Origin of the sequence: Actibacterium sp. 188UL27-1 (assembly GCF_016901225.1) — a bacterium.
In the GTDB taxonomy this organism is placed as follows: domain Bacteria; phylum Pseudomonadota; class Alphaproteobacteria; order Rhodobacterales; family Rhodobacteraceae; genus 188UL27-1.
The window spans coordinates 505,740-561,568 of sequence record NZ_JAFEUL010000001.1; the positions used below are offsets into that span (position 1 = coordinate 505,740).

The 55,829-nt window shown below is 60.2% G+C and carries 56 protein-coding genes and 1 pseudogene (2 of these 57 cut by a window edge); 22 read left to right on the forward strand and 35 right to left on the reverse strand.

The window, feature by feature from the left end; all coding sequences use genetic code 11:
* Positions 1–150: pseudogene (locus IU397_RS02590) on the reverse strand (SDR family oxidoreductase) (it extends 518 nt beyond the left edge of the window).
* Entirely contained in the window at positions 147–1,472 is a 1,326-nt protein-coding gene (gene gltX / locus IU397_RS02595) for a glutamate--tRNA ligase (RefSeq protein ID WP_204410323.1), read from the reverse strand. The pseudogene IU397_RS02590 and the gene gltX overlap by 4 nt, the downstream one beginning before the upstream one ends.
* 176 nt (positions 1,473–1,648) lie before the next feature.
* On the opposite strand from gltX, the gene IU397_RS02600 reads away from it, so the two are divergent.
* Entirely contained in the window at positions 1,649–2,584 is a 936-nt protein-coding gene (locus IU397_RS02600; protein ID WP_204410325.1) for an MBL fold metallo-hydrolase, read from the forward strand.
* A gap of 87 nt (positions 2,585–2,671) precedes the next feature.
* On the forward strand, positions 2,672–3,097 hold the full coding sequence (locus tag IU397_RS02605; protein ID WP_204410328.1) for an arsenate reductase family protein: 426 nt from the start codon (positions 2,672–2,674) through the stop codon (positions 3,095–3,097).
* Positions 3,098–3,228: 131 nt separating this feature from the next.
* On the opposite strand, the gene IU397_RS02610 is transcribed toward IU397_RS02605, so the two are convergent.
* Positions 3,229–4,140 carry a DMT family transporter gene (locus tag IU397_RS02610; protein ID WP_204410330.1) on the reverse strand — a complete coding sequence of 304 codons (912 nt, stop codon included), beginning with the start codon at positions 4,138–4,140 and terminating at the stop codon, positions 3,229–3,231.
* Positions 4,141–4,390: 250 nt separating this feature from the next.
* On the opposite strand from IU397_RS02610, the gene IU397_RS02615 reads away from it, so the two are divergent.
* From IU397_RS02615 to IU397_RS02630, 4 genes are read left to right on the forward strand one after another with little or no spacing between them, the layout of a single operon-like run.
* Positions 4,391–5,578 (forward strand): aspartate aminotransferase family protein, encoded by a 1,188-nt coding sequence (locus tag IU397_RS02615; protein ID WP_204410332.1) that lies wholly within the window; start codon positions 4,391–4,393, stop codon positions 5,576–5,578.
* 10 nt (positions 5,579–5,588) lie between these two features.
* Positions 5,589–6,062 carry a GNAT family N-acetyltransferase gene (locus IU397_RS02620; protein WP_204410334.1) on the forward strand — a complete coding sequence of 158 codons (474 nt, stop codon included), beginning with the start codon at positions 5,589–5,591 and terminating at the stop codon, positions 6,060–6,062.
* On the forward strand, positions 6,059–6,982 hold the full coding sequence (argF, locus tag IU397_RS02625) for an ornithine carbamoyltransferase (protein WP_204410336.1): 924 nt from the start codon (positions 6,059–6,061) through the stop codon (positions 6,980–6,982). The genes IU397_RS02620 and argF overlap by 4 nt, the downstream gene beginning before the upstream one ends.
* Positions 6,979–7,524 (forward strand): hypothetical protein, encoded by a 546-nt coding sequence (locus tag IU397_RS02630; protein ID WP_204410338.1) that lies wholly within the window; start codon positions 6,979–6,981, stop codon positions 7,522–7,524. The genes argF and IU397_RS02630 overlap by 4 nt, the downstream gene beginning before the upstream one ends.
* A gap of 131 nt (positions 7,525–7,655) precedes the next feature.
* On the opposite strand, the gene IU397_RS02635 is transcribed toward IU397_RS02630, so the two are convergent.
* The 4 genes from IU397_RS02635 to IU397_RS02650 form a co-directional block, all read right to left on the reverse strand.
* On the reverse strand, positions 7,656–8,360 hold the full coding sequence (locus IU397_RS02635) for an Imm52 family immunity protein (RefSeq protein WP_204410341.1): 705 nt from the start codon (positions 8,358–8,360) through the stop codon (positions 7,656–7,658).
* Positions 8,361–8,363: 3 nt separating this feature from the next.
* Positions 8,364–9,329 carry a Tox-REase-5 domain-containing protein gene (locus IU397_RS02640; RefSeq protein WP_204410343.1) on the reverse strand — a complete coding sequence of 322 codons (966 nt, stop codon included), beginning with the start codon at positions 9,327–9,329 and terminating at the stop codon, positions 8,364–8,366.
* The gene (locus IU397_RS02645; RefSeq protein WP_204410345.1) at positions 9,307–9,684 is read right to left on the reverse strand and encodes a hypothetical protein; all 378 of its coding nucleotides are present in this window, start codon (positions 9,682–9,684) and stop codon (positions 9,307–9,309) included. The genes IU397_RS02640 and IU397_RS02645 overlap by 23 nt, the downstream gene beginning before the upstream one ends.
* Positions 9,685–9,832: 148 nt before the next feature.
* Positions 9,833–11,080, reverse strand: a complete 1,248-nt coding sequence (locus IU397_RS02650) for a mandelate racemase/muconate lactonizing enzyme family protein (protein ID WP_204410348.1) — start codon at positions 11,078–11,080, stop codon at positions 9,833–9,835.
* A gap of 192 nt (positions 11,081–11,272) precedes the next feature.
* On the opposite strand from IU397_RS02650, the gene IU397_RS02655 reads away from it, so the two are divergent.
* A complete protein-coding gene (locus IU397_RS02655; protein ID WP_239479538.1) occupies positions 11,273–11,572 on the forward strand; it encodes a hypothetical protein in 300 nt (99 codons plus the stop codon).
* Here IU397_RS02655 and IU397_RS02660 read toward each other — a convergent pair.
* From IU397_RS02660 to fabA, 11 genes are all read right to left on the reverse strand, one after another.
* Positions 11,559–12,635, reverse strand: coding sequence for a zinc-binding dehydrogenase (locus IU397_RS02660; protein WP_204410350.1), 1,077 nt, complete (start codon positions 12,633–12,635; stop codon positions 11,559–11,561). The two genes, IU397_RS02655 and IU397_RS02660, sit on opposite strands and share 14 nt — an antisense overlap.
* A gap of 34 nt (positions 12,636–12,669) precedes the next feature.
* Positions 12,670–13,881: a TCR/Tet family MFS transporter gene (locus IU397_RS02665; RefSeq protein WP_204410352.1), complete on the reverse strand. Its 1,212-nt coding sequence runs from the start codon at positions 13,879–13,881 to the stop codon at positions 12,670–12,672.
* Positions 13,882–13,915: 34 nt separating this feature from the next.
* Positions 13,916–15,238: an adenylosuccinate lyase family protein gene (locus IU397_RS02670; RefSeq protein ID WP_204410354.1), complete on the reverse strand. Its 1,323-nt coding sequence runs from the start codon at positions 15,236–15,238 to the stop codon at positions 13,916–13,918.
* Positions 15,238–16,026: a 3-oxoadipate enol-lactonase gene (gene pcaD, locus IU397_RS02675; RefSeq protein ID WP_204410356.1), complete on the reverse strand. Its 789-nt coding sequence runs from the start codon at positions 16,024–16,026 to the stop codon at positions 15,238–15,240. Before pcaD ends, IU397_RS02670 begins: the two co-directional genes overlap by 1 nt.
* An 18-nt stretch (positions 16,027–16,044) precedes the next feature.
* Entirely contained in the window at positions 16,045–17,247 is a 1,203-nt protein-coding gene (locus tag IU397_RS02680) for an endonuclease/exonuclease/phosphatase family protein (RefSeq protein WP_204410358.1), read from the reverse strand.
* The gene (locus tag IU397_RS02685; RefSeq protein ID WP_204410361.1) at positions 17,247–18,218 is read right to left on the reverse strand and encodes a threonine/serine dehydratase; all 972 of its coding nucleotides are present in this window, start codon (positions 18,216–18,218) and stop codon (positions 17,247–17,249) included. Before IU397_RS02685 ends, IU397_RS02680 begins: the two co-directional genes overlap by 1 nt.
* Positions 18,215–19,039 (reverse strand): alpha/beta fold hydrolase, encoded by an 825-nt coding sequence (locus IU397_RS02690; RefSeq protein WP_204410362.1) that lies wholly within the window; start codon positions 19,037–19,039, stop codon positions 18,215–18,217. The genes IU397_RS02685 and IU397_RS02690 overlap by 4 nt, the downstream gene beginning before the upstream one ends.
* Positions 19,036–19,725, reverse strand: a complete 690-nt coding sequence (locus IU397_RS02695; RefSeq protein ID WP_204410365.1) for a haloacid dehalogenase type II — start codon at positions 19,723–19,725, stop codon at positions 19,036–19,038. The genes IU397_RS02690 and IU397_RS02695 overlap by 4 nt, the downstream gene beginning before the upstream one ends.
* 276 nt (positions 19,726–20,001) lie before the next feature.
* Positions 20,002–20,790 (reverse strand): enoyl-ACP reductase, encoded by a 789-nt coding sequence (locus IU397_RS02700; protein ID WP_204410367.1) that lies wholly within the window; start codon positions 20,788–20,790, stop codon positions 20,002–20,004.
* A 6-nt stretch (positions 20,791–20,796) separates the two neighbouring features.
* Positions 20,797–22,026, reverse strand: coding sequence for a beta-ketoacyl-ACP synthase I (fabB, locus tag IU397_RS02705; protein ID WP_204410369.1), 1,230 nt, complete (start codon positions 22,024–22,026; stop codon positions 20,797–20,799).
* A gap of 19 nt (positions 22,027–22,045) precedes the next feature.
* Complete coding sequence (gene fabA, locus IU397_RS02710) at positions 22,046–22,558, reverse strand: bifunctional 3-hydroxydecanoyl-ACP dehydratase/trans-2-decenoyl-ACP isomerase (RefSeq protein WP_204410370.1); 513 nt, start codon at positions 22,556–22,558, stop codon at positions 22,046–22,048.
* 177 nt (positions 22,559–22,735) lie between these two features.
* Here fabA and irrA point away from each other — a divergent pair, with 177 nt between their 5' ends.
* From irrA to carB, 4 genes are all read left to right on the forward strand, one after another.
* The gene (gene irrA / locus IU397_RS02715; protein ID WP_204410372.1) at positions 22,736–23,152 is read left to right on the forward strand and encodes an iron response transcriptional regulator IrrA; all 417 of its coding nucleotides are present in this window, start codon (positions 22,736–22,738) and stop codon (positions 23,150–23,152) included.
* 325 nt (positions 23,153–23,477) lie between these two features.
* Positions 23,478–24,776, forward strand: a complete 1,299-nt coding sequence (locus IU397_RS02720; RefSeq protein ID WP_204410374.1) for a glycosyltransferase family 87 protein — start codon at positions 23,478–23,480, stop codon at positions 24,774–24,776.
* A gap of 93 nt (positions 24,777–24,869) precedes the next feature.
* The gene (locus IU397_RS02725; RefSeq protein ID WP_204410376.1) at positions 24,870–26,153 is read left to right on the forward strand and encodes a glycosyltransferase family 87 protein; all 1,284 of its coding nucleotides are present in this window, start codon (positions 24,870–24,872) and stop codon (positions 26,151–26,153) included.
* A 119-nt stretch (positions 26,154–26,272) separates the two neighbouring features.
* Positions 26,273–29,629, forward strand: a complete 3,357-nt coding sequence (gene carB / locus IU397_RS02730; protein ID WP_204410378.1) for a carbamoyl-phosphate synthase large subunit — start codon at positions 26,273–26,275, stop codon at positions 29,627–29,629.
* Between the two features lie 878 nt (positions 29,630–30,507).
* Here the strand turns inward: carB and IU397_RS02735 are convergent.
* Complete coding sequence (locus tag IU397_RS02735) at positions 30,508–30,951, reverse strand: BrnA antitoxin family protein (RefSeq protein WP_204410381.1); 444 nt, start codon at positions 30,949–30,951, stop codon at positions 30,508–30,510.
* 151 nt (positions 30,952–31,102) lie between these two features.
* Between IU397_RS02735 and IU397_RS02740 the strand changes: the two genes are divergently transcribed.
* Both IU397_RS02740 and IU397_RS02745 read left to right on the forward strand, forming a co-directional pair.
* On the forward strand, positions 31,103–32,206 hold the full coding sequence (locus IU397_RS02740) for a beta-ketoacyl-ACP synthase III (RefSeq protein WP_204410383.1): 1,104 nt from the start codon (positions 31,103–31,105) through the stop codon (positions 32,204–32,206).
* Between the two features lie 133 nt (positions 32,207–32,339).
* Positions 32,340–33,206 carry a hypothetical protein gene (locus IU397_RS02745; protein ID WP_204410385.1) on the forward strand — a complete coding sequence of 289 codons (867 nt, stop codon included), beginning with the start codon at positions 32,340–32,342 and terminating at the stop codon, positions 33,204–33,206.
* A 34-nt stretch (positions 33,207–33,240) separates the two neighbouring features.
* Here IU397_RS02745 and IU397_RS02750 read toward each other — a convergent pair whose 3' ends face one another.
* The 3 genes from IU397_RS02750 to IU397_RS02760 are packed head-to-tail and all read right to left on the reverse strand — an operon-like array spanning position 33,241 to position 34,936.
* The gene (locus IU397_RS02750; RefSeq protein ID WP_204410387.1) at positions 33,241–33,636 is read right to left on the reverse strand and encodes a GFA family protein; all 396 of its coding nucleotides are present in this window, start codon (positions 33,634–33,636) and stop codon (positions 33,241–33,243) included.
* Between the two features lie 11 nt (positions 33,637–33,647).
* A complete protein-coding gene (arsH, locus tag IU397_RS02755; protein ID WP_204410604.1) occupies positions 33,648–34,343 on the reverse strand; it encodes an arsenical resistance protein ArsH in 696 nt (231 codons plus the stop codon).
* An 8-nt stretch (positions 34,344–34,351) separates the two neighbouring features.
* The gene (locus IU397_RS02760; protein ID WP_204410389.1) at positions 34,352–34,936 is read right to left on the reverse strand and encodes a thymidine kinase; all 585 of its coding nucleotides are present in this window, start codon (positions 34,934–34,936) and stop codon (positions 34,352–34,354) included.
* 359 nt (positions 34,937–35,295) lie between these two features.
* Between IU397_RS02760 and IU397_RS02765 the strand changes: the two genes are divergently transcribed.
* Both IU397_RS02765 and IU397_RS02770 read left to right on the forward strand, forming a co-directional pair.
* Positions 35,296–35,751, forward strand: a complete 456-nt coding sequence (locus tag IU397_RS02765) for a hypothetical protein (RefSeq protein ID WP_204410391.1) — start codon at positions 35,296–35,298, stop codon at positions 35,749–35,751.
* Positions 35,752–35,838: 87 nt separating this feature from the next.
* Positions 35,839–36,441, forward strand: a complete 603-nt coding sequence (locus IU397_RS02770) for a hypothetical protein (protein WP_204410394.1) — start codon at positions 35,839–35,841, stop codon at positions 36,439–36,441.
* On the opposite strand, the gene IU397_RS02775 is transcribed toward IU397_RS02770, so the two are convergent.
* From IU397_RS02775 to IU397_RS02800, 6 genes are all read right to left on the reverse strand, one after another.
* Positions 36,438–37,391, reverse strand: coding sequence for a D-glycerate dehydrogenase (locus IU397_RS02775; RefSeq protein ID WP_204410396.1), 954 nt, complete (start codon positions 37,389–37,391; stop codon positions 36,438–36,440). The genes IU397_RS02770 and IU397_RS02775 overlap by 4 nt on opposite strands.
* Positions 37,391–37,726, reverse strand: coding sequence for a tRNA-binding protein (locus tag IU397_RS02780; RefSeq protein ID WP_370541596.1), 336 nt, complete (start codon positions 37,724–37,726; stop codon positions 37,391–37,393). Before IU397_RS02780 ends, IU397_RS02775 begins: the two co-directional genes overlap by 1 nt.
* Positions 37,723–38,535, reverse strand: coding sequence for a pyrroline-5-carboxylate reductase (gene proC, locus IU397_RS02785; protein ID WP_204410398.1), 813 nt, complete (start codon positions 38,533–38,535; stop codon positions 37,723–37,725). Before proC ends, IU397_RS02780 begins: the two co-directional genes overlap by 4 nt.
* Positions 38,536–38,793: 258 nt before the next feature.
* On the reverse strand, positions 38,794–39,297 hold the full coding sequence (locus IU397_RS02790) for a YbjN domain-containing protein (RefSeq protein ID WP_204410400.1): 504 nt from the start codon (positions 39,295–39,297) through the stop codon (positions 38,794–38,796).
* Positions 39,298–39,522: 225 nt separating this feature from the next.
* Positions 39,523–40,227 (reverse strand): response regulator transcription factor, encoded by a 705-nt coding sequence (locus IU397_RS02795; RefSeq protein WP_204410402.1) that lies wholly within the window; start codon positions 40,225–40,227, stop codon positions 39,523–39,525.
* 282 nt (positions 40,228–40,509) lie between these two features.
* Positions 40,510–40,758: an accessory factor UbiK family protein gene (locus IU397_RS02800; protein WP_204410405.1), complete on the reverse strand. Its 249-nt coding sequence runs from the start codon at positions 40,756–40,758 to the stop codon at positions 40,510–40,512.
* A 96-nt stretch (positions 40,759–40,854) separates the two neighbouring features.
* Between IU397_RS02800 and lgt the strand changes: the two genes are divergently transcribed.
* Genes lgt through pgeF form a run of 3 tightly spaced genes read left to right on the forward strand, consistent with a single transcriptional unit; the run spans position 40,855 to position 43,579 of the window.
* Positions 40,855–41,772, forward strand: coding sequence for a prolipoprotein diacylglyceryl transferase (lgt, locus tag IU397_RS02805; protein WP_204410407.1), 918 nt, complete (start codon positions 40,855–40,857; stop codon positions 41,770–41,772).
* Entirely contained in the window at positions 41,769–42,827 is a 1,059-nt protein-coding gene (locus IU397_RS02810) for a class I SAM-dependent methyltransferase (RefSeq protein WP_204410409.1), read from the forward strand. The genes lgt and IU397_RS02810 overlap by 4 nt, the downstream gene beginning before the upstream one ends.
* The gene (pgeF, locus tag IU397_RS02815) at positions 42,824–43,579 is read left to right on the forward strand and encodes a peptidoglycan editing factor PgeF (protein WP_204410412.1); all 756 of its coding nucleotides are present in this window, start codon (positions 42,824–42,826) and stop codon (positions 43,577–43,579) included. Before IU397_RS02810 ends, pgeF begins: the two co-directional genes overlap by 4 nt.
* 456 nt (positions 43,580–44,035) lie before the next feature.
* Here the strand turns inward: pgeF and IU397_RS02820 are convergent, their stop codons facing one another.
* The 4 genes from IU397_RS02820 to ccrA all read right to left on the reverse strand — a co-directional run bounded on the left by IU397_RS02820 (position 44,036) and on the right by ccrA (position 48,896).
* On the reverse strand, positions 44,036–45,574 hold the full coding sequence (locus tag IU397_RS02820) for an AAA family ATPase (RefSeq protein ID WP_204410414.1): 1,539 nt from the start codon (positions 45,572–45,574) through the stop codon (positions 44,036–44,038).
* A 57-nt stretch (positions 45,575–45,631) separates the two neighbouring features.
* Positions 45,632–46,270, reverse strand: a complete 639-nt coding sequence (locus IU397_RS02825) for an acyl-homoserine-lactone synthase (protein ID WP_204410417.1) — start codon at positions 46,268–46,270, stop codon at positions 45,632–45,634.
* Between the two features lie 135 nt (positions 46,271–46,405).
* Complete coding sequence (locus tag IU397_RS02830; protein WP_204410419.1) at positions 46,406–47,119, reverse strand: LuxR family transcriptional regulator; 714 nt, start codon at positions 47,117–47,119, stop codon at positions 46,406–46,408.
* 493 nt (positions 47,120–47,612) lie between these two features.
* Complete coding sequence (ccrA, locus tag IU397_RS02835; protein ID WP_204410421.1) at positions 47,613–48,896, reverse strand: crotonyl-CoA carboxylase/reductase; 1,284 nt, start codon at positions 48,894–48,896, stop codon at positions 47,613–47,615.
* Positions 48,897–49,060: 164 nt separating this feature from the next.
* Here ccrA and IU397_RS02840 point away from each other — a divergent pair, with 164 nt between their 5' ends.
* The 3 genes from IU397_RS02840 to IU397_RS02850 all read left to right on the forward strand — a co-directional run bounded on the left by IU397_RS02840 (position 49,061) and on the right by IU397_RS02850 (position 52,159).
* The gene (locus tag IU397_RS02840) at positions 49,061–49,657 is read left to right on the forward strand and encodes a GNAT family N-acetyltransferase (RefSeq protein WP_370541597.1); all 597 of its coding nucleotides are present in this window, start codon (positions 49,061–49,063) and stop codon (positions 49,655–49,657) included.
* A gap of 100 nt (positions 49,658–49,757) precedes the next feature.
* The gene (locus IU397_RS02845; RefSeq protein ID WP_204410423.1) at positions 49,758–51,725 is read left to right on the forward strand and encodes a protein meaA; all 1,968 of its coding nucleotides are present in this window, start codon (positions 49,758–49,760) and stop codon (positions 51,723–51,725) included.
* Positions 51,726–51,829: 104 nt separating this feature from the next.
* Entirely contained in the window at positions 51,830–52,159 is a 330-nt protein-coding gene (locus IU397_RS02850; protein WP_204410426.1) for an H-NS family nucleoid-associated regulatory protein, read from the forward strand.
* Positions 52,160–52,371: 212 nt separating this feature from the next.
* Here the strand turns inward: IU397_RS02850 and IU397_RS02855 are convergent, their stop codons facing one another.
* On the reverse strand, positions 52,372–52,605 hold the full coding sequence (locus IU397_RS02855; protein WP_204410428.1) for a hypothetical protein: 234 nt from the start codon (positions 52,603–52,605) through the stop codon (positions 52,372–52,374).
* Positions 52,606–52,827: 222 nt separating this feature from the next.
* Between IU397_RS02855 and deoD the strand changes: the two genes are divergently transcribed.
* Positions 52,828–53,532: a purine-nucleoside phosphorylase gene (gene deoD / locus IU397_RS02860; RefSeq protein ID WP_204410430.1), complete on the forward strand. Its 705-nt coding sequence runs from the start codon at positions 52,828–52,830 to the stop codon at positions 53,530–53,532.
* A 6-nt stretch (positions 53,533–53,538) separates the two neighbouring features.
* On the opposite strand, the gene IU397_RS02865 is transcribed toward deoD, so the two are convergent.
* Both IU397_RS02865 and IU397_RS02870 read right to left on the reverse strand, forming a co-directional pair.
* Positions 53,539–54,372, reverse strand: coding sequence for a DUF1989 domain-containing protein (locus IU397_RS02865; RefSeq protein ID WP_204410432.1), 834 nt, complete (start codon positions 54,370–54,372; stop codon positions 53,539–53,541).
* A 36-nt stretch (positions 54,373–54,408) separates the two neighbouring features.
* Positions 54,409–55,829 carry the 3' portion of a sensor histidine kinase gene (locus IU397_RS02870; protein WP_204410434.1) on the reverse strand. It continues 163 nt past the right edge of the window, so the window shows 1,421 of its 1,584 coding nt (coding positions 164–1,584); the start codon falls outside the window, past its right edge; its stop codon occupies positions 54,409–54,411.

Below are 55,829 nucleotides of genomic sequence, written 5' to 3' on the forward strand. Positions count from 1 at the left end.
GGCGCGGCAGGTCCGGGCGGTGTCCTCGGCCCCGGCCCGGTCGGTGTTGTAGCTCAGCATCAGGTCATAGTCCGGGGCGGCCAGGCGCGCAGCGGCGGCACCGATGCCCGCGGAGGCGCCGGTGATCAGGCAAAGGTGGCGCTGGGTCATAGGGTGGGCCGCTTCTGCAAAAGCGGCAGGACCTCTGCCATTTCAGGGCCGCGTTGGCGCCCGGTCATGGCCAGGCGCAGCGGCATGAAAAGGCCCTTGCCCTTGCGGCCCGTTGCACCTTTCACCGCAGTGGTCCAGGTGCTCCAGGTCGTTGTATCCCAGGGCTGGTCGGGCAGCAGGGCAAAGGCCTGGGCCACAAAGTCCCGATCCTCATCCGCGACCATAGGGGTGGCGCCTTCGGTGAACAGGGTCCACCAGGCCGCCATGTCGGCGCGTGTTTCGATATTTTCTTTCACGACGTTCCAAAACGCCGCTGCCTGGTCGGCGGGGATCCCCAAAGCGGCGATGTCACTGGTCACCGCTTCCAGGGGAAGTGTCGCCAGATGGCGGGCGGTCAGAGGCCCCAGATCGGCCACGTCGAACTTGGTGGGGGCCGCGCCGAACCGGGACAGGTCAAAGCCGTCGATCAACTCCTGATGGGTGGCGCGCAGCTCGAACGGGTCTGAGGAGCCGAGGCGGGCCATGTGGCTGAGCAGGGCCAGGGGTTCGATCCCCGCCGCACGCAGATCGCGCAGGGCCAGGGTGCCGAGGCGTTTCGACAAAGCCTCGCCCTGGGGGCCGGTCAGCAGGGAATGGTGGGCAAAGGCGGGAAGCGTGCCGCCCAAGGCCTCGATAATCTGGACCTGGGTGGCGGTGTTGGTCACATGGTCGGAGCCGCGCACGACATGGGTGATGCCCATCTCGGTATCGTCGACGACGGAGGCCAAGGTGTAAAGGACCTGCCCGTCGCCCCGGATCAAGACAGGGTCACTGACCGAGGCCGCGTCGATGGACAGATCGCCCAGGATCCCGTCAGCCCATCCGATCCGGGCATGATTCAGCAGAAACCGCCAATGGCCGCCGCGTTCTGCGCGCAGAGTATCTTTCTCGGCATCCGTCAGGTTTAGGGCCGCGCGGTCATAGACTGGTGGTTTGCCCATATTGAGCTGCTTCTTGCGCTTCAGGTCCAGCTCGACCGGTGTCTCGAACGCTTCATAGAACCGATCGGCGGCGCGCAATTGGTCGGCGGCGGCGGCGTAGCGGTCTAGCCGGGAGGATTGGGTTTCGAGCCGGTCCCAGGTGAGGCCGAGCCATTCCATATCTCCTTTGATAGCGTCGGCGAATTCGGGCTTTGAGCGCTCTGGATCGGTATCGTCCAGCCGCAGCACGAAGATACCGCCCGATTGTCGTGCGATCAGCCAGTTGAACAAGGCCGTCCGCAGGTTGCCCACATGCAGATAGCCGGTGGGCGAGGGGGCAAAGCGGGTGACGGCAGACGACATGGGGCAGGCCCTTTCATGTTGGAAGGTGACGCCATATGGGCAAGCGGGCGGCCAAGTGCAATGCCTCAACCGCTGTCATACGCCGATCTCTGTCGCTGGTTTGTGAACAGCATCCCCTTTCCCTTGGGATAATCGCTGCTATTTGTCGCGCAATCATCCCGACAGGAGAGAACCCCATGACCTTGACCGTAAATCGCCGTCAGGCTTTTTTTACATCCGTGGCTGCGCCCGCGGTGCTGACATTGCCCACGCTGGCCCATGCCGACGGGCATGAGGCCGCACCAGCCCAGATCACAAACTCCATCACCTTGGGCGACATGAAGGTCACCAGCATGTTGGACGGTGTCCGCCACGGCAATGAAGAGCCGCAGGGGACGTTTGGCATGAATGTCTCGGCCGAGGAATTCGCCACCGTGTCGGAGGAGAACTTCATCCCGGTCGACACGACCAGCTTTTACTTCACGCCGACATTGGTCGAGACTGGTGAAGAGGTCATCCTGTTCGATACTGGCCTGGGGCAAGGGGGCCTGATCAAGGCGCTGGCCGAAGCGGGCAAGGCACCCGAGGATATCACGACTGTGGTCCTGACCCATATGCACCCTGACCATATCGGCGGCATGATGACCGATGGGGCGCCGACCTATGCCAATGCCAACTACATCACTGGCCAGACCGAGTATGATTTCTGGGCCGCCCAAGAGGCCGGCAACCGTGTGGGTGACCTGGTGAAAACAAATGTCACGCCGCTGGCCGACAAGATGACCTTTATCGGTGATGGCGGTAGCGTGACATCCGGCATCACGGGCATGGCTTCGTTTGGCCATACGCCCGGTCACATGGTTTACATGCTGGAAAGCGGGGGCCAGCAATTGGTCCTAACCGCTGATCTGGCCAATCACTATGTCTGGTCGCTGGCCTATCCCGACTGGGAAGTGCGCTTCGACATGGACAAGGAAGCCGCCGCCGGGGCGCGTCGCGACGTACTGGGCATGCTGGCCGCCGACAAGATCCCGTTCATTGGCTATCACATGCCGTTCCCGGCCTTGGGCTATGTCGCCCCGCGCGACGACGGGTTCCGCTATGTGCCGGTCAGCTATCAGTTTGCTGGCTAACGCAATTTGGCGCGCGATTTCTGTCGCGCGCCTGTCTGCTCTTTGTCACATGGTCCTGCGATTATGTTCAAAACCGGAGGGCCAGACATGACCATTGTCATCCATCACACCCCCGATTGCGGGACTTCTCGCAACGTATTGGCAACGATCAAGGCAGCGGGGTATGTTCCAACCGTCATCGAATATCTGCAAACCGGCTGGACCCGCCCGCAATTGTTGGGCCTGTTCGTTGCGGCTGGGCTGACCCCGCGTGACGCCCTGCGCACCAGCAAAAGCCCGGCGGAAGAGCTGGGATTGCTGGATCCCGCGATCCCTCATGACGTGATTCTGGACCAGATGATCGCCCACCCGATCCTCGTGAATCGACCGATTGTATGCACCGCGAAGGGTGTTCGATTGTGTCGTCCGAGCGAGGCTGTGCTGGACCTTTTGGAACGCTGGCCACCTGCGCCCTACGCTAAGGAAGACGGTGCGCTGATAATCGGTGCCGATGGTGAGATCGTGGCGCGCTAGTTGGGATCGGTCGCTTTGGTTTGTGTGCCTTACAGGTCGACAATGAGAGTTTCCACCGAGGCGGGGATATTTTCGGACACATGATGGGTAGAGGGTGCGATGGGAGCCGGTGCTGGTGTCTTTGAGCGGCGCTAGCTGTTTCGCACAGGGGGCTGGTTCTGGTTGGATCGCCGTGCTGCCGCGGCCTCCCGCCAGGCCAACAAGGCCGCGCCGCTGAGGATGATCCCGGCGCCCGACAGGGACACCCAGTCGGGGATGACCCCGAAAAGGGCGGCATCGTAGAGGCCCGCGAAAATCAGGGCGGCATAGCTAAATGGGACGACAAAGCTCGCCTCGGCCCGTGCCATCGCGTTGACAAAGCAGGCCTGGGCGCAGGCCATGCAGGTGCCGAGCGCTGCCAGTCCTGCCCATTGAGCCGGGGTCGGTGGCTCCCAAAAGGCGATGACGGCGCAGGTTGCGATGATGACGCCCAGGCTGTTGTTGACCAGCAGCACCTGGAACGGGTTTTCCAGGCCTGAAAGGCGTTTGATCAGGATGATTTCGAACCCGATCACAGCGGCTGAAGCCAGCGCGATCAGAGCGGCCGGTTGAAAGGTGCCCGGACCGGGCCGCAGCAGTACCATTGCGCCGCAAAGGGCGATTGCAGCGGCGAGCCAGCGAACGGGCCCCACACGTTCGCCAAGCAGCGGGATGGCCAGTATCATGGCAAAGACGGGGTTCAGAAAGCTGATCGCGGTGGCGTCGGACAAGGCGATGCGGGCTGAGGCCGCGAACATCAGCGTCACACCGATCCAGCCGCAGGTCGTGCGCGCCAGGTGCAGCCGCCAGTGGGGCCGCTGCAATTTGGGCCGCAGGATGGAGGCGGCCGCAGCGAGCGCAAGCAGGGCGAAGATGAACCGCCCGTGGCTGACCTGCAGGGGATGAAGGGCCGGACCCAAGGCATCTGTCCCCAACGCCTTTGCCAACAGTGTCGTCGCAGCAATGAGGGCCGAGGCCGTCAACATCAACAGGACGGCGACACGCGGGTTGGGGGAGATGTCCATGGCGCTGCCCTACCCGTCGCCGCGACCGTCCGCCAGAGCTGATCTGCGCGCGGGCGTCAGGTTTCGCTTTTCCTTCCGACCACGCTCTGCTAGTCCGTCCGTATGAACACGCATGTCATTACCGCCTGCCGCTCGCGCCGACGCCGACGCGCCTGACATCCGGGCCGGAAGGCCGCCTGTTCGCTCTTCCCAATTGACAACACCGTGCCACCGCTGGCACTTCATACATTCTGACCCATGAGGTGGACCCATGTTCCCGTCCCTCCTGCCGACCTATTCCCGTGCGCCGATGAGCTTTGTCAAAGGCGAAGGTGCCTGGCTAATTGAGGCGGATGGCCGACGTTACCTGGATATGGGCGCGGGCATCGCAGTGAACGTGCTGGGCCATGCGAACCCGTCGCTGGTGGCGGCGATCACGGAGCAGGCCGGCACGCTTTGGCATGCGTCGAACCTGTACAATCTGCCGCAGCAGCAGGCCCTCGCCGATAAGCTTGTCGATCTGACATTCGCTGACACGGTGTTTTTCACCAATTCGGGAACCGAAGCTTGCGAGCTGGCGGTCAAGATGGCCCGAAAGTATTGGTTCGATAAAGGTCAGCCTGAGCGGGTGAAGATCATCACGTTCAGCGGTTCCTTCCATGGCCGGTCCTCTGCCGGGATCGCGGCCGCCGGGTCAGAGAAGATGACCCATGGCTTTGGCCCCTTGCTGCCCGGTTTTGTGCATCTGGATTTTGCGGATCATGAGGCCTTGACCGCCGCGATGAAGGCCCCCGACGTCGCTGGCGTGCTGGTCGAACCGGTCCAAGGTGAAGGCGGCATTCGTCCGCTCCCCGATGCCTGCCTGAAAGGGCTGCGCGATGCGTGTGACGAAACCGGCGCCTTGATGATCCTGGACGAGGTGCAATGCGGCGTCGCCCGGACCGGCAAGCTTTTCGCCCATGAATGGTCTGGCGTCACGCCCGATATCATGATGGTTGCCAAGGGCATCGGCGGTGGCTTCCCCTTGGGCGCAGTGCTGGCGACCGAAGAGGCGGCCAGCGGCATGACCGTCGGCACCCATGGCTCGACCTATGGCGGCAACCCCTTGGGCTGTGCTGTGGGCCTTGCCGTTCTGAACATAGTGGCGGAGCCTGCTTTTCTGGATGAGGTCAATCGCAAGGCCGGTCTGCTTCGGCAAAAGCTTGAAGGTCTTGTCGCCGCCCACCCGCAGGTTTTTGACCATGTGCGTGGGTCGGGCTTGATGCTGGGCCTGGTCTGCAAGGCCCCCAACACGGCCTTCGTTCAGGCGGGCTATGAACAGAACCTGATCACAGTTCCGGCGGCCGACAACACCGTCCGCCTTTTGCCATCCTTGAACATCACCGATGAGGAGTTGGCGGAGGCTGTGGCGCGGCTGGACAAGGCCGCGGCCTCCCTCACCGTCGATGCTGACCTATAGGTTCATCCCCGTGACCCGCGCAGATTACCCGATGCTGCAGCATTGGCTCTCCCAGCCGCATATCGGCGGCTGGTGGGGTTCGCCCGAATGTGAGATCGCTTTGTTCAAACGCGACCTCGACACCGGCCCGACCGATATGCGCATCGTCTGGGCAGATGCGCCGTTTGCCTATGTACAAGACTACCCTGCCCATTTCTGGCCCGCCCCGCAATTCGCGGGGTTGGCCAAGGATGCCCGCGCGATCGACACGTTCCTGGGCGATCCTGCTTATCTGGGTCAGGGCCATGGCAGCACCTATCTGTGCCAACGCGCGACCGAATTGACCAAGGCCGGGGCCAGCACCATCGTCGTTGATCCTGACCCGCAGAACACCCGCGCCATCGCCGCCTATACCAAGGCCGGTTTCACCCCGCTGGAGGAGCGCGTCTGCGAAGATGGCGATCCCGTGCTGGTCATGACCTTTACACCTGGACCGACAAAATGAAGCACTTTCTGGACATCAATAAAACCGAACCCGGCGATCTGCGCGGCATTCTTGACGAGGCCAAGCGGATCAAGTCTGCCCGCGCCGGTCGGTCCAAGGGCACATTGGATGCAGAGACCCCGCTGAAAGATCATATCGTGGCGTTGATCTTTGAAAAGCCGTCGACCCGGACGCGGGTCAGCTTTGACGTGGGCGTGCGGCAGATGGGCGGGCAGACCCTCGTCCTGTCCGGCAGTGAGATCCAGCTGGGCCACGGCGAAAGCGTCGGCGACACGGCCCAGGTGCTGAGCCGCTATGTTGATCTGATCATGATCCGGACATTCGAGGAAGCCTCGCTGTTCGAGCTGGCACACCATGCCACCGTCCCGGTGATCAACGGCCTGACAAACCGCAGCCATCCCTGCCAGATCATGGCCGATATCCTGACATTCGAGGAGCATCGCGGGCCGATCACTGGCAAAAAGGTCGTCTGGACGGGCGACGGCAACAATGTCTGTGCGTCATTCCTGCATGCGGCGGGACAGCTTGGCTTTAACGTCACCGTCAGCGGGCCCGAGCCGCTGGACCCCGAGCAGGTCTTTATCGACGAGGCCCGCGCCAAGGGTGCCCAGGTCGAGATCGAGCGCGATGTCTTCAAAGCCGTCGAAGGCGCTGACCTGATCGTCGCCGATACCTGGGTCAGCATGCATGATCCGGTTTCTACCCGCGAACGTCGCCACAACCAGTTGCGCCCCTATCAGGTGAACGACGCGTTGATGGAGGCTGCGGGCAAAGATGCCCTCGTTATGCATTGCCTGCCCGCCCACCGCGAGGAGGAGTTGACCTCTTCCGTCATGGACGGCCCCCAATCCGTCATCTTCGACGAAGCCGAAAACCGCCTCCACGCCCAAAAGGCCATCATGCGCTGGTGCCTGAAATGAACGACGGACTACGCCTGTCTTGCATATTGCCAACACTAGCAGCGATCGCGGCGGTCAGCGCCATGCCATTGGCGGCCCAAGGTGCGGGGTGGCGGTTTGATGGCTATGTTGCAGGGGGCGCCTGCGATGGCCGCCCCGCGCTGACGGGAAGGGAGCGAGGCAAGTTGGCCTGGGCCAATCACAGCTTTCGATTTGTCTACCTAATGCCCGATGAAACGCCGGTTTCGGTGGTCGTCAAGATCCGGCTAGAAGGGGCTTTTGACGGAACGAGGTTTCCGGCCGCGATCTGTGCCTCACCGGCCCAACTGACCTTTTCGACCGGCGAAACCGTGCGGGGTATTGTCGAGCCTAAAGAACAGGACCCCACTGCGGAGTATCGTGACTGGTCCTACCGAATGCATCTGGAAAACAATCCGCTGGCGGACCGGATAGATTTTACCATGGCCAACCCGCTGCACCTTTACGGTATGGTGCATATGGGCGACGAGTACGTTCCGTTTGGTGGCTGGTCCCTTGGACGGGAGCCTAAGAACCGCCGCTAGCGCGTGTTGCGTTCAGTTGGATCCAAGATACGCGGCCTCTCGCCGGCGCTCCAACACGCATTTTGATGCGTTCTGATCCAATGCAACCCGTTACCGGATGATCCACAGTCGCGATGCGGCCAAGCGGGCTTTTAGGTTTGCCCCCATGTGCCGGCGCGGAGGGCTTCATGGGTTGGGAGCATCCCGATGGCGTTTAGGCGAATTTCAAGGTCTTGGGCCCGTTTCACGGCCTCCGGATCGGTCAGGTCCCAAAACGCCCTTTGTGTTGCCAGAAATGTGCCGGGCCCCAAAGGCGAGACGATCCCTACCTCCGGCAGGCTCTCTGCGGTCACCTGAAACGGGATCCACCCGGCCCACCCAATCCCCGCTCGGTTGCGCTGATCCAACGGGCTATCCAGATGCGGATAGCTTTCATAAACCGCCTGAACATGTTGAAGCGGCCACCACACTGCCAGCGTCGCGATAACCTCGCGCAGCATCGGCGCATCGGTAAGCGATGGGACGATGGAAAGACGGAGTTCCTGATTGCCCTCCAGGCGATCATAGCGGAAAAATGCCGTATACCGTTCAGGCGGAAGCGGTCGTCCTTTCGCAGCCTGCGCGCTTTCGGCCGCTGCAAAGAATAAATCACCATCATCACCCGGGGGCTGAATAGTACGAAAACCCGCTTCAATGTCAGCCAAAGGTGCCGAGAAGGGAACGCCGTTGACTTCCCAGCCTGGATGGAATGGAGGCAGTTTTTGCAGCAAAAGTGCCAGATCGACGAAAGCTGCGAAGCCCTCGTGTGAAGGCAAGGGGCCCCGCCGAAAGTGACAGATCACACTCATATAAAGCATGCCCTAGCTCCTCTGCCATGGATTTTGCATGACATCATATTTTGGAATCGGTCCGATACGGTCGCCACCCCGTCTTATGAAGTAGTGAAACGAGTTATGGCTTTCAAAGACCCAAAGTAGTTTCGCATGTTCAACGTTTGCGATGCGGCGAAACTGGTTTCCAGCTTTCCTGAGTAGCTCATCGAAAGTGACTTCCGCTTGAAATCTCTTCGCTTCAATCGGTACGACGATGGAACCTGTATCCGGTTGGCCATCCGAGCCCGTGCGTGGCGTCCATTCAGCCGTCAGGGCCGTGTCATAGGCGTATTTCGCCTGGATCAGGGTGCAGGTGGGCGCATCGAAGCCATCCCACTCATGGGGCTGACCGGCATCATTTGTCAAATATATGAATTCGGCAATGCGCCCGCGGCCGGGATCAATGGGAAGATTACAGACATAGACCTGATAGCCAACCCAGGCATAGTTGCCTTCTTGCGTTTCTGCCTCTGTGATGCCTGCATTGAGGTAGTTGTTCCAGTCGTAATACCCTTCAAGGCGTGGTTCGCATTCATCGCAACCGTCGGTGCAGTCATCGCTGCTCTGGACATTCTCTTCGATCCTCTGGCGCACCGTTTCATGGGGTTGCGGGAAGTCCGGGGTTGGCGTGGGTTCCCCGGCTTCGCCCGCCAGTTCGCCGGCCTCGGGCGTGGGTTCCGGAAGGGTCTGTTCCGGGGGAACAACGGGACCAACGGTAATGCCCTCTTCGGGGTCATCGGTGATGTTCTCCCCACCACCTGGATTGCCGGTCGGTAATTCGATCTCGGGCAGGTCCTCGGGCACGGGGGCTAGAAACGGGTCCAGCCAAAAGGGGCAATTGGTATAGGTCGGGTAGGCATTGCCTTGGGGATCGACATAAATATCACCGGTAGGCGTGCAGTAGCGTTCAAAAACGTTGCTTATGTCACGATCACCACCAAATCTCAGCGCCACGTCCGTTTCGGCGGAACAGCACCTTGAGGGTTTGAAACAGGTCACGGGCCTTTGTGTCGGGGTCGCCGTAAGCGCCGTTCACGTCAGACATCAGGTCTGGAATGCCGTGGAAACCGGGGGCCAAAAGCAGGTCAACATAAATCCATTGCTTGATCGTCCGTTTGTATTCGAGGCCAAAATCAAGCGCGGCCTGGCGGGAGTTATCGACCGCCCAGACAAGTTGGGCGTCGGAAAGACCGGCAACAGGACCCGGACGGAACGCCCGAATTTCCGTGGCAAGCTCAGCATTGGCCTTTGCCCGAGCGGGCGCGTTCCCAACATCAAGCATCTTTTGGGTCAGCTTGGGGTACTGCATGGCAACAACCGATTGTTTCAAAATCTAAATACAACCAGATGTGCCGTGGCTGGTTTCCAACCCGATTTGCAAGGCTTCGGTCTTCAGACCCAAGTCAGGCGCTCAATCCTGCCGAGCATTTCCATGTTCTTGAGCCGTTGCCTCTCCGTCAGATGTTTTCCGCAGGTCGAACGGGGGCGCCGCCGGCAAAGACGTTCTCTTGTGCGTAGTCGCACGGGGCCTCCTGCATCTGCAGGTGGAGCTGATCGCCGGTATAGGGATGGGCGCGCGCGAGGGCCTCATTGACCTCGATCCCAAGGCCCGGAGCGTCGGGTGGGATCAGGTCGCCCGCGTCGAACCGGATCGTGTCGCCGATCAGGGCGCGGTGAAAGGCGCAGCCTGTCTCGATTGTTTCGACCATCAGCAAGTTGGGGATGGCGGTGCCAAGGGCCACGTTCGCAGCCCATTCGATGGGCCCGGCATAGAGATGCGGTGCCATCTGTGCGTTATAGACCTCGGCCAGGGCGGCGATCTTGCGGGCCTCATTGATGCCACCTACACGGCCCAGGGCCGGTTGCAGGATGGTCGCGGCGCCTTCCCGCAAGATAGGGGCGAACTCGGCTTTGGTGGTCAGACGCTCGCCGGTGGCCACGGGCACTGAGCTGGCGGCTGCCACGCGCGCCATGGCGGCCACGTTATCGGGCGGGATGGGTTCCTCGAACCACAGCGGTTGGTAGGGCGCGATCGCGTGGGCCATGCGGATGGCACCGCCGGTCGAAAACTGCCCATGGGTGCCAAAGAGCAGATCGGCCCGGTCCCCCACCGCCTCCCGGATCGCCTTGCAGAACGCGACCGAGCGGGAGATATCGCGCATCGCGGGCTGATGCCCTGGCCGGATGGTGTAGGGACCGGCAGGGTCGAATTTCACCGCTGTGAAGCCTTCCTCGACCCAGGCCAAGGCCGCCTCGGCCGACATTTCGGGTGTCACCCAGAACCGGTCATGGTCTTGATCATTCTTGGGATACAGATAGGTGTAGGCTCGTAATCGGTCATTCGTTTTGCCGCCCAGCAGAGCCCAGACCGGGCGATCCAAGGCTTTGCCCAGGATGTCCCAACAGGCGATCTCCAGGCCCGAAAACGCACCCATGACGGTCAGGTCGGGGCGTTGGGTGAACCCGCTGGAATAGGCGCGGCGGAACATCAACTCGATATTTGCTGGATGCTCGCCCGCCACGTGGCGGGCAAAGACATCCTCAATAACCGCTCGCATTGCCGTGGGTCCGACAGAACTGGCATAGCATTCGCCCCAACCGACGATCCCGCAGGCGGTGGTAACCTTTACAAAGATCCAGTACCGCCCGCCCCATCCCGGTGACGGGGGCGCTGTCACGATCACATCCACGTCGGCGAGTTTCATGGCACCTCCCCTTTTCTGCGCAATATCAAACATCAATCCTGCGGCCCGTCCATCGGATCCGCCTCTTCACGCGCCATGAGAAATCCGTGAAAACCGCCAACCGTTTGGCAAACGTCAACCCGTGCCCCACCGCTTTACGCTACGACAGGTCCACCGGGCGGTGTGTATTTGCTCCAATTAAAGGGTCTGGCGATGTTTGAATTTGACGCTCTTTTTTCCTCGAATATGCTTCTTAGCGCCATCGGCATGGTGGGGTTCAGCCTTTATGTTCTGAACTACACCATGCTGACGGCCCGGCGGATCAGCGCAGATCAGCCTTTGTATTTTATAATCAACCTATCCGCAGCGAGCTTTGTCTTGATCGGGTTACTCAACGCATTCAACCTTGCGGCCGCCTTGATACAGGTATTCTGGATCTGCGTGTCGTTGGTCGGTTTTGCAATGCGCACGAAATCCGAGGGCACCAGCCGCAAGACCCTTAGAACACTATGACATTGCGCCGGGCGGCGCCGGATTTGGTGTCAGTAATGGCGTTGTTGATCTGATCCAGCCGCCAAGTGCCCGAGACCAGCTCGTCCAGCTTCAGCCGGCCTTGCCGGTAAAGATCGACCATCCACGGAATATCGCGCGCCAGGACCGTGTCGCCCATCAATGACCCTTCTATTCGGTGGCCGTAATAAGCCAGCATGACCGGCTCATATCCGGCTGACTGGCCGCCATGGGTCATTCCCACTGCATAGGCGCGGCCTTTGCTGCCCAAGTAGCGCAAGGCACTGTCATAGGCCGGAAGAGCCCCGACAGAGACCAGAACCACATCCGCTCCTTGAGGGGCAATCTGGCGCAAAGCCTTCCACGGGGCGTCATGGTTGGCCAGAATTCCGTCGGTTGCCCCGAAATCAAGGGCTGCGTCCAGTTTGTCCGGGACCATATCTACAGCCACGATGCGGGACGCACCGCTCAGCCGCGCGCCCTGGATCGCGTTCAATCCCACACCGCCCGCACCGATCACAACGACAACCTCGCCTGGGCGGATCCGTGCCGTGTTCACAGCGGCCCCCAGCCCGGTGATCACACCACATGACAGTACGGCGGCGGAGGCGGCTGGAATATCTGCCGGTATCGGTTGGGTCTGGCTGTCACGGACCACGACCTTTTCCGCGAAGGCCCCACAATTCATCCCTTGCGAGACGGGCGTACCATCGGGCAAGGCCAGCGTCGCCACCTGATCCACAGCGGTTTCGCAATGGGCGGCCTTGCCACCGGCGCAGCACCGGCATTGCCCGCAATTCACCATCAGCGTGACCAGAACGCGGGTGCCCACCTCATGCCGCGCACCAGGGCCAGCGGCGGTCACATGCCCCACCGCCTCATGCCCGTAAATCGCGGGCAAGACGCCGCCCCACGCGGCCTCGATGAAGGAGATGTCGGAATGGCAGATCGCGCAGGCTTCCAGCGTGACCTCGACCTGGCCGGGGCCGGGTGCCGCCAGGACGATATCCTCGATCACAAGGGGGTGGTGAAAGGCGCGGCTGACCGCTGCTTTGATTGTTGCCATACCAGTTCCTCTCTCCGTTGCGGCGGAGTAGGGGCTAGGCGGGCGCGCGTTCTCGCATACCTGCGACATAGATCGTCCCGCAAACGACCATCAATGTCATCGATAACAGGAAAGGGGCGCCGGGCAGATAGAATGTGCCGTCCTGATCCGTGGCGCGCGCAAAGATATAGGTCATGACCAGCGGCGAAAGGATCATCGCGATGGACCGGACGGAGGCGACGACACCCTGCATCTCCCCTTGTGCATCTTTGCCTGCCTTGTCGGAGATCATGGATTGCAACGCCGGGGTCACCACCGCGCCCAAGGCCGTCAGCGGTGTCAGGATCAGCGCCAGGGTGCCGTTGGCCACCGTGGCAAGGGCGAAGAAGGCAAAGAAGTTGAACACAAATCCATAAAGGATCGTGTTCACCTGCCCGAATTTCTTCAAGATGACCCGGATCAGACCGCCTTGGACCACGGCCATGGCGATGCCAAAGGATCCCAGCGAGACGCCGACCATGCGCGGGTCCCAACCGAACTGTTCTTTGGTGAAGTAGGCCCAGATCGCCGGATAGACGATGAACGCGAATTCATAAAGGAAGAACAGGATCAAAAGACGCGTCGTGCCGCCGATCTTGCCCACATGCAAGAACGCGCCAAATGGGTTGGCACGGCGCCATCGGAACGGACGGCGGATTGCGTCGGTCACCGTTTCGGGCAGCACGAAATAGCCCAATACCATGTTCATTGCGGCAAGGGCGGCAGCGGCATAGAATGGTGCGCGGGTGCCGTATTCCGCCAGCAATCCGCCGATGATCGGCCCAAGGACAAAGCCCAGGCCAAAGGCTGCACCGACCAGACCGAAGCGGGCCGTTTTCTCGTGCGGTTCCGAGATATCGGCGATAAACGCTGTGGCGGTCGATTGCGTGGCAGAGGTGACACCGCCCACGATCCGCGCCAGCAGCAGCACCCAGATGGAGCCCGCCAGTGCCATCACCAGATAATCCACCGCCATCACGCCGGTGCTTATCAGCAGCACGGGCCTGCGCCCGAACCTGTCGGACAGGCTGCCCAGGGTCGGCCCGCACAGGAACTGTGTTGCGGCAAAGATGGTCGACAGGATCCCGCCCCAGATCGCCGCATCGCCCAGGTCACCGCCATCCACCTCGCGCAGCAGATCCGGCATGACGGGCAGGATCAGCCCGATCCCCATGGCATCGATGACCAGCGTGATCATGATGAAAGTGATCGGGAGGTTGCGTTTCATGGGCTGCCCAAAGTGAACCGGTCAGTTCGGCCTATCAGAGCGCATGGGCGGCGTCTACAAACCTGTCTGCCTCGGACGGGGCATCACCCAGTTGGGCTTGCGGGGTGAACAAATCGCCAAAATCGCGATCTGGCCACCGGTTCTGCGCCATGGGTTTCAGTGAGCTGTTCAGCGCGCGCGCCTCGACACACAGCTCTTTGACCGCCGCCTGCGCCTCGGGCCGGGGCATGGTGCGGGCGAGATGAAAGCTCAGCGCCTCTGCATAGATCAGGCCGCGCCCGTCATCGATGCCTTTCAGCATGGTTTCAGGTTCGGGCGTCAGGTTCTGCGCGATCTCCGTCCCAAGGGTCGACGCCCGCCCGGTTGCCATGCAGATCTGCGGCAGGCTTAGCCATTCGACCATCCAGGCTGCGCCGTCGCGTTGGTCGCGATGGGCCAACGCGCCCTGGATATTCGCAACGAGCCCCACATTCTGCCGCGCCAACGCGACCATGGCGGAGGGCTGCACCGGGTTTTGCTTTTGCGGCATGGTCGAGGAGGACCCACCCCCTGCCAATACGGCCTCACCGGCGCGGGTCAGGCTCAGGACATCTTCGCCCATCTTGGCGAGCGATCCTGTAACCGACCCGCACCAGGCTGCGAAGCCGGCGATATGGTCGCGGGTGCTGTGCAGGCCGCTGCCGGGATCAGTCAGGTTCAAGGCCAGGGCCAGTTCGGCGCGCACCTCTGTCCCGTCGGGTTCCATCGCGGCCAAGGTGCCTGCTGCGCCGGACAGGCTGACGACCAACAGGTGAGATTTTAACGCGCGTAAAGTTTTGACATGGCGGACCAGCGGCAGCCCCCAACTGGCCACGACCGCGCCAAAGCTGGTGGGCGTGGCCGCCATGCCCCAGGTCCGCGCGGCAAGGGGCAGCGCGCGGTAGGTTTCGGCCAACGCAGCCAGATGGGCGACCGCGTCGCGCAACCGTTCTTCCAACAAAGCCACCACTTGGCGCAACCGCAGGGCCAGCCCGGTATCGTGGATGTCTTGCGAGGTCGCGCCCCAATGGACGTATTGCGCGGCCTCGGCATTCAGCATCTCGGCCCGGAACCGCGCGACCATGGCGGGCACGCTGACGCCGTTGCTGCCCGTCGCCTCGGCCAAGGCGGCCGGGTCCAGCGTCACTTCCAGGCAGTCGCGCTGGATCGCCAGCGCGGCCTCGGTCGGGATCATGCCAAGCCCCGCCTGTGCCTTGGCCAGCGCCCCTTCGACGACGAGCATCGCGCGCAATTCGGCGCTATCGGTGAACAATTTGCCCACTTCCGGGTCACCGAACAGCTTGCCGTAAAGAACACTGTCAAACGGCGTGGCCGGCATCAGATATGGCCGATATCGCGCAGGAACCCGGTCAGCAGCGCGGCATATTCATCGGGTTTTTCCACGCATGGTATATGCCCCGCCCCCCGGATCAGTTCAAACCGCGACCCCGGCACCAGCCCAGCCGTTTCCCGCACCATATCGGGCGGGGTCGATCCATCCTCGTTGCCCGCAATCCCCAGGGTCGGCAAGCGCAAGCCAGAGGTGGGCGTGTAGAAATCCGTGCCGGAAATCGCCTGCGAACAGCCGATATAACCTTCGTCCGCCTGCGAGGTCAGCATGTTGCGCCACAAACGCATGTCTGGCGTCGCCCGGAAAGCATCTGAAAACCACCGTTCCATCACCGCGTCGGCCAGGCCTTCGATCCCGCCATCGCGGATGCCCTGCACGCGCTGATCCCAAATTTCAGCCGTGCCGATCTTGGCCCCGGTATTCGACAGGACCATGCCGCGCATCAGATCCATCCGCTTCACCGCCAGGCCCTGGGCGATCATCCCGCCAATCGACAGGCCAACCAGCACGCAGTCCTTTACGGCCAACAGATCCAACAGCCGCTCGGTATCGCCCACCAACGCGCCCATGGAATAGGGTGCGGGCGGGACATCCGACAAGCCATGCCCACGCTTGTCAAACCGGATGATCCGCAGGCCGCCGGGCAACCGCGCCACGACCTGATCCCAGATGCGCAGATCGGTGCCCAGCGAATTGGCAAAGACAAGCGGTGCACCGTCCGGGTCGCCATCTTCGCGGTAATGCAGCGCGATATCGTCGAATTGGGCCAGTTTCATCACAAGATCCCCGTGAACTTAGCCATCGCGCAACCTCAGATGCGCCATGATCTGCCCATGATCCGAAGCAAGCTTGTTGTACGGCGCCTCCGCGTGAGAGCCATCGGTCAGATGGTCGTTCAACACGCTGAAATATTCCAGATAGGCAATCGCCTCTGGATTGTCAGGGTGGAAATGACAGCTCAGCAGGATCTGGTCGATACTTTCGAAAACGCCGCCAAACGCCGTGGTATAGACCATGTCACGCTGGCTCTTGCGTACGAACAGCCGTTCTGCGGATTGCAGGCGCACCTTTTCAATACTGTCGCGGATCTGCGTGGCCTCTTCGTCGGTGTAACGGTCATTGGCGCGCTCGGCCCCATGGCGGCGCATCCAGGAATAGTTCTTGAACGGGGCCTCGCCCGCGATCACCTCGGTGCTGACCGATGCCTCGTTATCGTTCAGATCGCCCAGTACGATCACCGGATACCCGGCCTCCAGCTCCCGCACGATGGCGCGGCGCAAGACCCAGGCTTCGGCCATCCGGCGCAACGCCGCGCGGACAGAGCCCAGGGCACGCCCGGTGGCGTCATACTCCAGCAGATTGGCTTCTGGCGGGAAGGGTTGGTCCTCGTCACGCGGAAACTCCCCCAGCTTGGACTTCAGATGACAATTAAAGACAGTCACCACATGGTCGCCCAGGGGGATCCGCACCTTGAGGATGGGGCGCGACAGCCGGGTCACCCTGTAATAGCCCGCGGCACCGGGGTCACCCCCGCCCAATTCATCAAAGGGGATCACGGCGGGGGTCGGCAGTGTCTGGATCACCTCTGGTTTGCCCACGAAACCTACGCGCGACAGAATCGCCAGGCCCGGGCGCCGCTCCCCTGGACCGCCATCATTGGTGTTGGGGGCAAAAGCCAGACCCGCCTTGGCATAGCTGCCATAGGCGAGCCGCTTGAAAATCGCCTTGCGGTGATAGCGTTTGGACCGGTCGGGGATCACGGTGTCATTCAGGGCAGTGCCGCGCAGATCCGCCTCCCTGATGACGGCTTGCAGCGCTTTGGGGTCAAAGATCTCCTGAAAGCCGATGACATCGGCGTTCAGCGTCAAGATCTGGTCCGCCAGCCAATCTTGTTTCCAAGCATATTCCTCGGGCGTGTAGCGTTCAAAGCGGTAGTATTCCTCATCCGCCCCGATGAGGTTTTTAACATTGAAACTGGCAATCATAAGGTCGGTCATCACGAGGGTCCGTATCGGGTAAGCGCGGTTTGGAACAGTGCGGCATCCACATTGCCGCCAGAGGCCGTGACGATAACCGCATCGCCATCGATCGCATCTGGGTGAAACAGTGCCGCCGCCAGGGCGATGGCGCCGCCCGGCTCCAACACCAGCTTCAAATGAGCAAAGGCCAGCGCCATGGCGCGCAGGCAGTCCTCTTCGGGGATCACAATGCCAGGGCCGCAGAGGTGCTGCATGATGGGAAAGGTGATCTGGCCCGGGCTGGGCGTGATGATCGCGTCGCAGATCGAACCGGAGACTCGGTTGTTCCGCTCAATCCCGCCCGATCGTAGCGAGCGCGCCACGTCGTCGAACCCGACAGGTTCGACAGGGCGGGCGCGCAGGGCAGGGGCCTCGGCCTCCAGTGCGCGCGCTATGCCAGCGGTCAGACCGCCACCCCCGCAGCAGACCAGCACGTCGCCTTCGGTCACACCAGCCTCGGCGGCCTGGGCTGCAATCTCAAGGCCGGTGGTGCCTTGACCGGCAATGACTTGGGGTTCGTCAAAGGGCTTGATCAGCGTCAGGCCGCGTTCGGCGGACAACTCCGCGCCGATCTCGTCGCGATCATGGCTGGCCCGGTCAAAAGTGACGACCTCGGCCCCTAAGGCGCGGGTGCCGTCCAGTTTGGCTTTGGGCGCATCTTCGGGCATCACGATCAAAGCGGGAAGGTCATGGGCGCGAGCGGCGCGGGCGATGCCTTGCGCATGGTTGCCAGAGGAAAAGGCGATGACCCCAGGCGTATCCGCGGGCAAGGCCGAGATCGCGGACCAGGCGCCGCGAAACTTGAAGCTGCCGGTATGTTGCAACGCCTCTGCCTTGACCAGCACCCGCCGTCCGGCCACGCCGTCCAGCGCCGGATTTGACAGCAAAGGCGTGCGCACCGCGTGGCCTGACAGCCGCGTTTCGGCCGCCCGGATCATCTCGATATTCATGCGGTTGCCTCAAGAAAGGCGTGGATCACAGCCAATGAGGCCGGTTCATCCAGGAACGGGATATGCCCGCGATCCGGTATCTCGGCATGGATCAGATCTGGCCTGCGGCGGCGCATCTCATCCGTCGTCGCGGGTGTCAGCAGGTTCGAGTTCTCGGCCCGCAAAAGCGCCACTGGCAGCCCGTCTAGCGCATCAAACAGGGGCCACAGATCGGCAGCAGGCGCATTGTAATCCTCCAGAAATGCATTGCGCAGGGTCGGGTCGTAGGTGATCTCCAGGCTTTCACCAGTGCCCACGAAATGGATCTGCGCCTCCTGCAGCCACCGGCTGTGGGGTACATTGCGAAAATCCGTCAAGTTGCGCGCCATCGCCTGCGCGGCCTCTTCATGGGTGCGGGCTTGCGGGTTGCGTCCCAGATAAAGGTCGATCTCTGCCAATCCCTTTGGGTCAATTTCCGGTCCCACATCGTTCAGGCAAAGCCCAGCCAGCCGATCCTTGGCCATGGCGGCCAGCAACATCCCGATGATGCCGCCACGCGACGTGCCCAGAACGGGCACTTGGTCCAGCTCCAGATGGTCGAGCAGTTCGATGGCATCGCGCGCCTCGATCGGGACTTTGTAGGTGTCGGCACCTGACCATTCCGACCCGCCGCGCCCCCGGTAATCCATGCAGATCATCCGCACGCCCGGCAAATGCGGGGCAAGGTAGTCGAAATCCTTGACCGTCCGCGTCAGCCCGGAAAGGCAAAGCAAGGGGCGCCCCGCGCCACCATCCCGGAAGGCGATGCGGGTCCCGTCAGAGGCGGTAAAATGATCCATCACAGCGCCTCCACCAAAGCCGGAATGCCCGACAGATCGGACAGGATATGAGCGGGCCGCCAGGGCAGGCGATCGACGGGATCGCCCGCGCGGTTCACCCAGGCGGTCGCGAAACCATATCCCGTGGCCGCGGCGGCATCCCAGCCATTGGACGATACGAACAGGACCTGATCCGGGGTGCAGCTAAAGCGCTGGCCGACCAGATCATAGACTCGGGACGATGGTTTGAAGATACCCACGGTCTGTACGCTGAGCACATCGTCCAGCAACGCCTGCAGATCGGCAGAGCTGACAGCCCCGTCCAGCATTTCGGACGTGCCATTGGATAGGATCGCCGTGGTTTTGCCGCCGGTCTTCAAGGCAGCCAGCATGTCGGGAACTTCCGGATAGGCGCTCAGCTGCCAATAAAGTGCCAGCAACCGCTCGCGCAGTTCAGGGTCATCCAGACCAACGGCTTCCATCGCGAAATCGAGGCCGTCCTGCGTGACCTTCCAGAAATCGGTATGATGGCCTGTCACGGCGCGCAACCAGGTATATTGCAACTGTTTCAAACGCCAGATTTCGGCCAACTGGGTCCATTTATCCGCAAATGCAGCGCGCCCAGGCTCGCACGCCGCTTCCCGCGCGGCAGCGGACACGTCGAACAAGGTGCCATAGGCATCAAAAACGCAGGTCGTGATCCGCCCCATTCGATCCCTCCTTTACCCCTGCGTCAGGATTGCACCCCGCGTGGGTGAAGGAAAGGGGGAAAGGCGGGTGACGCCCCGTTCAACCGTTGGCAAGCGAAGCTGACCGCTGTCTGCCGCGTGTCCGACCGGCCTTGGCTGTGCCAAGATCGTCAGACCACGACAGCGGTGGCACTGGCGCTGCCCGTGCGGCGGCATTATCCGCATATCGGAGTGGTTCCAAGGGGGGGCCCAATGGGAGTGTTGTGTTCATCTCTGGTTCACCAAAGCAGAGGCTTTTTACAGGTTTTCGGGTTGCGGCATGCCGAGGACATGGTAGCCGCCATCGACGTGGATGATCTCGCCGCTGGTGCAGGCACCATGGTCGCTGGCCAGGTAAAGCGCTGTACCGCCAACGGCATCAAGCGTGGCATTGGCCCGCAAGGGCGCATTGGCTTCTGTCAGGCGAAAGGTTTTGCGCGCCCCACCAATGGCCGCTCCAGCGAGCGTTTTCATCGGGCCCGGGCTGATCGCGTTCACGCGGATGCCTTCAGGCCCCAGATCGTTGGCCAGGTAGCGCACCGTGGATTCGAGCGCGGCCTTGGCCACACCCATCACATTGTAATAGGGCGTCACGCGGTTGCTGCCTTGATAGGTCAGCGTCAGGATCGTCCCGCCTGCTTTCATCATTGGGGCTGCACGGCGGGCGCAGTCGATCAGGGAATAGCAGGAGATCGATAGGGAATTTTTGAAGTTGTCCCGCGTCGTATTGATGAACCGACCTGTCAGCTCGTTCTTGTCAGAATAGGCGATGGCATGGACCAGAAAATCCATCTGCCCCCAACTGGAGCCGAGCATCGTGAATGCGGCATCCAGCGAGGCATCATCCGTCACATCGACATCAAGCAGCAGGCTCGATCCCAGGCGTTCGGCCAGCGGCGCGACGCGCTTGCCGAACGCTTCACCTTGATAGCTGAAGGCCAGTTCCGCGCCCTCTGCTGCCAGCGCCTTGGCGATCCCCCAGGCGATCGAGCGTTCATTCGCGACCCCCATGATCAGACCTTTGCGGCCTTGCATCAGATCTCCCATATGCGCTCACCCATCAAACTTGCTCAGCAGCATCGATCCATTCGTGCCACCGAACCCAAAACTGTTTGTCATAACGGTATCAAGTCTGGCATTCGGGACCATTTCGGTGGCGATCTCGGCCGGGTCTAATGCTGGATCCAGCGTTTCCACATTGATCGAGGGTGCGATGAAATCGCTGTCCAGCATGATCAGGCAGTAGATCGCCTCCTGCGCGCCCGCCGCCCCCTGGCTGTGGCCCGTCATCGATTTGGTGGAACTGATGGGTGGCGTGCCGCCTTGGCCAAAGACCCGGCGCACGGCCTCGACTTCGCCCACATCGCCGACAGGCGTGGAGGTGCCATGGGCATTGATGTAACTGATCTTGCGATCCTCTGGCAGTGTCTCCAGTGCCAGCCGCATGGCCCGTTCGCCGCCTTCACCAGACGGAGCGACCATGTCGGCCCCGTCCGAGGTTGCGCCAAAGCCGGTAACCTCGGCATAGATCTTGGCCCCGCGGGCCTTTGCGCGCTCCAACTCCTCAAGCACCACGATGCCGCCGCCGCCTGCAATCACAAATCCGTCGCGATCCGCATCAAAGGCGCGGGAAGCGCGGGCTGGCGTATCGTTGAACTTGCTCGACATGGCACCCATCGCATCAAACAGGCACGAAAGGGTCCAATCCAACTCCTCACCGCCGCCGGCAAACATCACATCCTGCTTGCCGAACTGGATCTGCTCACTGGCCGATCCGATGCAATGGAGAGATGTGGAACAGGCGCTGGTGATCGAATAGTTGATCCCCTTGATCTTGTAGGCTGTCGCCAGATTGGCACTGACGGTCGACGACATCCCTTTGGGCACCACAAAGGGGCCGATCCGTTTAGGGTTGTTGTTTTTCTCAACCACTTGATGGGCCTGGAACAGGCTGAGCGTCGAGGGCCCGCCGGACCCCGCAATCAGACCGGTGCGGGGGTGACTGACCTCTTCTGCGCTCAGGCCCGCATCAGCAATGGCCTGCTCCATCGCGATATAGGCATAGGCCGCGCCCGGCCCCATGAACCGCAAGGTCCGCTTGTCGATATGCGCTGCCGGATCGATCTTTAGCGTCCCGGCAACATGGCTGCGAAAGTTGCGATCCGCCTGGTCGGGGTTCAGCTCAATGCCGGATGTTCCGGCTTTCAGCGACGCCTCAACCTCGGCCCGATTGTTGCCGACCGGGGAGATGATCCCCATACCTGTAACAACGACACGGCGCATGGCAGTTTCCTTGATTGGATCAGGCATCGGCGACCGAAAGGCCCACCTTCATGTCCTTGACGGCATAGATAAGATCGCCATCGGCCTCGACCCGACCATCGGCGACGCCCATCTTGAGTTTGCGGTCGATGACCCGGGTGAAATCGACGACATATGTCAGCATCTTGCGGGCGGGGGTGACCATCCCCTTTAGCTTGACCTCGCCCACGCCCAGGGCCATGCCCAGACCTTCCCAGCCGCGCCAGCCCAGATTGAAGCCGGTCAGCTGCCATAGCCCATCCAGGCCCAGACAGCCCGGCATGATCGGATTGTTGGGAAAGTGGCACTTAAAGAACCACAGATCGGGTGTGATATCGAATTCCGCGACGATGTGCCCTTTTCCGTGGGCACCGCCATCTGCAGACACCTCTGTGATGCGGTCCATCATCAGCATCGGCGGTTCGGGCAGTTGCGCGTTGCCGAGGCCAAAAAGCTCTCCGCGGGCGCATTTCAACAGCGCCTCCTTATCAAAGTGCGTCGGAAAACCGGCCATATCCGCGCTGCCCCCATATTCATTTCATCATTGCAACACTCCTCTAGCACCCTGCGGAAAGGAGGCGCAATAGCGCCGCTATCCCGTGGGACGCGGCGGGAAGTCCGCGTTTTTATTTGAAAGTTAAGGGACCAACCCTTTATACCAAAGAGGCGAGCAAATGAACGGATACCCAGGATGACCTCCCAGGCGGTAGAGCGTGGATCGAAATGGTTGGCAAAAGGCGGGCTGCGGCCCACCCGGCAGCGTCTGTCGCTGGCCACCCTTCTGGTCGGTGACGGCAAAGATCGCCATGTCACTGCCGAAAGCCTGTTCGATGCCTCCCGCGACGCCGGAGAGAAGGTGGCCCTTGCTACCGTATATAATACCCTTCGCGCGTTCTGCGACGCTGGCTTGGTGCAGGAGGTTACGGTCGATGGCTCCAAAAGTTATTTCGACACGCGCATGGACGATCACCCGCATTTCTTCTGGGAAGACGATGCCAAGCTGACGGATGCGCCCGCCGACCAGCTTGAGATCTGCGGCTTGCCCGATGCGCCCGAAGGGACCGAGATCAGCAAGGTCGATGTCGTCATCCGCCTGCGCCGGACATAGAAAACGGCGGCCACCTGGACAGGGCGCCGCCGCCTTATTCAGTTCATTATGTCAGTCCGTCAGGTGATCAACACACCAAGGCTCATGCCAATCATGACCGAAGCCAAAATCAGTGATCGTGCAAACATGATCATATCCTCCGTTATAAAATAAACCCGAATCTGGGCAACTTGGTTCCAATAAAAGTGACGTAGGGGCCACTAAGATCCGATTAAACAGTTGGATGGGATTTTTTTGTGGTTTTCTTGCGGCTGACAAAAGTGCGCCTCATTTGCGCCGCTCAATTGGTATCAATACCGCGTCAGTAGGGGATTTTGGTGCTGATATGTATGACGTCCGGCGACAATGGCAGCTCGCGATCATTTTAACATGTTTCGTCTTTTACGCCATTTTTCTATTGTTCGATGGTGCGCGTTCTTCGGATCTGCTGGCAACATGGCTGGCAGGCCACTTCCTGGCAGAGGGTCGGATCGACCAAATCTATATGACCCAGGAACCGGTTTTCACGATGTATGCCCATGACAGCTGGTACAGCTTGATGCAGCAGACATTCGATTATCATGATCCCCTGTTCCCCTTCATCTACCCGCCGCTCTGGGCATGGCTGGCCAGCCACCTCCAACATATCTCGTTCTTCACCATCGAACCGATCGCGACAGCATTCAACTTGGCGTTCATTGCCGGAATGGTGCTTTTGTCAGGGCGTCTGGTCGGCACGGCCGTGCGTCCGGTGGTTCATGTTCTGATCTGTCTGGTGCTCTTGTTCTTCACCACGATTGGTGGCTTCGCCATATATGAAAACCAGCCACAAATCATTGTCAGCTTCCTGATCATCTTGGCCATAGAACGCGCACGCAACGGTTCTGGCCTGGTTGCCGGCGCGGCCATGGCGCTGGCCGCCTCCATCAAGATTTACCCGGCCTTGCTGGCCATCGTCTGGCTGGCCACGGGACAGCGACGCGCCTTTGCGTCCTTTGTCGTGATTGGGGGGGCATTGGGCATGTCCTCGCTGCTCACCACAGGATGGCCAATGCATCAATTGTTCTTTGAGCAGATCTCAAAGGTGTCCGGCAGCACGATCATCAACAGTATCAATTGGAACCTGAACGGCACCATTGGCCAGATCTTTTTTCGCGATCAGATGGTCTACCTGCCAATGGCCCATGTCGACCGGGAAATGGCCGGTTGGTACATGCTGGCCAAACCGCAAACCTGGATCATCATCACTAAATTAGCCCCGATTGCCGTGATCGCCGTGGCCTTTCCACTTTTTGCAAAGGCCGATGCGGATCTCCGGGATCGTGCGCTCTGGCCGCTGTTGCTCATCACCATGGCACTGACAGCTCCGCTTGGCTGGGTCTACCATTACATGCCTGTGGTTGTGTTGCTGACTGGATTGGTCAGCCTGATGGGGCGCCGCGATGGCTATTCCGTGATCGTGACCTTCATTTCTGTCCTGGGCTTTCCAGCCCTGCTTCTTTACGGATGGCTCGGTTTCGGTCAATTGGATGTTCAGCTCATTGGAACCGGTACAATCACCCTGCTTGCCGTGGTCTTTGCGGTACAGGTGAAAACCCATCTCTCCCTCCAACATTCAAGCCCCCTGAAATCTCTGCGCGCCTAGGGCCTCGCCGGTTCCAAGTCATGCGAAAGCCCTATAGAAACTACCCGAACGCTTGAGCCCGTTTAGTTTGGCTTTTGGTACGGGGCGAAACGGATGACACCTTTTCGAAACCGCGCATTCAGTGCCGTTATGCTTTGTGTGGCCGGCGCCTATTTGCTGCTGGTGTTTTGGGGAACGTGGTCACTCGATCTGAGCGCGCTCTACTATGCCGCACGCTTTTACGGCCTGGGTCTTCACGGTGAAATCTATCAGGCCAGTACCGACTTTTTCGGTCACATTCCCTCACCGGCCCTGACTGCGATGCTAAAGGAACAGGGCATCAGGGAAGCGGTCGTTCCCTATCTCTACCCGCCGATTTGGGCGTATTTGGCCAGCTCGTTGGCCTTGCACCTATCTCCTTACGCCTTTTTCAACGCGTTTCTCGTCATCCAAACCGCGTTGGTTTTCGCGGCCATTCCCCTCGCTTATCGCCTCGCCCACCCATCGCAGTTTCCAATATGGGCATGGACCGCGATCTCCTGCTTTTTGATCGTGTCCACGTTTCCGGTTCTTTTCGCTGTCGATCTGAACCAACTCCAAATCACAGTCGCGTTCCTAATCATCCTGGCCTTCGAACGGGCCCGGGCTGGCGCCCACGTATCGGCGGGTGTGGCCTTGGGCCTGGCAGCGGCGATCAAGGTCGTGCCGATCCTGTTCATTCTCGTCCTCGCAGCGGAACGGAAATGGAAAGCCGCCTGGATCTCAGGGGCCACATCCGCCGGTATCGCAGTCCTCAGCCTTCTGTTGGCGGGCATAGACCTGCATATCGCGCTTCTGGATCAAATTGCCCGCCTCAACGCCAAGCTGGTGATCGGTGACGTCAATCTGGGACTGTCCGGTTTGCTCACCCAGTTGACCCAGACAGGTGGAGCCCTGAATGAGGAAGCCGTTATGGCACAACGCTTTGTCGTGACGGATGCCGTGCAATGGACCCGCGCAGTCGCCTATCTGGTATTTCTGATCTGCCTTGTGCCGCTGTTCTTGACGACACGACATCTCCCCGATCCACTCTGGCCACGCCTTTTTGGGGTTTCCTTGCTGATCGCGCTTTGCGGGCCATTGGGCTGGTTCCACTATTTGCTGGTGCCCTTAATATTGTTGCCCGGCATCGTCACCGTCGCACATCGTTACATGGCAGCTGTGATTATCCTGGCAACATTCGTTGTTTTCTCTTTCGCGCTCTTCGACTTCGTCGTGATCGACCGCGGGCTGGCCTTGTCCATGGGCTTGGTTGGCACGATTTGGTTGGTCGCCGTGTTCGTGGCCCTTCTGATCAGCAGCGTGTTGCTTAGCCGTATGTCCGTCCAGTCCATACCACGCGGATCCAGTCCCGCCTGACGATGCGTTGATCTGACCGACGGGAGAGAGGCCGGGACAATTATGCGCCAGCGGCACCTTGCGCCCGGTCTGCGCTTCCCTATAACGCGGACAATTTGCCGTGACAGGGAAGCCCGACAATGCCCAAACGCACCGACATCTCCTCCATCATGATCATCGGTGCAGGGCCCATCGTAATCGGTCAGGCTTGCGAGTTCGACTATTCAGGCGCCCAGGCCTGCAAGGCCCTGCGGGAAGAAGGCTACCGGGTGATCCTGGTCAACTCCAACCCCGCCACGATCATGACAGACCCCGATATGGCCGATGCGACCTATATCGAACCCATCACTCCCGACATGGTCGCCAAGATCATTGAACGCGAGCGCCCCGATGCGCTTTTGCCCACGATGGGCGGCCAGACCGGGCTCAACACCTCCCTGGCGCTCGAAGAAATGGGCGTGTTGGAGAAATTCGGGGTCGAGATGATCGGCGCCAAACGCGCCGCTATCGAAATGGCCGAAGACCGAAAGCTTTTCCGCGAGGCGATGGACAGGATCGGCCTCGAAAACCCCCGCGCCACCATCGCCACGACGATGGATGACTGCATGGCGGCGCTCGAAGATATCGGTCTGCCTGCCATTATCCGCCCCGCCTTTACGCTCGGGGGCACGGGCGGTGGTGTGGCTTATAACCGCGAAGATTACGAATATTACTGCCGCACGGGCCTTGATGCCTCACCCGTTACCCAGATCCTGATCGACGAGTCGTTGTTGGGTTGGAAAGAGTTCGAGATGGAGGTTGTGCGCGACACCGCTGACAACGCCATCATCGTCTGTGCCATCGAAAACGTCGATCCCATGGGCGTCCATACCGGTGATAGCATCACTGTGGCCCCGGCGCTGACGCTCACGGACAAAGAATACCAGATCATGCGCAACGCTTCCATCGCTGTCCTGCGGGAGATCGGAGTAGAGACCGGCGGCAGCAACGTCCAATGGGCCGTGAACCCTGCCGATGGCCGCATGGTCGTGATCGAGATGAACCCTCGCGTATCGCGATCATCTGCCCTGGCCTCAAAGGCTACCGGGTTTCCCATCGCGAAGATCGCGGCCAAGCTCGCCGTCGGCTACACCCTGGATGAGTTGGACAACGACATTACCGGCGTCACCCCCGCCAGTTTCGAGCCCAGCATCGATTACGTCGTCACCAAGATCCCCCGCTTCGCGTTCGAGAAATTTCCGGGCGCCGAACCTGTCCTGTCCACCGCCATGAAAAGTGTCGGCGAGGCCATGTCCATCGGCCGAACTTTTCACGAGAGCCTGCAAAAGGCGCTCGCCTCCATGGAAACCGGCCTCACCGGTCTTGATGAGATCACCATTCCGGGGGTCGCTTCCGATGCTAGCATACCAACCCCCTCCCCAACCCTCCCCCTCGCAGGGGGAGGGGGCTCCGGCGCGCCCCGGCAACCCTTGGAGGGTGAAAGGCCGCAGCGAGGGATAGGCGAAGCGCTCGATCCCGTAGCCCATACCGCCATCACCAAGGCGCTGAGCCAGCAAACACCCGACCGGATCCGTGTCATCGCCCAGGCCATGCGCCACGGTCTCTCAGACGATGACATCCATGCTGCCACATCCCTCGATCCCTGGTTCCTCGCTCGTATCCGCGAGATCATCGACGCCGAGGCGCAGATCCGCAGAACGGGCCTTCCTGTCACCGAACGTGCCCTGCGCGACCTCAAGATGATGGGCTTCACCGATGCCCGCCTCGCCACCCTTACAGGTCGCACCGAAGGCCAGGTTCGCCGCGCCCGCCTCAATCTTGGCGTCACCGCCGTCTTCAAGCGCATCGACACCTGCGCGGCCGAGTTCGAGGCCCAGACCCCCTACATGTACTCGACCTACGAGACCCCTGTTATGGGCGATGTCGAATGTGAAGCCCGCCCCACCGCCGCCAAAAAGGTCGTCATCCTGGGTGGTGGCCCCAACCGCATCGGCCAGGGGATCGAGTTCGACTATTGCTGCTGCCACGCCTGCTATGCCCTGACCGATGCGGGCTATGAGACCATCATGGTCAACTGCAACCCCGAAACCGTGTCGACCGATTACGACACGTCCGACCGCCTCTATTTCGAGCCGCTGACCTTCGAGCACGTGATGGAGATCCTCCGCGTCGAACAGGAAAACGGCACGCTCCACGGCGTCATCGTCCAGTTCGGCGGCCAGACCCCCCTCAAACTCGCCAACGCTTTGGAGGCAGAGGGCATTCCCATCCTCGGCACCACGCCCGACGCGATCGACCTGGCCGAAGACCGCGAACGCTTCCAGCAACTGGTCCAGGACCACGGCCTCAAACAGCCTGCCAACGCCATCGCCACCACCGATGACGAAGCCCGCGCCGCTGCCGAAACCCTCGGCTACCCCCTGGTCATCCGGCCCTCCTATGTCCTGGGCGGCCGCGCGATGGAGATCGTCCGCGACGCCCCCCAGCTTGACCGCTACATCACCGATGCGGTCCAGGTCTCCGGCGACAGCCCCGTCCTGCTCGACAGCTACCTTTCCGGCGCGGTCGAGGTTGATGTCGACGCGCTCTCCGACGGCACCCACACCCATGTCGCGGGCATCATGCAACATATCGAAGAGGCCGGCGTCCATTCCGGCGACAGTGCCTGCTCGCTCCCGCCCTATTCCCTGCCGCCCGCCATCGTGGCCGAACTGCGCGCCCAGACCATCACGCTGGCCAAGGCCCTCAATGTCGTGGGCCTGATGAACGTCCAATTCGCAGTCAAGGACAACCAGATCTACCTGATCGAGGTCAATCCCCGCGCCTCCCGCACCGTGCCCTTCGTGGCCAAGGCCGTCCGCGCGCCCATCGCCGCCATCGCCGCGCGCCTGATGGCCGGCGCCCAGCTCGCCGACTTCACGCTGCCCGATCCGCAGATCAATGGCTTCGCGGTCAAAGAGGCCGTCCTCCCCTTTGCCCGCTTCCCCGGCGTCGACACGCTTCTCAGCCCAGAGATGCGCTCCACCGGAGAGGTCATGGGCTATGACAGCACCTTCCCCCGCGCCTTCCTCAAGGCACAGATGGGCGCGGGCAGCGACCTGCCCCATAAGGGCAAAGTCTTCCTTTCCATCAAACCAACCGACAAAACCGACCAACTTCGCGAAACTGCCCAGATCCTACATGACCTGGGTTTCGAAATCGTTGCCACACGCGGCACCGCCGACTTTGTTCACGCGGCCGGCCTGCCCGCCGAGACCGTCAACAAGGTCTATGAAGGCCGCCCCAACATCGTCGATGTGATGAAAAATGGCGAGATCGCCCTGGTCATGAACACGACCGAGGGCGCCCAGGCCGTCGAAGACAGCCGCTCCATGCGCAACGTCGCCCTCATGGACAAAATCCCCTACTTCACAACCTTAGCCGCATCCCACGCCGCCGCCCTGGCCCTCAAAGCACGGGTTGATGGCGAGGTTGGGGTCAGGGCGTTGCAAGCCTAGCAGACATTTCTACTGCTTTGCCAAATCGCTCAATTACCCAAATCTCTACGTCTTTTGTGTTGAGTAGATTCTTATCCACAAGATATTGGTAGCTTCCGTGAGTTCTGAATTGACTTGTCCGAGATGTATGATGCACATAGTTGTAAATGGCTAAATCAGGTATCTGTGGATATCTGTCTGCATTTTCTTTGACACACCCCCTACATGTGTAAGACTATACCTGTGACAGGTTAGAATCAGAAACGCCGCTGAGGGCGCAACCTCAACGGCGTTAGATTTTAGCCCCGCAAACCAGAAGGTCGTCGCGGTGCATCAGTCTGTAAAACTAGTGAATCAACTAGGTGAAGATGAGTCAAGCGGCCTTCGACTAAACTATCGAAAGGCGCATTCAAATGCCCAACTACATACGAAATCGAAACGCCCAATCAGATGGGTACCATGAGGTCCATATCGACAACGGAACTTGTCCGACGCTTCCTGATATCACCAATCGGCAACCACTTGGATCGCATGTGCGATGCTCGGATGCAGTCCGGCACGCTAAAAGCATATTCGGTCCGTATTCCGATGGCTGTCGGAATTGTATTCCCCATTGTCATACGAGGTAGCTGCGGCATGGCAACAAACCCTCCAACCGGCGATGGACGGCGTATAGGCGCGGTTCGCGGAAGATCTCAAACCCAGGCTCCGAACGGAAACTGGGTCAAAAGAGATACCAAAACTGGCAAGTTTTTGGATCAAAAGACCTCATCGAAAACCCCCTTTAAGGGGGTGCGCAAAGAAAAGTAGAGTTGGAGCGTTCGTGCGCCCCAAACATCATTGCTTTGTAAACGGAGGGTGCGTGCTTACACGCACCTCCACCAGTAGTAGGGCGGGGTTCACCCCGCCGCCCGACCTCGCCCTTGCGCCCCATCCTCCAACTCGCGCAAAATCTCGTCGCCCCATTCGGCGCGGATGCGATATTTGGCGCGGTCTTCAACGTCTTCGGGATGGGTGACGAACCGGTTGCCGTCGGCGCCGTCCACCAGCCCGGCGAGTGACGCATGCATGAACGCCCGCAGCACCCGGTTCATGCGGTGTTGATATCCCGGCCCCAGCGCCTTGAAGAACTTCACCATATCGGCGTCGAAACTCGCCATGATCCGGGTGCGCCTGGCGTCCCGCTTATCCATGTCGTGGGCGATGTTGTTCCAGTCATGCGGCATGCCTTTCTGCTTGAACAGGAAGTCATGGATGTCGAACTGGATCATCTCCATCGCGTCCAGGGCGAAGCTGGCATGAAGCCATTCGGACTTGGTCATCTTGGTCAGTTGCTTGGTCATGGGGGCCTCTGTGTGGTCGGCTCTACCCTGCCAAAGCTTGGTTAACGGCCCCTCGCCAGACCGTGCGCCGCGTATGCATGGCTTGTGTATGGAATGTGCGACCTTGACGCGCGCCCCGCTGCCGGGCAAACCCAACCGACGGAGGAGCACCATGTACCAGGCCGCAATCACCGGCAGCGGGGTCTTTACGCCCGCCCAAAGCATCTCAAACGAAGAGCTTGTCGTGGCCTTCAACGCCTATGCCGACCATCAGAATGCCGCTGGCGCCGAGCCGCCGGTGCCCCACTCCTCGGCGGAGTTCATCGTCAACGCTTCCGGCATCAAAAGCCGCTATGTACTTGATAAGTCGGGCGTTCTCGATCCCGAGATCATGCACCCGATCCTGCCCGCGCGCCCCGATGACGCCCCCAGCCAGATGGCCGAAATGGGCGTCGATGCCTGTGAAAAGGCACTGGCCCAAGCGGGGATCGCAGCGGCTGACATTGATGCTGTCATCTGCGCGGCCTCGAACCATGAACGCGCCTATCCCGCAATTGCCATTGAAATTCAACAGCTTATGGGCTGCGGCGGCTTCGCCTTCGACATGAACGTCGCCTGCTCTTCCGCCACGTTTGGGATCCAGGCCGCAGCCGACATGATCAAATCCGGCAGCATTTCCAAGGCCTTAGTCGTGAACCCCGAGATCTGCTCTGCCCACCTAGAGTGGCGTGATCGCGATTGCCACTTCATCTTCGGCGATGTCGCTACTGCCGTCGTGCTGGAACGGAGCGAGACTGCCAAGGGTCCGCACTTCACCATCCGCTCCACCCGGTGCGCCACAGAATTTTCGAATAACATTCGGAACAATAACGGTTTTCTCCGCCGTACCCGGCTCGGCCAGATCGAAGATCGGCGCGACATGCAGTTCATGCAAGAGGGTCGCAAGGTCTTCAAACAAGTCTTGCCGCTGGTCAGCCAGCACATTGCCGACCATATGGCGGATGAAAACCTGCAAGCCACTGATTTAAAACGGCTTTGGCTCCACCAGGCCAACAAAAGCATGAACGATTTCATCGGCAAAAAGGTCCTGGGCCGCACCCCTGAACCCGACGAACAGCCGAACATTCTGCAGGATTATGCCAACACCTCTTCAGCGGGATCGATCATCGCATTCTCCAAGTATTCCAATGACTTGATGCCTGGCGAGATTGGGTTGATATGCTCGTTTGGGGCGGGCTATTCGGTGGGCTCGGTCCTGCTGGAACGTGCCGGTTAACCCTTCCGCAATCGCTTGAAACCGGGATCCGCCGTGAACCTGACGTGAAATGTTTACATTGGGTTAAAAGTGGTTAGGACAGCCTTTGCCATGATTGAGACTGGCATGATATCCTCTGCCAAGGTCACAGGTGTTGGCGGGCTGGAGCGACATTATTCAACCCATTGTTACGAGTGCTGTGGCGGACAAAGCATTGGAGGCTGCTATGTTATTTAGAATTACGCGACCCGGAAATCTAATCTGTGTGGTGAGTGCGCTGGCGATCATTGCGACACCGTTTGGTGCATCAGCGGGCCGAATATGGTCTGCATCAGCGGCAACGCAATACCTGCATAACGGGCCAGAAATCCAATTCGTGGTTGGCTGCGATGATGATGACCAGGACAATGCGCCATCATCAGGACCGGACGTTTCCCCGGGGCAAGGGCAGGGCGCGGAGGAGGAACCTGATTTCCAGGGCGATGAGAGTCTTGTACTCATTCATTCGCCAGAAAAGCTATATTTGGCAAATTGCCCAGATGACGAAACCGCGACTGATCGCCAACTAGGTGCAAAACAAGTCCAAAAGATATTGCGCATTTTGGATGACAATGAAGAGCATTGTAAATCGGTTGCCGATGAATATGTGATTGATTGCCTCGCCAATAATTACGCCCGTGCCGCGCGCCAATTGTCAAAGCGCGGAGAGGCAGGAGAGGTGAGGGAGGCATTCAAACGTGCCTCCCGCAGGTTGAAAAGTATTGTCCGCCAAACCGCCGATACTACGCAACCACAATCCCGGGTGCCGGTACGGACACCCCAGGGCGTCAAGCGCGCGACAAAACGGCTGACACCGGTGAAACCGGAATTGAAAGCAGCCGCATTTGCAGCCGCGACGAAAGTGGTTCAGGAATTGGAAACGGTTCTTTTAACCTCTGCCGAAAATTCCGAACGCCGCCAGACCTATTTTGCAGAGGTTGCTCAGGCGGTAACGGGCGACAAGGTCTTATTGCGCTCGTAAGAGATCAACAGATAAATGCCGATATCGCGCCAGCCTATTGGGGTGTAGTATCGGCTTGCGGCAGACCATCGGTAATTTGGTAATAGTCGCCTTTTTCCGACACGTAGATATGGATATGCATCTGGGTGCCGGATGGTCCGTCAAACACACCCATCGCAACGCCGATCCAATCGATATGCGCCGGTGGATCCCAGAACAGGGTGGATCCGCAGATGCGGCAAAACCCACGACGAACCTTTTCCGATGATTGATACCAACTGACCTGTTCGGCACCGATCACGGTCAAAGCGGCTCGTTTCACATCTGTTGAAACGAAGTAATGCCCTGACGTCTTGCGACATGCCGTGCAATGGCACGCATCGGGTGCGGGAATGTCCCCGTCGACTTGCAACGTTACGGCACCGCACAGGCAGGATCCGTGATGCACCATGGCTCAAATCCCTAGATACGGCTGACCCGCTCATGAACGGCCTGAACATCCTCGACCTTTTCGGAATAGCGATCCGTCAGCATGTCACCGCGCCCGCGGACCATCAGGGTGAACCGCGCCAGTTCCTGCATCACATCAACGATGCGCTCATACTTGGACGATGGTTTCATGCGCCCGTTTTCGAACTCTTTCCAAGCCATCGGCACGGAGGATTGGTTGGGGATTGTCACCATGCGCATCCACCGGCCCAGAATGCGCATCTGGTTGACCGCGTTGAACGATTGCGACCCGCCTGAAACCTGCATCACCGCCAGGGTCTTGCCCTGGGTCGGGCGGATCCCGCCTTTGCAGGATAGAGGGATCCAATCGATCTGGGTTTTCATGATGCCGGTCATCGCGCCGTGCCGTTCGGGGCTGGACCAGACCATCCCTTCGGACCACATGGCCAATTCGCGCAGCTCCACCACCTTTTCATGTTCGGCTGAGGCATCGTCGGGCAGGGGCAGCCCGGACGGATTAAAGAACCGCGTCTCGCAACCCAGATGCCGCAGCACCCGTGCGCCTTCCTCTGCCGCGAACCGGGAATAGCTGCCCTTCCGCAGGGACCCATACAACAGCAGGATGCGCGGCGGGTGACCCGGATCGCCAGGGGCCGCCAATGCGCTGGGATCCAACGGGTCCAGTGCGCCCGCAACAAGGTTTGGCATGTCTTCGATCACGGGGTCTCTCCTATTTCGTCCCGCCAATGGCGACGGCAGAGGGGGACATAGGTCTCATTCCCGCCGATCTGCACCTGCGCGCCGTCACGCATAACCTGGCCGTTTTCATCCTTGCGCACCACCATCGTGGCCTTCTTGCCGCAATAGCAAATCGTACGCAGTTCCCGCATTTCATCCGCCAGGGCCAGCAACGTGGCAGAGCCCGGGAACAGCGCACCCCTGAAATCCACCCGCAAGCCGTAACACATCACCGGCACGCCCAAATCATCAACGGCGCGGGCAAGTTGCCACACCTGATCCGCCCCCAGGAACTGCGCCTCGTCGACGAACACGCAGGCGCAGGGTCCCGCTGCCAATCGCGCCTCGATCCGGGTGAACAGATCATCCCGCGGCAAAAACGTGTCCGCCTCCGCCGTCAGCCCGATCCGGGATCCGATCTGACCCTGTCCCGCGCGATCATCAAACGCTGCGGTCAGCAGATAAGGCTCCATCCCACGCTCGCGGTAATTATACGCGGCCTGCAGCAGGATCGTGGATTTGCCCGCATTCATGGTGGAATAATGGAAATAGAGTTTCGCCATGGAACGGGCCATAGCGCAGGCACGCGGCCAGCTTCAAGCGGCGGGTGGGGGTCGGGTCAGACGGCTGTGGATCATCCGACGCGACCGCAACGAACGGACGGGGCCCGGGGTGTGTGTGCCAAACCCCAACCGCGCGCATCCCATTCCTTGCCCAGGGCCAACCATCCCGTTTCGCCGCCCCAACTGGCGAAACCGGTTCAACCCCCACCTTAGCCAGCCCCCAAAAGGTGCTGGTTTCGCTTTACAATCCCGATCAGGCCGGGATGAATATGATATGGAGCTTGTCTGGCCGACGATCGATGGGAAAAAACCGGCGCGGCTCCCCGTTTTGCGCATCAAGGTTTTAGGGCGTTTTGCATATGGTTGATCACACGGGTTATTTGAAAAAACATACCGAAGCATTGGTCAAGGATGTGGGGCTTGAAGCGTCCTGTGCGCTGACCGGCAAATCCAAAGCCACGCTTGGCCGATACTATTCCGACGCCACCGAACATGCGGACCGCTTCATGCCGGTGGACTCCGTCGCCGTGCTCGAAGCCGCCGCGCGCTACCCCCATGTGACCTCGGCCTTGGCGGAATTGCGGGGGATCACCCTGTCCTATGATCAGGAACGGCGGAATTCGGAATCGCGCGGCGTCAATCAGGACGTGATCACCCTGTCGCAACGGTTTGCCCAGTTGATGGCCGAATATAACCAATCCATCGATGATGGTGTCATTTCGGTGAACGAGGCAAAGCGGATGCTGCGGGAAACCGCCGCGCTGCAACAGATCCTGCTGGAGATGAAGCTCCACCTGGAGGATGAAACGATCTGATCCGCCGTCTTTGGCAATCAGCAACGACACCGGGGCAGGCATGAGGATAGGCAAACAGGTGTCATCGCCACTGAAGGATCGCTTCCCATGCCATTTGCCAAGACATATACCACATTCGATGTCCGCCGCCTGATGCAAAACTCCGAAGGGGCCGCATCGCCTGTGACCGGTGCCGCAGCCCATGCACGCGTTCTGCATGCCGAACAGGCGGGGCCGGGCGGTCCGGGGACGACACCGGCCCAGATGATGCACCGGACCCACAAGAGGCCGGGCGAATCCAACAGCCAGTTCAAGAACCGAGGCGGTGCCGTGCAGACCTCGGCGTTCAAAAACGTCCTGCAGCAATCCGATGCCGTGGCACAGGCCCTGAACTCCCCCCGGGGTCAGGCCGTGATGCGCGTTTTTGACCGCGCCGCCACCCAGGGTCTGCCCCTGCGCGCCATGCTGAAAGTCGGCGGTATTCAGGAGGCCGGTTTCCTCGCCGCGTCTGGTGCGCCCAAGGCCAAAACGGTGCACAAGAACGACGCCACCGTCAGTTCCGGGACGGGTGCCGGGGTGAACATCATCCTTGACCGTGGCCCCAACGCAAACACGTTCGTGGTGCAAACCTGCTACCCGCTCACGGTGTGCCCCGCCAGCAGTTACAAGGTGACAGACCAGGCCTCCCGGGCGGTGATCGAGCAGGGTTAAACCGGATTCGGAACCGGGTCACCTGCGACAAAGGCAGCCAGATTGTCCAGCGCCATCTGCCCCATGGACTGCCGCACCTCCAGCGCGGCGGTCCCCAGATGGGGTAGCAAAACCACGTTTTCCATGGCTTTCAGGGCGTCCGGCACCTTTGGTTCAAATTCATAAACATCCAGACCGGCCCCCGCGATCAGCCCGGTTTCCAGCGCTGTGATCAAGGCCGTCTCATCCACCACATCGCCGCGTGCGATATTCACCAGATGGGCGGTGGGTTTCATCGCCGCCAGCTCGGCCGTTCCGATCAGGTGATGCGTGGCAGGCGTGGCGGGCACGGCTGTCACGACGATATCTGCCGCCCCGCAAACCTCTGCCAGGCTACCCAACTGCCGCGCCGGCAGGCCTGCATCGGCAACGGCAGATCGGTTGAAAAACACAACCTCCATGCCAAATCCGAAATGCGCACGTTTGGCGATCGCCTTGCCGATCCGCCCCATCCCGACAATGCCCAGCACCTTGCCCGACATGTGCAGGCCCAGCATCTGCGTGGGCTGCCAGCCGGTCCACTTGCTGGCGCGGAGCAGCCGTTCCCCCTCACCGGCCCGGCGGCATGTCATCAGCATCAGGGTCAGCGCGATATCCGCTGTTGCATCCGTCACGGCGCCGGGCGTGTTGGTTACCACAAGCCCGGCCGCCTTGGCCGCGGCGACGTCGATATGGTTATAGCCAACCCCGAAATTGGCCAGGATCTTGCAGCGGCCGGGCTCATCCTCGAACGCGGGCGCGCTGAACCCATCCCCCAGGGTTGGCAAAATCGCATCGTAATCGTGCAGCGCGGCGCGCGCCTCCTCTACGGAAAGCGGCTCCTCCCGGTCATTCAGGGTTACGTCATAGGCGGCCCGGGCGGCCTCCAGATTGGCATCCGGCAAGCGGCGCGTGATCAGCAGTTTCGTCATCAGTACATCCTTCCGCCCACGGGCACAGTCTTGTCGGGCCGCAGCAGCACAACCTCTCCATCCTCATCCGGAACCCCCAATACCAGCACCTCCGACATCACGGGGCCGATCTGGCGTGGCGGGAAATTCACCACGGCCAGCACCAATTGCCCGGGCAGATCCTCAGGTGTGTAATGTTTGGTGATTTGGGCTGAGCTCTTTTTCTCTCCAAGCGCCGCGCCGAAATCGATCCACAGCTTGATCGCGGGTTTGCGCGCCTCGGGAAAGGGTTCCGCCCGGCTGATCCGGCCCACGCGGACATCAACCCTGGCAAAGTCATCAAAGGTGATCGTCACTGGCTCAATGCCCGGCTGCGATCCGCGGCAGCCTTGACCGTCCGCACCATCAGCGGTGGCAGGCCCCGATCCGGGTCCATCAATTGCGCCAACCCCGCCGCGGTCGTCCCTTGGGGGGAGGTGACATTGACCCGCAATTGCGCCACCGGTTCCTCCGATAGCCGGGCCAGTTCGCCTGCACCCGCCACCGTCGCCTTGGCCAGTTTCATGGCCAGTGTGGGGGGCAACCCTTCGGCTTCCCCGGCGGCGGCCAGGGCTTCGATCAGGTGAAACACATAGGCCGGGCCGGATCCCGACACCCCGGTGACCGCATCGATCTGTGCCTCGTGGTCCAGCCTCACCACGGTGCCGATTGCTGTTAATAGTTCGGTGGCCATCGAAATATGCGCGTCATCGGCTTTGGCATTTCCAATGATCGCCGTAATCCCGCGCCCGACCGCAGCAGGGGTGTTGGGCATGGCGCGAATGATCGGGGTGTCCGCGCCCAAAATTGCCTCATAGGTCGCGATCGATGTCCCCGCCGCGACCGACAGGAACAGCGTGTCGCCATCACCCAAAGCAGCCAAGGAGGGCAGGGCATCGCCCATCATTTGCGGTTTGACGGCCACCAAAACCAATGCCGGGCTGATCGGCAATGGGCCGTTCACCGATACCCCCGTTCCCTTCACCCAGTCAGATGGTTTGGGGTCCACAACGGTCACCGCCGCTGCCGAAAGCCCATCCGCCAGCCATCCGGCCAACATCGCACTGCCCATCTTGCCGCAACCCAAAAGGACTATGCCGCGCTCTTGCAACTCTGCCCTGTCCATCGCCGTCTCCCGCACTTTTGCGAACGCTAAAACATCGCTCCACAAGTGTCTAACGCGACGAAGCTCTCCACAAAGCCCGCCTCGCATCTCTTTCTTATTGGTAAAAATACTTCGGGGGGGTTGGGGGGCTGGCCCCCCAATCGATCGGATCGCCCTGGCGATCCGAAACACCTCAACAGTCTCATCACGCCGTTTCACAGACCCCCAACAAAACTGTCCCCGCGGGGACAGTTTTGCCGTTTGCTCGATAGATTTGGGTCAGGCGCGGCCGTAGGCCTCCGCAATGGCGACCTGCATGGCATCTTCGACAGTGCGGTCGCCCCAGACAACAAGCTGGATCGCCGGGTAGAACCGTTCCGCTGTCAAAACGGCGGTGCCGATCAGGCTGTCGATCTGTTCGGGGCCCGCCATTTGGCCGCCGGTCAGAACCAGACCATAGCGCCAGACCATCAATTGCTGTTCGCGCCAAAAAGTGAACGCACCGGCCCAGCATGTGTCATTGATCTTGTTGAGGGCCTCGTAGAGTTGGGGCAGTTTTTCTTCCGGCGGCTCCATTTCGAAGGTGCAGATCAGGCGCAACGTCTCGTCATAGCCGGACCAGGCGAGGGTGATGGAGTAGGTCCGCCACTGCGCCTCGACCGCCATGGCGATCTGGTCATCGGCGATACGGTCAAAGTCCCACGAATGGTGCTCTGCCAGATTTTCGACGATATCGATGGGGTGGAGGTCTTCCGTTTCCAGATACTGTTCGGAAAGCGACATGCCCGGCCTCTTTTGGTTGAGCGATGGCAATTTGTTGACCTACCACCACTGGGTGCCTGCTCAAGGTCCGGCAGGGGCTCCCGCCGCCCTTACTAGATATGGTGACTATGCACCGCCTTCGTGTAAAGAGGAATTTTGTGAATCTCCGATGAATGACCCCAAGATATGGGGTTATCCCCAACTATATTGTGGGACTGCCTGTCTTGGCAGCAGTCCCGGTCAAAATCATGCGGCCACCTTGGCCATTCCGGGCAGCCGATCACCGGGTACCATCCGGTATCCCTGGCCCCAGGCGGTTTGGATCATGTCGGGCTTGCCACCTGCGGCGGCCAGTTTCTGGCGGATACGACAAAGGTATACTGTTACCACACCAACATCGGGCTCGTTCTTCCAGGCATAGAGTTGGTCCATGATGTTTTCGACAGAGACCGTCATGCCGGGATGCAAGGCCATCATCTCGATGACTTCGTATTCCAGCCGCGCCAACGGCACTTCGGTTTGCCCGACATGGACGACGCGGGCGCACATGTCGATGGTGGCGCCATGGATCGTCACGACCGGGCAGGTGAGCCCGGCATTGCGAACGACCAGGGCGCGGAGTCGGGCCGCGACCTCCTGAATCGAGGTGCCGGAATGAAACACCGTATCGGCGCCTGCGCGAAAAACCTCTGCCAGCGCGTCTTGATCCGCCTCCGGCGCCATCACCGCCATGGGAATGTTCGGGGCATGACGGCGGATCCGGCTGACGATCTTGTCGGCCTTCCAGCCGGTGCGGTCATAGTCCAGGATAATCGCATCCTGCCGACCGAGGGTGATGAAATCAAAGAAAGCCTCTTCGGTATCGGCTTGGGTCAGTAGAAAGCCCGATTTCAAAAGGTCCTGCGACAGGGGCATGGTCGTCCAGGTGGTGTCTGCGATCAGAATGCGCATAGGCGGGCTCCTGCGGGGCGTGCGTCAGACCGCCGGCCGAGGAAGCAGCAAGGGCAAAGCCAAGCCGCTGCGCGTCAGGGTGGGTCGACTGATTTTGTGGGAATGCGGCCTTCTGACCGGTCAGGCACCCGGGAAAACCGTAGGGCGCGTTACCACCACGTTATGCCGGTTAGGTAAGCCAGCCGTTAACGGCTGGGACCAATTTCTTAACAATTGGAGCTATCTCGGGATGGCGCTCGGCGGGACCGCTTCGACCGACCCGACACCGATGACCGACACCGCCTAACCCTTGGCCGCGGCTTCCAGCGCGTCGATCCGGGCCTTCAACGCCTCATTCTCTTCACGCGCCTTCTGTGCCATGATGCGGGCTGCGTCGAACTCTTCCCGCGTGACGAAATCGCGATCCGCCAACCAACGGTCCATCATCGACTTCATCGCGTTCTCGGCTTCTTCCTTGGCCCCCTGCGCCACGCCCATGGCATTGGTCATCAACTGGGACATGTCGTCGAAAAACTTGTTGCGGCTCTGCATGGTGGCGACCTCTCGTTACACTTGACATATATATGGGTGCCAACGTGCGGCGGCTCAAGGTTGACTTCGCCGCAGCAGGTCAGCAAGAGCGCGGATATGCAGGCATTTCTCATTCCCTTTCCCGAGATCCATCCCGAGATTTTCTCTGTCACGCTCTTTGGCATCGATCTGGCCCTGCGCTGGTACGCGGTTGCCTATATCGTGGGGATCTTGCTTGGCTGGTGGATCGCGATCCGGGTCGTGGCGCGCCCCCATCTGTGGCGCGACGATGCCCCGCCGATGACGAAGGCGCAGATCGAGGATCTGCTGACATGGGTGATCCTGGGTGTCGTTCTGGGCGGGCGACTGGGTTTCGTGCTGTTTTACAGGCCGCTTCACTACCTGGCCAACCCGGTCGAGGTTCTGTTGATCTGGGAAGGCGGCATGGCCTTCCATGGTGGGCTGATCGGCGTGATCGTGGCTGTCTATCTGTTCACCCGAAAATACGCGATCACTCAGTTGAGTGCGGCGGATGTGCTGGCCATCGCCACACCGCCGGGCCTGATGTTCGGGCGTATCGCAAATTTCGTGAATGCCGAATTGTGGGGCCGACCGACCGATATTGTCTGGGCAATGAAGTTTCCCACCATGTGCGTCGAACCGGCCCGGCAGGGATGTCTGGCGGCGGGCGAGTGGTTCTATTACGGCGACGAAATCGCGCGCCACCCGTCGCAGATCTATCAGGCGGGTCTGGAAGGGCTGGCCCTGGGACTTGTCCTGTTATGGCTGGCCCTGCGGCGCGGCGCGTTCAAGACGCCGGGCCTGATCGCGGGAACGTTCTTTGCCGGTTACGGCATCGCACGGTTCATTGTCGAGTTCTTTAGGGGAGCTGATCCACAATTCATGTCAGACGACAATCCGATCGGATTCATCATCGGATCTGGAAATTTTGGGATCACCATGGGCCAACTTCTTTCCCTGCCAATGCTGTTTATTGGTGTCGCCATGATCCTTTGGGTCAGGCGGCGCGTATGACAGATCTGGAGTGTCACCTCAAACAGCGGATCGCAGTGTCGGGGCCGATGACTGTGGCCGACTATATGAGCGAATGTCTGATGCATCCCGAACATGGCTATTACAGCACGCGCGATCCGTTCGGGGTTGGGGGGGATTTCACCACGGCGCCCGAGATCAGCCAGATGTTCGGCGAATTCGTGGGCCTGTCCCTGGCGCAATCCTGGATCGATCAGGGGGCGCCGGGCGCGTTCGTTCTGGCCGAGCTGGGGCCGGGGCGCGGCACGCTGATGGCCGATATCTTGCGGGCCGCGGCCAGTGTTCCCGGTTTTGTCGAGGCCGCACAGGTTGCGCTGGTCGAGACCAGCCCAGCCCTGCGCACCCAGCAGCGCGACCGGTTGGGCGATGACGTGATCTGGGTCGATATGATCGACCAGCTTCCGGGCGGCCCGCTGTTTCTGGTGGCGAATGAGTTTTTCGATGCCTTGCCGATCCGCCAGTTCGTGCGCGATGCCGAGGCGTGGCGCGAGCGGGTCGTGACCGTTACCGACGGGGCACTTGGCTTTGGACTGTCGCAGCCTGTGCGGCTGGGCGCGCTGGAGGGGCGGTTTTTCGATACGGCACCGGGCGGCCTGGTGGAGATCTGTCCGGCGGCCAATCCGATCATGTCGTATCTGGGGACGCGGATCCTGGCGGAAGGGGGCGCGGCGCTGATCATCGATTACGGGGATGTGCGGTCTGGCGGCGATACATTGCAGGCTATCCACCGGCATGAATATTCCGGCGTTTTCGACAATCCCGGCAATGCGGATTTGACCGCCCATGTGGATTTCGGCGCCTTGGCCGAAGCCACCCCGGCCCACTGTTATGGCCCTGTGACGCAGGGCATATGGCTGGAGCGTCTGGGGATCACGGCCCGGGCGCGCAAATTGGCGCGTCAGCTGGAAGGGCATGCATTTGAAAGCCATATCGCCGCACATCGGCGCTTGACCCACCCCGAAGAAATGGGAACCCTGTTCAAGACGCTTGGTGTTTTGCCATTCGATGCGCCGCCGCCCCCTGGATTTACCCAATGACGCTTGAGATTCTGACCTCTGACGCGCTTGCCCCCTTACGCCATGGTTTTTTCACGCGGCATGGCGGTGCGTCGTCAGGTATCTTCAGCGGGTTGAATTGCGGGATCGGGTCCAGTGATCAGGCAGATGTGGTGGCGATCAACCGGGACCGTGTCGCCCATGCCATGGGGGTGGAGCGCGATGCGCTGATCACCATGGGGCAGGTCCATTCAACGCGCGTGGCCACCGTCAGCACCCCGGCCCCGGAACGGGTGGAGGCCGACGGCATTGTAACGGCCACGCCGGGCCTTGCCGTCGCGGTGCTGACGGCCGATTGCATGCCCGTCCTGTTCGCGGATCGCCAGGCGGGGGTGGTTGGGGTGGCCCATGCCGGGTGGCGCGGGGCCTTGGACGGCATTCTGGAGCGAACGGTTGACGCAATGCGCGCGCTGGGCGCCCGGGCCGGACAGATCGCCGCCGTGATCGGCCCGTCGATCAGCCAGCGTGCCTATGAGGTCGGGCCGGAATTCATGGAGCGGTTCATCGATGATGACCCGGATAACACACGCTTTTTCGCGGGTGGGGCCAGTGACAGGGTGCATTTCGATCTGACAGGGTATGGCCTACAAAAACTGCGCTGTCACGGGGTTGGCCATGCGGAGTGGACCCGGCATTGCACCTATGCCGAGGGCGAGCGGTTTTATTCATACCGGCGCTCTGTCCATCGTGGTGAGGCCGACTATGGTCGTCACATCTCCGTTATTCGGCTTTGATCCACCGAAACATGTTACGGTCGGTCGGGTGTTTGTCTGCAGTTGATTGCTGTACCTTGATGGCAGGCCAGGCTGAGTTTTTCGTGCGTTCTGAATGCGTTATTCCAACGGCAGCATATTGTTAGCCAGTTGTTAACTGTCTTGTCAGAAGCGACGTTTGCTGTAGTCTGTGACGATTGTCTGCTTTTTGGCATCCAAAAGCTTTGACATCTGTGGCGGTTTTGAGGCAGAACAAATACACGATGTTCTTTTGGCCCATCGGGTCGATGGCATGATCGCGCGAAAAGACGTGATATCATGCGACCAATGTAACTGATGGCGGCCTCCTGTCAGTTACACACGCTCTTACAAGGGCGGCCCTGCACCACTTGGATCAGTGGATGCGCAAGGGCCGCCCTTAGATTTTCCGGGCCTTGCTTTTTTGGCCGCAATGTACATCGGCGAAAACCGACGGCGTTATGCCGTTTCGTCATCTGCCTGGGGTTCCAGCGCAAGGGCGGCTGGCGCAACCTCAAGATCCGCGGTGGATAGAGGGGCCGTGGGTTTGCTGAGCCGGTAGCGTGTGACCCAGATCAGCTTTTCCTCTGCACGGGTGATTGCGACATAGGCCAGCCGTTTCCACAGTGGCTGCCCGGCCTCGTTGCGCCCGGATCGTGCGGCTGCGTAAAGGTCGGGGCCAAAGACCTGCACCGTGGGCCATTGGCTGCCTTGCGCCTTGTGGATCGTGACGGCGGCACCGTGCAGGAAAGCCGCACCCATATGGGCCGCGAAGGGGATGAAGGGCTCTTCCTCATCCGGCATCTCGATCTTGATGATCGAGGCCGCACCAACCTGCGGATCCTCGGCCCCCATCACATGGAGGCGCGAAAAGCCTGGCTTGCTGCCGGGTCGCATATAGATGACCTGCGCCCCCTTGATCAGGCCGCGCGCCTCAAGGTCCAAACGTTTCTTGCGGTGTTTGAGGGGCAGTTCAAGGCCATCGCAGATCAGCGGCTCCCCCGGCAGCAGCGCATCCGGCGGCGCATCATAGGCCGCCCGAAAGGCGTGGATCAGGCGGATGCGGGTTGCGTTGCGCCAAACCAGCACCGGAGAGCGCGCCATCAGGTCGGATGTCACGCGGCCCGCATATTCGACCCGTTCATCCCGCCGCGCCGCGTCTTCGATCATGCGTTCGAATTGCTGAAATTCCAGCTCAGGATCTGCCAGGGCATGGGCCAGATCCAGGATCGGGTTATCCTCGGCCTGCCTGTGAACGCGGCTCAACACCATCTTGCGAGGGTCGGGCAGCTTGTCAAAGACCATGCCGCCGGATTGGTTCACCGGCGCCAGCTGGGCCGGATCACCGAACAACAGCAGGGTCGGGAAGATCTCTTTGAGGTCTTCATATTGCCGCTCATCCAGCATCGACGCCTCGTCAATCAGACCCACATCAAGGGGATCCTCGCGGCGTTTCCAACCGGTGATGAAGTCACTTCCCCGTAGCCCCGCACTGGCCAGTGCCCCGGGGATCGATTTGTTGGTCTGATAAAACGCCATGGCGCGGTCCAGGGCCTGGTCGGTCAGCCCTTCGATCTCGGGTCGGGGCCCTTGGCCTGCCAGCCATTCCGCGATCTTTTCGTATTCGGGGTCATAGACGGGGGTGTAAAGGATCCGGTGGATCGTCGTGGCTGCCACGCCGCGATTGCGCAACACGCTGGCCGCCTTGTTCGTGGGGGCCAGAATGGCCAATGTGCGGCGATCCTTGCGCCGCCGACCTTCCCAATCGCCCGAAATCAGTTCGACACCGATCTGTTGCAGCGCATCGGCCAGGTGGGCCAAAAGCAACGTCTTGCCAGATCCGGCCTTGCCGATCACAGCCAGAACGCTTGAGGTGTCATCGCGGGGTGGGGTCAAAAGCTCGTCGGTCAGGTTGATCCCGGCCTGGGCGAGCGCCTGGCTGGCCTTGTCAAAGGCCTCTGCCTGATCGTCGGAGAAGGGTAGGGTCGGTACCAGCATGGCCCGACCCTACGGTCTGCGCCCCCTCATCACCAGCACGTTTCGCTGGCCGTAGGGTTATGCGATCTCTGCAAGGCGGGGTTTCGCACGGGGACCAAAGGAACGCTCGACCCACTGCAGGGACATATCCCGGGTGACGCCAACGCGCTTGAGCGTCCGGGGCCAAGCCGCCTGGTTCATTTCCCACAGGCCCACGCCGATTTGCTCGCGACCTTCGCCTTTGGTGCCGATGACATCGGGCTCGACGCCGTAGAGGCGATAGATGCGTTCCATACGTGGGTCAAAGACCCCAACGAAGTGGTCGAGGTGGAAGTTGGCCATGATCTCACCAGCGCCCAGAACCAGACCGGCGGAGACGCGGCGATCGGCGGTGGGCGAAAGGCAGAACCGGGTGCATTCCCAGATGAACGGGCTTTCGATGCGTACACCGTCGGTCAAGTGGATGAAGTGATCATTCACCATGGTCTGACCAATGGTGGGAAGAAACCGCATGGACCCGCCATGGGTGCCGTCTTCTTGTTCCCAGATGACGTAAAGCGGGTTCAACGCGTCATATTCGTCGCGCTCTTCCCCTTTGTCATTCACACTGACATCCCAGCCAAGACGGTTCTTGAACTGCTCGGCGCGGTCACGAAACATGGTGTCGCGCAGAACGGGAAAACGGGCGAGATCGGTGGCATAAACGTAACGGAGCATAGGGTAGGACCTTCCTAGATTAAGTTGTCTGGAAGGTTAGGGTGTGACGGTATTCAGACCCCTATCAAGGGGAACGTTATGTTGACACTTCTTTTACCCAATTATGCCGCGATTCGCGTCAGAGTTGCAATTACTTTAGACAACAATTAACCCCCGGCTGAGCGCGCGCGCAACCGCATGGGTCGTATTCATGGCCCCCAGTTTGTGCCTGGCGGCCTCGATATAAACGCGCAGGGTATGCTCTGAGATCTGCATCTCATCGGCGGTCTGCGCGCGGCTCAGGCCCTTCGCAAGCAATGTCATGGCGCTGAGTTCGCGCGGCGACAGATTTGCGGCTGACTGCTGCTCCGTGCCCTTTTCAAATTCGAGGGCCTTTTTATTAAATTCGTGGGCAATAAGGATAAGATCGCGGGAATTCGTCTCGATAAAATCTGCCCAAACTTCGTCAGGGCACGTATCTGTCACCGTGAAGAGGGCAAATTGACCCTGCGGTCCCCGGATCGGTATCGTGAGACCTTGATTGCCGATGCCAAAGGATATGGCCTCACGGAAAAAGGATTTAGCCGCCTTGGTCGACCAATCCAGTTGTTTCCAGTCGACGGGATGGAACCGTTGAAAACAACCGATGATGACCGGATCCATGCGGAGATAGTCTTTCTCCACATACCGGTCGACCCATTCCTGACTGTATGTACCGGCGCCAAAACGTTCTCCAACGCTGTTAACCCAATGGTAAACCACATGGGTGACAGCATAGTGCTCGCGAAGCGATTCAGTCGTGATTTGCAGATCTTCAAGCGTTATCGCCTGCTGCAATCGCTGAATAAGCTCCTCGAGGTTTGGATGCATTCTCTAGCGGTCCGTCCGTAACAGCGTTGCCTTGCGCCGCCAGCTCAGACGCGGCAACAAGTACCGTATCGTCAAGCTGATCTGCGAGTCTGGCAAGTCCATTCTGCTCCGCAAACACGCGAAGGTCTGTCAGAACGTCTATAATCCAAGCGTTGGGCATTGTTAACAGTTTCCCTGATATCTCGATTACTTACACAACCATAGCACGCAGCGATCATCAGAAAAATTCCCTCTATTTTACTCCCCATAAATGGGGAGGTGGGCTTGTGTAAATCACTGTAATCCCCCAGAGGTTGCCATAGCAAGGGTTTTGGCAGAGACAATTTTCACTAATTTGATTCTTGGTCATGATCGGATCTGGCGTTATGAATCCATTAACCAATTCTCGCATAGGTTGATTGTTGTCGATACGTAACTCAACCTGTCAACTAAAAAGGGGCCGCCTTTCGGCGACCCCCCTTTTTGCGTCCTGTTGGCCTTTAGGCTTGCGTGACTACTTGGCGTCGAGCGCGTCTTCCAATGTGCGCAGTCCCGTTTTGGGAGATTGAACCAGAACCGCCATGTTGCCGGGCTTGTGTTCATTGCGCATCATTTTCATGTGGGCATCGGGGATTTGATCCCAGGCGAAGACCTCAGACATGCAAGGGTCCAGACGGCGCTCCACCATCAGACGGTTGGCTGATGCGGCCTGTTGCAGATGCGCAAAGTGGCTGCCCTGGATGCGTTTTTGATGCATCCAGACATAGCGTGCATCCATCGTCAGGTTATATCCAGTGGTTCCGGCGCAGATCACGACCATCCCGCCTTTCTTGACCACGAATGTCGAGACGGGGAATGTGGATTCGCCGGGATGTTCGAACACCATATCGACATTGACACCCTTGCCCGTAATCTCCCAGATCGCCTTGCCGAATTTGCGGACTTCATTGAACCAGGCTTTGTATTCGTCGGTATTGACCGTGGGCAATTGCCCCCAGCAGTCGAAATCCTTGCGGTTGATGACCCCCTTGGCGCCCAGGCCCATGACGAATTCGCGCTTGTCCTCGTCCGAGATCACCGCGATTGCATTGGCGCCCGCCGTGTTGATCAACTGGATCGCGTAGGATCCCAGGCCCCCGGACGCGCCCCAGACCAGGACGTTCTGGCCCGGCTTGAGTTCATGGGGGTGGTGGCCGAACAGCATGCGGTATGCCGTGGCCAGCGTCAGGGTGTAGCAGGCGCTCTCTTCCCAGGTCAGGTGCTTGGGCCGCGGCATGAGCTGTTGTGCCTGCACGTTGGTGAACTGGGCGAAGGATCCGTCGGGCGTTTCATAGCCCCAGATCCGCTGGCTGTTGGAAAACATCGGGTCGCCGCCGTTGCAGTCTTCGTCGTCGCCGTCATCTTGATTGCAGTGGATCACGACTTCGTCGCCGACCTTCCAGGTCTTGACCTTGTCACCCACGGCCCACACGATGCCGGACGCATCCGACCCGGCAATGTGAAACGGGGCCTTATGCACATCGAACGGCGACAGCGGAACACCAAGGCCCGCCCAGACGCCGTTGTAGTTGACGCCAGCTGCCATGACCAACACCAGCACCTCGTGGCTGTCGAGCGTTGGCACATCCACAACCTCGACCTCGAACGATTTGTCGGGCTCCCCGTGCCGCTCCCGCCGGATCGTCCAGGCGTACATTTTTTGCGGCACATAGCCCATCGGGGGCATTTCGCCGACCTCATACAAATCCTTCTTGGGCGCATCGTAAGCCGCGATGGCTGGGGTCTCGTCCAAGGCCATGATGTGTTCCTTTCATCGCTCTTATATGCCGCAACGCAGAATCGCATACGGCGCTGCGTCGTGCCTACGTATCGCAAAGCAATAATGCAATAGAATTTGTGCATCATATTGAAATTTTATGTCGCGTCCGATTTGCGGTTGAACCGGTCGGACGGTGTCCCGATATGATGAACGTGGTAGATATCATCATAGAACATGGGCTCCGCCCACAGGATCGCGCGCCCGCGGCAGCCCTTTTCTGGGACGCGTTCTCTGGCAAACTCTCGCCTGTGATGGGGCCACACTTCCGGGCATTGCCGTTTCTGATCCAGGTGCTGGACCCGACCCATGCCATCAGCGCCCGCGATGCGGCGGGGCAATTGCTGGGCATTGCCGGTTTCAAGACCGCCCGCGGATCCTTTGTGGGGGGGGACTGGGCGGACCTGGCACAGCATTACGGGACATTCGGCGCAGTTTGGCGGGCCGTGCCCCTTTCGGTGCTGGAGCGCGCGGTTCAACCCGACATGCTTTTGATGGACGGCATCTGTGTGGATGAGGCGGCGCGGGGGCGGGGCGTCGGCACGCAGCTTTTGACGGCGGTCAAGGCCGAGGCGCGGCAGCGCGGGCTGACCGCCGTGCGACTGGATGTGATCGACAGCAATCCGCGGGCAAAGGCGCTGTATCAACGGCAGGGCTTTGTCCCCGCGGGGACAGTAACGCTGGGTCCCCTGCGCCATGTCTTTGGGTTTCGCGAGGCGACGACCATGACCTGCGCCGTTTGACCCCGCGCATTCTGCGGTGCAGCGCGTTGACACTTGTCGAATGTTTCGTATACGAACGCCTTGACGAACAAAAATTGCGAAGACTGACTCGAGGTGCGCCATGACCGACATGCAGAAAGACCGCCCCTGGCTGTTTAGAACCTATGCCGGGCATTCGACGGCCAAAGCCTCTAACGCGCTATATCGCGGCAACCTGGCAAAAGGGCAGACCGGATTGAGCGTGGCCTTCGATCTGCCGACCCAGACCGGATATGACAGTGACCATACCCTGGCGCGGGGCGAGGTTGGCAAGGTTGGCGTACCCGTCAGCCATCTGGGCGATATGCGGACGCTGTTTCAGGACATTCCGCTGGGCCAGATGAACACGTCGATGACGATCAACGCAACGGCACCTTGGCTGTTGGCGCTTTACATCGCAGTGGCCGAAGAGCAGGGCGCCGATGTCTCTGCCCTGCAGGGCACCGTACAGAACGATCTGATCAAGGAATATCTGAGCCGCGGCACCTATATCTGCCCGCCCAAGCCATCGCTCAAGATGATCGCGGATGTGGCCGAGTATTGCTACACGACCGTGCCCAAATGGAACCCGATGAATGTCTGCTCCTATCACCTGCAGGAGGCGGGTGCGACGCCGGAGCAGGAACTGGCCTTTGCGCTTGCCACGGCGCAGGCAGTGCTGGATGAGTTGCGCCCCCGGGTGCCTGCGGACGATTTCCCGATCTTGGTCGGGCGGATCAGCTTTTTCGTGAATGCCGGTATCCGGTTCGTGACCGAGATGTGCAAGATGCGTGCCTTTGTCGATCTGTGGGATGAGATCTGCCAAGACCGCTATGGGGTTGAGAACCCCAAATTCCGCCGGTTCCGTTATGGGGTTCAGGTGAACTCCCTGGGCCTGACCGAGCAGCAGCCCGAGAATAACGTTTACCGGATCCTGATCGAGATGCTGGCGGTCACCCTCTCGAAAAAGGCCCGGGCCCGTGCCGTGCAGTTGCCCGCCTGGAACGAGGCGCTGGGCCTGCCGCGCCCCTGGGATCAGCAATGGTCACTGCGGATGCAGCAGATCATGGCGCTGGAAACCGACCTTTTGGAATATGACGATCTGTTCGAGGGCAATCCAGCCGTCGACCGGAAGGTCGAGGCGCTGAAAGACGGCGCCCGGGCGGAGTTGGCCAATTTGCAGGCCATGGGCGGCGCGGTCGACGCGATCGAATATATGAAGGCGCAACTGGTGAACGCCAATGCCGACCGGGTCAATGGTATTGAGAAAGGCGAGACCGTTGTGGTCGGCGTCAATAAATATACCCAAGGTGAGCCGTCGCCCCTGGTGGATGCGGATGGTGGCATCATGGTTGTTGATCCGGCGGTGGAACAGGATCAGATTGACCGCTTGAACGCTTGGCGGGCCGAGCGAGACGAGGCGGCCGCGCAAGCTGCCATCGCCGATCTGCGGGCTGCGGCGCAGGCAGGTGAGAATGTCATGCCTGTTTCCATCAAGGCCGCCAAGGCCGGTGTAACAACCGGTGAATGGGCTGGTGTCATGCGGTCCGTCCATGGTTTGTATCGCGGGCCGACCGGTGTGTCGGCGGCGCAATCCAACAAGACCGAAGGGCTGGATGACATTCGCGATGCCGTGAATGTCGTGTCAGATCAATTGGGGCGGCGCCTGCGGTTCCTGATGGGCAAGCCTGGCCTGGACGGCCATTCGAATGGAGCGGAACAAATCGCCTTTCGCGCGCGCGATTGTGGGATGCAGATCGACTATGCGGGCATCCGCCTGACCCCGGATGAGATTATTGCCGCCGCACAGACCGACGCCCCCCATGTCATTGGGTTGTCTATATTGTCCGGCAGTCATCTGCCGCTGGTCGAGGAATTGATGGCCAAGCGTCAAAGTGCCGGACTTTCGCATATTCCGGTTATCGTTGGTGGAATTATTCCGGATGAAGATGCCGTGCGTCTGAAAGCAATGGGCGTTTCCAAGGTTTATTCGCCAAAGGATTTTGAACTGAATCGGATCATGATGGACATCGTAACATTGGCTGATCCGTCAACAATTGCGGCTGAATAAAAGGGTCTTTACGGCATAATCACGCGCGTTATGATGCTCGCTATAAATAGCGATTTGCATTTGGTTTCGATTTTCGACATTTGGTTGAAGAAAAGGAGGCCAATATGGCGATAGACCTACATGCACTTTCCCGCAAAGAGCTGGAAAAACTCCAGGTCGATATCGATAAGGCGCTGGCAAAAGTTGCCGAGGAAGAGCGCAAAGCCGCTCTGGCCGCTGCTGAAAAAGCCGTAGCGAACCACGGGTTTTCGTTGGATGAGCTGATCGCCAGTGGCGCGGTCGGCGGTAAGAAAGGGCGCAACGCACCTAAAAGCCCTGCAAAGTACCGGAACCCCGATAATCCAGAGCAAACCTGGTCTGGCCGTGGCCGTCGCCCTGGTTGGATTGCCGAGGCGGAAGCGGACGGCAAGGTGCTTGCTGACCTGGAAATCTAGAATATCATTTTATAATGAACGTTTGGGCGCGGCTTTGTTTAAGCCGCGCCACATTTGTGGCTGCTGTGTTTCGATTTCTTACGCCCGACACGGCTGCGGTGAAATATTGAGATATCTACGACACGCCGAAAATGAAACTCGCCGTAATTGCTGCGGTGCCGAATGACGACAAAGCGCGGTTTATTGCGCGGCTGCCCAATTGGCAGGCCAAGTTAATATTTGATCATGACGATCTTGGATCCCCACTCCTTGACATAACAATTGATCTGTAGCGGGCTGGAACGGCCGACACGGCTTTCAATCAAAAAACGCAAGGTAAGGAATAGCTGAATGCCGCTGCTTGAGCACCAGCGCGTTTTGTTTCTAATACCTTCCAAAAGGTTGGGTGTGATTGATATATGACCGACCGGGAATTTTGCAGCGCGGCGTTCCCAAATCGCTGTCATTTCCCTTTCTTTCGCATCGGGACGAAAAGAAATTTGTCGGGTGGTGGCCTTGTCCAGTGGTCTGATTTCGGGATGGGGATGCGCAATGATCCTGGCCTTGCCCCGACCCGCGGCGATGTGGCGTTCGAGGTTGTGGCGTCCCCCCGGCCGTGAACCGATCTGGGTTTATGTGGTTGCGCGCCCTCGCCAACTGCGATCATCTGCACTGAAAAAGGGGGCATTATGACTGTTCATATTGGTGCGCAACCGGGGCAAATCGCGGAAACCGTCTTGATGCCGGGCGATCCGCTGCGGGCGAAATGGGCCGCCGAGACATTCCTGACAGAAGTGACCTGCATCAATGAGGTGCGCGGCATGTTGGGGTTCACCGGCATATGGAACGGCCATCGCGTGACGATCCAGGGGTCGGGCATGGGGATGCCCTCGCTGTCGATCTACGCCAATGAACTGATCCGGGATTACGGGGCACAAACGTTGATCCGCATCGGCTCCACCGGGGCCATGCAGCCGGATATCGAGTTGCGCGATGTGGTGGTCGCCATGACCGCCTCGACCCTGTCGACCCCCTCCCGCGGGATCTTTCGCGAATTGAACTATGCCCCCTGCGCCGATTTCGGGCTACTGCGCGCCGCTGTCGCGGCGGCGGAGGCGCGCAAGGTCACAACCCATGTGGGCGGGATCTATTCATCAGACGTGTTCTATGATGAGCGACCGGACCTGAACGAACAGATGACCCGGCATGGCGTTCTGGCCGTGGAGATGGAGGCGGCCGAACTGTACACGCTTGCCGCGCGGCACAAACGGCGCGCCTTGGCCGTGTTGACCGTATCCGATCATCTGTTGACCGGGGCCGCGCTGGACAGTGCCTCCCGCCAGTCCGGGTTCAGCGATATGGTCGAGATCGCGCTGGAAGCGGCGTTTGCCTGATTCGGGTCAGCGGCCGTGGCTGCGGTCATAGCCGTTCAGCGGTACGGGTGGGACAGGGCGGGCGGGGGCAAAGACCTCGACCAGCAGGGGATGGCAGGTGGCGACATCGCTGGAATGGGTCGTGCTACAATCGCCACCCGGGCAGGCTGACAACGCTCCCAAAAGATCGATCTGGGCAAAGAAGGTGATCTGATCGCCCGAGCGGGCGGGGCTGGCCTTCATGAAATACTGCCCTGTATCGCGCGAAAAACCGGTGCACATGAACACGTTGAGCACATCGTGGATATGGGGTTCGGCATCAGCCAGCCGCAGCCCGCGCGCGTCGGCCAGGGCACGGGTCAGATTGGAATGGCAGCAATAATGGTAGTCCTGCCCGTTCAGCAGGTGATGGGTATAGGGATCGCACCTGGTGCCGATCACGTCATGGACCCGCCCGCCAAACGCATCCTGTCCGTACCATTCCAGGCTGTCATCGATCACGACGGCCATGGGGCGTAGAAACGGCAGATTGGACCACAGCGCGCAGCCCGTCGTCACATGGGTCCCGTGCAGGGCGCGGGTCTTGCCGGAGAAGAACCGCTCTGACAGGTCATGGGCGTTCCACAGGTTCAGGTCACCCACCTGCGATCCATCAGGGCAGGAAATCCGAAAGACGCCGCCAGCGGGGACATCGAATGTGGCCGCGTCGCGGGGTGGCACGGTGACCTTGGCGACAGAGGGCATGTCATCCGCCTGGGCGCGCAGGCCTGCTACGCCGAAATCCGGCAATGTTTCGTTGGGATAGCAGATCACCGGCGCGATCTGGCGACGGTCTTCGGCATCTGGCGGTGTATCGATCATGGCCCCTCCTGCGTCACCGGCACCTGCCGGTATCGGTCAGAGCTTGGACAATGGCATCGATAGCGTAAAGGTGCTGCCGCGCCCGTAATCGCTTTTGATCAGAATCTGCCCACCCAACTGATCCGCCAGATCCCGGCAGATCGACAGGCCCAGACCTGTCCCACCCGCCCCGGCGCTGCCTTGACCTTCGGCGCGCCAATAGCGACTGAACACCATCCTTTTGTCTTTCTCGGTCAGGCCCGCCCCTTGATCTGTGACCGATAGGTGCAAATCGCCTTTGACCATATCGGCCCCGATATCGATGGTGCCATCGGTGGAGAATTTCACGGCATTGCTCAGGAAATTGATCATGATCTGATGGACACGGGACAGATCCATCACCACCGCCGCCGGAGCCGTGTCCGACATCGTCGTGGCGACATCGATGGTCTTGCCCTCCACCATCAACGTAGCCTGGGTCGTGGTTTTCCACATCGCCAGGGTCTCGGCCAAATTCACCTCTGTCTCGGTGGCTTGCATCGCATATTCATCCAGCCGGGCCATCTGCAACAATTGCGTCACTTGGGACTGCAGGTTGCGGCTGGCCGACAGCCCAGCCTGCGCCCACAGCTTGTGTCGATCCACTTGAGAGGCGCGATGAAACAGTTCGAACATCCCGTGGATCGCATTCATGGGTGTCCGGATCTCGTGGCTCATCGACGACATGAACTTGCTTTTCATCGCGGAAATGTCCCGCTGGGTTTGCTCGCCCATGCGCAATCGGTCCACCATGGCCGAGATCAGATTTGAAGGTATGACCGCGCTGCACCAAAACACGCCCAACGCAATGGCCCGCTGCCCTTCATGCACGAGTTCGGCATCATAGATCACGTTGCCGCTGAGGCTGCTTACCAGTGCGATCACAGGCGCCAGGCAGGCCGTGGTTACGATGGTTCCGGTTTGTCCCATGGCCAAAGCCGTGATCGCCAACAGTGGCAATACGAGGTGAAAGGTCTTGATGGCGGATCCGGGAATGACCCCGCCGCTCAGCAACAGGAACGTGCTAGCGACAACGCAGACCGCCACGATGACCTCCCACATCTGGACCCTGGTGTGGAGGGGCAACCCCTCGCGCAGGAGCAACAGGAAAAGCGGGACAAACCCGATTGTGCTGAGGCTGCTGCCCACGATCCAGCTGTCATAGGCAGCCCAGAACTCAACACCAGCCATGCCATGGATCAAAAGACCTGCCGCAACCGATGTGACAGCCACAACAGGCAATGCGGCAAGACCCACGAACCGAAGGTAGGTCCGTTCCGTCCGGTGGGGCCATTCCATCCCAAGGACGCGCCGCATCAGGATGGCGATAAGCGCGACCTCGGCCGCATTTACCAGCATCAGCCCGATAGAGAAAAGTGGCGACAGGCCCCACAGCAGATGACCCAGAAGAACCCCGATTGCATGAGACAGGACCAGGT

Excerpts from the sequence above, each read along its gene's own strand:
- gltX (WP_204410323.1), bottom strand. The coding sequence starts at position 1,472 with ATGTCGTCTGCCGTCACCCGCTTTGCCCCCTCGCCCACCGGCTATCTG.
- IU397_RS02600 (WP_204410325.1), top strand. The coding sequence starts at position 1,649 with ATGACCTTGACCGTAAATCGCCGTCAGGCTTTTTTTACATCCGTGGCT.
- IU397_RS02605 (WP_204410328.1), top strand. The coding sequence starts at position 2,672 with ATGACCATTGTCATCCATCACACCCCCGATTGCGGGACTTCTCGCAAC.
- IU397_RS02610 (WP_204410330.1), bottom strand. The coding sequence starts at position 4,140 with ATGGACATCTCCCCCAACCCGCGTGTCGCCGTCCTGTTGATGTTGACG.
- IU397_RS02615 (WP_204410332.1), top strand. The coding sequence starts at position 4,391 with ATGTTCCCGTCCCTCCTGCCGACCTATTCCCGTGCGCCGATGAGCTTT.
- argF (WP_204410336.1), top strand. The coding sequence starts at position 6,059 with ATGAAGCACTTTCTGGACATCAATAAAACCGAACCCGGCGATCTGCGC.
- IU397_RS02630 (WP_204410338.1), top strand. The coding sequence starts at position 6,979 with ATGAACGACGGACTACGCCTGTCTTGCATATTGCCAACACTAGCAGCG.
- IU397_RS02635 (WP_204410341.1), bottom strand. The coding sequence starts at position 8,360 with ATGCTTTATATGAGTGTGATCTGTCACTTTCGGCGGGGCCCCTTGCCT.
- IU397_RS02645 (WP_204410345.1), bottom strand. The coding sequence starts at position 9,684 with ATGCAGTACCCCAAGCTGACCCAAAAGATGCTTGATGTTGGGAACGCG.
- IU397_RS02650 (WP_204410348.1), bottom strand. The coding sequence starts at position 11,080 with ATGAAACTCGCCGACGTGGATGTGATCGTGACAGCGCCCCCGTCACCG.
- IU397_RS02655 (WP_239479538.1), top strand. The coding sequence starts at position 11,273 with ATGTTTGAATTTGACGCTCTTTTTTCCTCGAATATGCTTCTTAGCGCC.
- IU397_RS02660 (WP_204410350.1), bottom strand. The coding sequence starts at position 12,635 with ATGGCAACAATCAAAGCAGCGGTCAGCCGCGCCTTTCACCACCCCCTT.
- IU397_RS02665 (WP_204410352.1), bottom strand. The coding sequence starts at position 13,881 with ATGAAACGCAACCTCCCGATCACTTTCATCATGATCACGCTGGTCATC.
- IU397_RS02670 (WP_204410354.1), bottom strand. The coding sequence starts at position 15,238 with ATGCCGGCCACGCCGTTTGACAGTGTTCTTTACGGCAAGCTGTTCGGT.
- pcaD (WP_204410356.1), bottom strand. The coding sequence starts at position 16,026 with ATGAAACTGGCCCAATTCGACGATATCGCGCTGCATTACCGCGAAGAT.
- IU397_RS02680 (WP_204410358.1), bottom strand. The coding sequence starts at position 17,247 with ATGACCGACCTTATGATTGCCAGTTTCAATGTTAAAAACCTCATCGGG.
- IU397_RS02685 (WP_204410361.1), bottom strand. The coding sequence starts at position 18,218 with ATGAATATCGAGATGATCCGGGCGGCCGAAACGCGGCTGTCAGGCCAC.
- IU397_RS02695 (WP_204410365.1), bottom strand. The coding sequence starts at position 19,725 with ATGGGGCGGATCACGACCTGCGTTTTTGATGCCTATGGCACCTTGTTC.
- IU397_RS02700 (WP_204410367.1), bottom strand. The coding sequence starts at position 20,790 with ATGGGAGATCTGATGCAAGGCCGCAAAGGTCTGATCATGGGGGTCGCG.
- fabB (WP_204410369.1), bottom strand. The coding sequence starts at position 22,026 with ATGCGCCGTGTCGTTGTTACAGGTATGGGGATCATCTCCCCGGTCGGC.
- fabA (WP_204410370.1), bottom strand. The coding sequence starts at position 22,558 with ATGGCCGGTTTTCCGACGCACTTTGATAAGGAGGCGCTGTTGAAATGC.
- irrA (WP_204410372.1), top strand. The coding sequence starts at position 22,736 with ATGACCTCCCAGGCGGTAGAGCGTGGATCGAAATGGTTGGCAAAAGGC.
- IU397_RS02720 (WP_204410374.1), top strand. The coding sequence starts at position 23,478 with ATGTATGACGTCCGGCGACAATGGCAGCTCGCGATCATTTTAACATGT.
- IU397_RS02725 (WP_204410376.1), top strand. The coding sequence starts at position 24,870 with ATGACACCTTTTCGAAACCGCGCATTCAGTGCCGTTATGCTTTGTGTG.
- carB (WP_204410378.1), top strand. The coding sequence starts at position 26,273 with ATGCCCAAACGCACCGACATCTCCTCCATCATGATCATCGGTGCAGGG.
- IU397_RS02735 (WP_204410381.1), bottom strand. The coding sequence starts at position 30,951 with ATGACCAAGCAACTGACCAAGATGACCAAGTCCGAATGGCTTCATGCC.
- IU397_RS02740 (WP_204410383.1), top strand. The coding sequence starts at position 31,103 with ATGTACCAGGCCGCAATCACCGGCAGCGGGGTCTTTACGCCCGCCCAA.
- IU397_RS02750 (WP_204410387.1), bottom strand. The coding sequence starts at position 33,636 with ATGGTGCATCACGGATCCTGCCTGTGCGGTGCCGTAACGTTGCAAGTC.
- arsH (WP_204410604.1), bottom strand. The coding sequence starts at position 34,343 with ATGCCAAACCTTGTTGCGGGCGCACTGGACCCGTTGGATCCCAGCGCA.
- IU397_RS02760 (WP_204410389.1), bottom strand. The coding sequence starts at position 34,936 with ATGGCGAAACTCTATTTCCATTATTCCACCATGAATGCGGGCAAATCC.
- IU397_RS02765 (WP_204410391.1), top strand. The coding sequence starts at position 35,296 with ATGGTTGATCACACGGGTTATTTGAAAAAACATACCGAAGCATTGGTC.
- IU397_RS02770 (WP_204410394.1), top strand. The coding sequence starts at position 35,839 with ATGCCATTTGCCAAGACATATACCACATTCGATGTCCGCCGCCTGATG.
- IU397_RS02775 (WP_204410396.1), bottom strand. The coding sequence starts at position 37,391 with ATGACGAAACTGCTGATCACGCGCCGCTTGCCGGATGCCAATCTGGAG.
- proC (WP_204410398.1), bottom strand. The coding sequence starts at position 38,535 with ATGGACAGGGCAGAGTTGCAAGAGCGCGGCATAGTCCTTTTGGGTTGC.
- IU397_RS02790 (WP_204410400.1), bottom strand. The coding sequence starts at position 39,297 with ATGTCGCTTTCCGAACAGTATCTGGAAACGGAAGACCTCCACCCCATC.
- IU397_RS02795 (WP_204410402.1), bottom strand. The coding sequence starts at position 40,227 with ATGCGCATTCTGATCGCAGACACCACCTGGACGACCATGCCCCTGTCG.
- IU397_RS02800 (WP_204410405.1), bottom strand. The coding sequence starts at position 40,758 with ATGCAGAGCCGCAACAAGTTTTTCGACGACATGTCCCAGTTGATGACC.
- lgt (WP_204410407.1), top strand. The coding sequence starts at position 40,855 with ATGCAGGCATTTCTCATTCCCTTTCCCGAGATCCATCCCGAGATTTTC.
- IU397_RS02810 (WP_204410409.1), top strand. The coding sequence starts at position 41,769 with ATGACAGATCTGGAGTGTCACCTCAAACAGCGGATCGCAGTGTCGGGG.
- pgeF (WP_204410412.1), top strand. The coding sequence starts at position 42,824 with ATGACGCTTGAGATTCTGACCTCTGACGCGCTTGCCCCCTTACGCCAT.
- IU397_RS02820 (WP_204410414.1), bottom strand. The coding sequence starts at position 45,574 with ATGCTGGTACCGACCCTACCCTTCTCCGACGATCAGGCAGAGGCCTTT.
- IU397_RS02825 (WP_204410417.1), bottom strand. The coding sequence starts at position 46,270 with ATGCTCCGTTACGTTTATGCCACCGATCTCGCCCGTTTTCCCGTTCTG.
- IU397_RS02830 (WP_204410419.1), bottom strand. The coding sequence starts at position 47,119 with ATGCATCCAAACCTCGAGGAGCTTATTCAGCGATTGCAGCAGGCGATA.
- ccrA (WP_204410421.1), bottom strand. The coding sequence starts at position 48,896 with ATGGCCTTGGACGAGACCCCAGCCATCGCGGCTTACGATGCGCCCAAG.
- IU397_RS02840 (WP_370541597.1), top strand. The coding sequence starts at position 49,061 with ATGATGAACGTGGTAGATATCATCATAGAACATGGGCTCCGCCCACAG.
- IU397_RS02845 (WP_204410423.1), top strand. The coding sequence starts at position 49,758 with ATGACCGACATGCAGAAAGACCGCCCCTGGCTGTTTAGAACCTATGCC.
- IU397_RS02850 (WP_204410426.1), top strand. The coding sequence starts at position 51,830 with ATGGCGATAGACCTACATGCACTTTCCCGCAAAGAGCTGGAAAAACTC.
- IU397_RS02855 (WP_204410428.1), bottom strand. The coding sequence starts at position 52,605 with ATGACAGCGATTTGGGAACGCCGCGCTGCAAAATTCCCGGTCGGTCAT.
- deoD (WP_204410430.1), top strand. The coding sequence starts at position 52,828 with ATGACTGTTCATATTGGTGCGCAACCGGGGCAAATCGCGGAAACCGTC.
- IU397_RS02865 (WP_204410432.1), bottom strand. The coding sequence starts at position 54,372 with ATGATCGATACACCGCCAGATGCCGAAGACCGTCGCCAGATCGCGCCG.